Consider the following 57671-nt stretch of genomic DNA (forward strand, 5'->3'; position numbering starts at 1 on the left):
TGAAGATCAAGCCAAACAGCGTCACGCCGATCATGCCGGAGAAAACGGCCGTTCCGAGCGACTGGCGCATTTCTGCGCCCGCGCCCGTCGCGTAGGCCAGCGGCAACACGCCAAGGATAAACGCCAATGACGTCATAAGGATTGGGCGCAGCCGGGTGCGCGCAGCTTCGACAGCGGCATCGTAGCGGTTGAGGCCACGATCTTCGGCCTGCTTGGCGAACTCCACAATCAAAATGGCGTTCTTGGCGGCCAGACCAACAAGAACGACCAGGCCGACATCGACGAGGATATTGCGATCCAGGCCCCGGAAGTTGACGCCCAGCATGGCGGCGTAGATGCACATCGGCACGATCAGGATGACCGCCAGCGGCAAGGTCCAGCTCTCGTAAAGTGCGGCAAGCAACAGGAACACGAACAGCACAGCCAGCCCGAACGCAACGGCGGAAGTATTTCCGGCAAGCTTCTGCTGCAACGCGATCTCGGTCCATTCGAAGCCGAAGCCGGCCGGAAGTTTGGTTTCCACGAGCTTTTCGACCTCTGCCATGGCCTTTCCGGTCGAGTACCCGCGCGCCAACTGCACCTGCACCTCCGCCGCGGGATAGAGGTTGAAGCGCGGCACACGATAGGCGCCGGTGGTATCATGGAACGTGGCGATCGAACCGATAGGCACCATATCGCCTGTGTTGTTGCGGGTCTTCAGATTGGCGACATCGCGTAAAGTGAGACGGTATGGGTTATCTGCTTGCGCCGTGACGCGGAACGTCCTGCCGAGCAGATTAAAGTCGTTCACGAACGTAGAGCCCATGTAGGTCGAAAGCGTTTCGAATACGCGCGTGATGGGCACGCCGAGCTGCTCGGCCTTGGTGCGGTCGATGTCGGCATAAACTTCGGGCGTGCGCACGTTGAAGAGGGTGAACGCCTGAGCAAAACCTGGGGTATGGCCGAGTGGCCCCGCAACGGTCCAAGCTGCTTGTTCAAGAGCCGGCAACCCTCGACCGGTGCGATCCTGCACCCAGCCTTTGAGACCGCCGCCGGTTCCGATGCCGGGGACTGAGGGCGGTTCGAGCACGAATGCGAACGTATCGCGCAACCCTGCCATCGTTTTCCGCAGGTCCGCGAGGATGGCGTCCTTGGAGAGTCCGGTGGCCACCCGCTTTTGGAAGTCGTCGAGCACGACGAACACCACGCCTGCGTTCGGCGAGTTCACGCGCGTTGCGCCGTCAAACCCGACGAAAGCGACCGTATGCGCAACGCCGGGTCGGGAAGCAAGCATGTCGGAGGCGCGACGCACCACGGCGTCGGTACGCTGCAGCGTCGATCCGGGAGGAAGCTGAAATACCGTAATGAGGTACGCGCGGTCGAGCTGGGGAATGAGACCCGTCGGAGTCGTGTCGAGCTCCTGCTTGGTCAGATACAGAAGGCCAGCATAGACGGCGAGGAGCACAATACTGATGCGGATGAGCTTGCTCGTCAGCCAAGCGTACCCTGCCGACAACTTGTCGAAGAACCAGTTGAAGCCGGCGAAGAACCAGCGCACGGGCGCAAATAGATACCAGCCGATGCTGTGGTGCTCCTCGCCCTCCTTGTGCGGCTTGAGCAGTACGGCGGCCATAGCCGGAGACAAGGTGAGGGACACGAAAGCTGAAATCGCAGTAGACGCGGCGATCGTGATGGCGAACTGCTTGTAGAATGTTCCCTGCAGGCCGGTGATGAAGGCCGTTGGCAGGAACACGCCCATAAGCACCAGGGAGATCGCGATCAACGCGCCGCCGACCTCGTCCATGGTCTTGTGAGCGGCCTCGACGGGCGACATGCCGCGCGCCAGATAACGTTCGACATTTTCGACGACGACGATCGCGTCATCGACCACGATACCGATCGCTAGCACCAGTCCGAACAATGAGAGAGTATTAAAGTTTATCCCAGCAGCACCCATGATCGTGAATGTTCCGATCAACGATACCGGGATCGCCAGAATAGGTATGAGTGCGGCGCGCCAAGTCTGCAGGAAGAGGATGACCACGCAGACGACGAGCAGGATCGCCTCGGCCAGCGTGTGCAGGACGGCTTCGATCGAGAAGCGGATGAAGTCCGTTGGATTATAGATGATGTCGTAGTCGACCCCCGCGGGGAAGTCTTTCTTCAACTCCTCCATCTTGGCTTTGATGGCGTCCGCCGTCGACAGGGCGTTCGAACTGGGCCGCTGAAAGATGACAAGAGAGGTCGCGGGCTTGCCGTCCATGAGCGAGTTAACGGTATAGTCCTGCGCGCCCAATTCGACCCGAGCGACATCCTTGAGGCGGATGAACTGGCCTCCCGGCTCGCTACGGATGACTACGTTCTGAAACTGCTCAGGCGTGGACAGTCGCCCAAGCGTCTTGACCGAGAGAGTGTATGCAGCGTCCGACTTAGCCGGCGGCTGATTTATGGCGCCCGCGGCGACTTGAAGGTTTGCAGCTCGCAGGGCTTGCACAACCTCCGTTGCCGTCAATCCGCGTGCGGCGACCTTGGCGGGATCGAGCCATACCCGCATCGCATAGTCGCGCGCACCGAACACGAGAACGTTGCCTACGCCGTCGATGCGCCCGAGCACGTCCTTCACGTAAAGGGTCGAATAGTTGGAGATGTACTGCTGATCGCGCGAACCGTCAGGGGAGCGCACGTGCACCACGATCATCAAATCTGGAGACGCCTTACGCACAGAAATGCCAAGACGACGGACGTCCTCCGGCAAGCGCGGTTCGGCGACCGAGATGCGATTCTGCACAAGAACCTGTGCCTGATCGACGTTGGTGCCGGGCCGGAATACGACGTTGATGGTGAGCTGGCCATCGCCGGTCGACTGGCTGTCGATGTAGAGCATGTTATCGACGCCGTTCACTTCCTGCTCGATCGGCGTCGCTACAGTCTCAGCAATGACTTGAGCGGAGGCGCCCGGATACGTGGCGCGAATGTTCACGGTCGGCGGCGCGATCTCGGGGTATTCCGAGATCGGCAGGAACTTCGCCGATATCAGACCCACGATGGTGATGATCAACGACAAGACCGACGCAAAGATGGGCCGCCGGATAAAGTAGTGCGAGAATTTCATCGGTCTTGCCTTGTCTTCATCCGTCAGCGCGGAGTGACGGAAGCGGTAATTGTGCCGTCTTCAGGCGCTACTTTCGCGCCAGGACGAACCATCGGATTTGCGACGCCTTGGATGATGATGTGCTCGTCTCCCTTGAGACCCGAAGAGACGACCCGTAACCCGTCGACAATCTGACCGAGCACGACGGGCATAGCCACAACGGTATTCTCTGCGTCTACGGCCAGCACGATCTTATTTGCCTGGTCGGATAGGATGGCCGCGTCGGGAATGAGCAACGCCTGACTTTCTCCGCCAAACAGCGCCAGACGTCCAAAGACGCCGGGCGTGAGGAAGCCGTCCTTGTTATCGAACACGGCGCGCGCGCGGACGGTGGCTGAGCGTTCGTTCAGCGTATTGTCGACAAAATCCATCCGGCCTTCGCGGGAATAGTCGTCTTCATCGGAGAGCTTCAGGCGTACTTTTATGCCGTTTTCACGCGATGACCGTTCGCCCGACTGGTAAAGCCGCGAATAGCGGAGATAGTCAGCCTCCGAAACGTCGAACACAAAATGAATGGGATCGAGTGAAACGATCGTAGCCAGAAGCGTTGCGGAGTTCACGCCGCCGTTCACGAGGTTTCCGGCATCGACCTTGCGATCCGAGATGCGACCCGAAAGCGGAGCGCGCACTTCAGCCCACTCCAGATTGAGCTGTGCGGACTTCAGGTTCGCCCGAGCGGCCTCAATCTGCGCTTGGGCAACACTGAGCGAGGATTTTCTCTGCTCGTAGACCTGCTCGCTCAGCACCTTCGTTTTGGCGAGCGGCTCGGCGCGCTCGACGTCCGAGCGTGCAAGCTCAAGCTGCGCTTCCTGGCGCGAAACCTCAGCTTTGGCCGCCTCGACCGCAATCTCGAAGGGACGCTTGTCGATGGTGAAAAGCAGATCGCCCGCCTTCACCATCGTACCGTCCGTGAAGTGGACCTGTTCGATGAAGCCGGAAATGCGCGGGCGAACTTCCACGCGCTGAACCGGCTCAAGGCGGCCCCAGAATTCATCCCATGTCGAAATCTTCTTCGATAACGGGGACGCGACCGTGACCGGAATTGCCGGCGGCGCGGATTGGGCACGAAGTTCGGCAATGGGCAGCCAGAGCAAAAACCCGATGGCCAACAGCATCAGGACAGGGCGTGTCATCATGTCTTCCGGTTCTTAGATTAGGAAGCCCAGGTAGTTCCGCGCATGCTGGGTCCCCCCTTGCGCAGATGTGGGCATCTCATGGTTCGACAATCTAGCACTATCAAAACATCCCGCCAGCACAAATGCCTAAAACGGTACTTTAGCATCGCATATTGTGCACAAATTCCCCTGTGTCAGCGGTTCTGGCCTCATGCGACAGCAGGAGTCCGGCATTTCCTTTTTTCCCGATTTGTAAGGTTTGTCACCCCACCGGCGGCATCGGCGCATCCCATGATCGTGCGCGCTTTAGGAACACGCCGCGAGCCTTCAAATCTTTCAGGACGACGTACATTTGCGCCGTGCTCAAAGCGTCGTCGAACGCATTGTGGGCCTTAAGGGGCGGCAAATCGAGATCGCTCAGTATTTCGGCGAAGCGCAGGTCGACCTTTGTTCCTGGCGGAGCCTTGGAGTACTTTCGGTCATAATAGAGGTCACTGACGTCTATGCGCGGGTTGGTCAATCCCACGCCGAGTATTCGGCGAACGTCCTTGTTGACCATCTTGAAGTCGAAGTCGATCCAGTAGCCGACAAGCGGACGGCTGCCGATGAACTTGAGCAAATCGGGCAACACGGTTTCGATACGCGCTTCGTCAGCAACGTCAGAGCGCAGGATCTGATGGATCTTGATCGACTCAGCATCAAGGTTGGCGTTTGGCTTTACGGTAACGCAGAACGCCTCACTTGTCAGGATATGATTGCCGCGGATCTTTATGGCGGCGATCGAAACGATGTCGTCTTTGCGGGTGTTCAGTCCTGTCGTTTCGCAGTCTATGGAGACGACTTCATCGTCCGGTGGCGGTTCGAACAGAAACGCATATGCGCTGTCCTTAAGGCGCATCCGGTTCAGTCTGCGTTGTACGAATTCGCGCATGGCACTCACAGCATGGCCAGATGATAGTGTGTGCGAAGGATTTCCTTAAACCGCTTGACGACCTTCAGGGAGTCTCTCAGCAGATCGCGCTCTGCGGCGGAGAGGGTGCCAAGTCGCACAATGGCTTCCTCTTCATGGCGGCCTGTGCGCATTGCTTCAAGTTGCGATTTCAGGCGTATCTCCATGAAGTAGTTGAGCGCGCTGTGCATCTCGTCTGCAAGCTCTTGGCTCAACGCTCCCGTGCGTGCGAGTTGCGCGAGGCGCTCGGCCGTCGAAGTGGCAGAGATCCCTTTCTCGATGGCCATGACGCGCACCCCGTGAACAATGGGAAATGTGCCGGACTTCTTGATATGGATGGCATCAGAGCCGACGCCGACGCTGGCCATGATGGAGGATAGTAAGCCAGCAGAGGCGTCCTCGAACTGATCGATGGCCTTTGCAAAGCGCGCCAGATAAGCGCTCTCGCCCTGCATGAGCCTGACCATTTCGTATTTAGCGCGTTTGAGCAACTCGCTCTGTCCGGTCACGGTGACGGCATCAAAGAATACGCCGAGGTGCATGGCGCTATATTCGTCTGGTGTCATCACCCAGCTTCTGATCTGGTGGATGAAGCCGTCGATGGTTTGAGACCAGACGGGATTGCGCACCATGATATTGCCGGGGCAAGGCGGAAAGCCAAACTCGTCGAGCGCCTGCGTGAAGTCTGCACGGAAGCGCTCCATATCAGCTTCAGGCACGGCTTGCGAAAGGAGAAGGCCGTTATCCTGATCGGTGCGGACGGTCTGTTCTCCGCGCCCCTCCGAGCCCATGACGATCAGGCAGCCGGATTGCATGATCGACGGAGGTGCGATCAAGTCGAAGATCTTTGCGAACAATGCGCGATTAAGGTCCGAGGTGATCTCGGCAATGACTTCAACCTGGACCTTTTGGCGGTGGAGGCGCTCAACTTGGTCTTGGATGTCGCGCGCAGGAAGTTTGAGATCATCGATGGTCCGCGCGCGGTCGATGCGTCCGGGAATGAGCTGTGAGTTGCCAGCCACGAGCCCGAGAATGTCGATGTCCTCAAGTGTGCCCACAAAATCGCCGTGCGAGACCACGGCAAGGCGGCGCACGCGATGGCGCGTCATCTTGATGAGGGCTTCGAAGATGAAGTCGTCGGCATCGGTGGAAAAGATCTCAAAATGCGCCACGTCGCGGACCTTGGTGTCGAGCGGCATGGCATGGAGAACGGCGGCTTTAGACAGGTTGGTGCCCGTGATTATGCCAGTGCGTGTGCCGTCCCTCACGAACAGCGTGTTGTTGTGGCGCTCTTCCATAATGCGGGCGGCCTCGGTTATCGTCGAGTCGCCCGCGATGAAAATAGCTTCGTGCAGCCGGGTGTCCTTTACGCGGGCGCGCAGAACGCGATTGACGCCCCCGGTCTCGTCGTCATGCTGCTCGGTGTAGTCTGTCAGCTTGCGCGACAGTTCAGCATAGAAGAAGGCGGCAAAGCCGGGGTTGGTTCGGATCAGCTGAACAATGACATCGCGAGGCAGGAGGTAGCAGAGCGTTTCCTCGGAAGCGACAAAAGTTGAGCCGGCAGCGCCGTGGACCAATGCGCGCGCGTCGAAGCTGTCTTTGGAGCGAAGGACGTGCTCAACCTCGTCGCCGTCACGCTCATCGACGGAGCCCTTAATGATGACATGGAGAAATTGCGACGCCTCTCCGCGCTCCACGATTGTTTCTCCCGGTCCCCAATAGCCGATGTCTATGGCTGATCTGAGTTCGCTAATCTCGGCGTGTGTGAGCCGGTCGAAGGGTGGGTTCTGGGCATCAAAGGCTTGTGGCATGTCGGGTCGTGCACCTCGCCGGTGTAGGGCGCGTCGGGGCGCGCTGCGGTCGGCCCAAGCGGCTCCAACGCGTTTTGCTTGGTCTCAATATCAGGACGGCCGGTCCGCGATTGTTCGCAGACCGGCCGCCATAGCGTTTGTTAGGACCAGACGGTTGTTGCCGCCTTGACCGCGATCAGTGGGATACTGCGCCGGTCGCGCCGATACCCGTTTCCGAGCGAATGTACTGAGCTTCGTAGCCAGCCCGGTCTTTTTCACCGCGCGCGCTACGGTCCAGCACTGAGAACAGCCAGATACCGACAAAGGCGATGGTCATGGAGAACAACGCCGGGTTGGAAATCTGGAACAGGGCCGAACCTTCCGGATGCCCCAGGGCTTTCTCCCAGACGCCGGGGCTGAGCACCAACATTACGGTTGCGGTGATGAGACCAAGAAGACCGCCGATGAAGGCGCCTCTGGTTGTCGTGCCTTTCCACAACGTGCTCATCAGGAGAACCGGGAAGTTGCAGCTTGCCGCCACGGCGAACGCAAGACCAACCATGAATGCCACGTTGATCTTCTCGAACAGAATGCCAAGACCGATGGCAATGATGCCGATGAACAATGCTGAAAACTTGGAGATCCTCACCTCGGTGTCTTCCGATGCCGTACCCTTCGCGATGACCGACGCATACAGGTCATGGCTGACGGCGGATGCGCCCGACAGTGTCAGGCCAGACACGACCGCCAGGATAGTCGCGAACGCCACGGCCGAAATGAAGCCGAAGAACAGGTTTCCTCCAACTGCTTTCGATAGATGCACGGCGGCCATGTTGTTTTCGCCGAGCATGTCGGCCGGAAGGTAGCTTCCGTTGGCTGCGGCTACGGCTCCGGGTTTGAAGAACTCAGGGTTCTGCAACAAGAAGGTGATAGCGCCGAAGCCGATGACGAAAGTAAGGATGTAGAAATATCCGATGAACCCCGTCGCATAGAGCACGGACTTACGTGCGGCCTTGGCGTCGGCCACTGTGAAAAATCGCATCAGGATGTGCGGGAGTCCGGCAGTGCCGAACATAAGTGCCAAGCCAAGCGAGATCGCTGAAATTGGATCCTTGACGAAGGTCCCAGGCCCCATGATTGCGGCTGGATTAGCACCCGCCTTGCCGTCTACGATCGCTTTCGGATGAAGCTCTACCGCTTTGGTGAACATCGCCTCCGGCGAGAACCCGAAATGCGCAAGAACCATCACCGCCATGAACGTAGCGCCGCCAAGCAGCAAGCACGCCTTGATGATCTGCACCCAGGTGGTTGCCACCATGCCGCCGAAGGCCACGTAGATGATCATCAAGGCCCCGACGATGACAACTGCATGCCAGTACTCAAGTCCGAACAGCAGCTGGATGAGCTTACCGGCACCCACCATCTGCGCAATCAGATAAAGCGATACGACCGTCAGTGTTCCAAGCGCTGAGAGCATACGAATGGGCGCTGGATCGAGGCGAAAGGCCGCCACGTCGGCAAATGTAAATTTGCCGAGATTGCGCAAGCGTTCAGCAATCAGGAACAGGATGATCGGCCATCCGACCAGGAAGCCGACCGAGTAGATCAACCCATCGTAGCCATTGGCAAACACGAGCCCCGAAATGCCGAGGAAGGATGCCGCCGACATGTAATCGCCAGCGATGGCCAATCCGTTTTGGAAGCCGGTGATGCCGCCGCCGGCCGCGTAGAAGTCAGCGGCCGACTTGGTGCGGCTGGCAGCCCACTTGGTAATGACAAGGGTCGCCGCCACGAAGATGAGAAACATCACGATGGCGGAGACATTGATTTCTGACTGTCCGGAGAACTCAGCCGAGTCCGCAAAGGCCGACGAAGCTGCAAGGGGGGCGAATAGAAATGCTGCCGCGACGGCAGCGACGTGATTCAATTTTGCGCGCATCACTTCTTCACCTTCTCGACAATCTGCTTCGTGAGGTCGTCAAATTCCGAGTTGGCTCGGATGACGTATATGGCCGTCAAAATGAATGCCGAGATGATCACGCCCACGCCGACCGGAATGCCCAGCGTCGTCGTTCCGCCTGAAAGTGGTTCTGCCAACAGCTGCTTGTCGAAGGCGATCGCCAGGATGAAGCCGAAATAGATCAGCAACATAAGAACCGATAGGATCCAAGCTAACCTGGAACGCTTGTGTATGAGTTCTTGGAATTGCGGATCCGATTTGACCCGCTCGATGAGAGCGTCGTTATCTGATTGCATGCGCTTCTTCCTCCCAAACGGCCCAAATTGTTGTCTTGGGCTGCCGTCTCTTCGCCGTTGTCCAGGCTGTTTTGCCGAACGGACGGACTTATTATTGTCGCAACACACGATCCATAGCTGAGGGTGGATGCTTTCGCCAGTTTCCGTTGGTCCGTCTTTGGACCCAACCCCAAAATACCAACCACTTTTTTCTAAGTGAGCCCGGCGCACTTGTGCCCACAGATAAGCGATAAGGATTAACGAGCCGACCCTACACGTTCAAATCTTCAGCAGGCTCACTGCCCCGTCGATAAGATTAAGTTTGTTGCGACGCACATGGGACCGTGAGAGTACAGATCTTGAGCGTGATTTGGGACGATAGCGCTTGAAGCACGGCGTGATTTGGTCGACAATTTCACTGTTTTACTGTCCCAGCACTGGGCCACTGTATGGACCTAATGTGGAGCAAAACGGCATGAACTTGGATTATGAGCGGAACGCTGAAAGTCCAGCGAATGACTTGATCATTGTGGCCATCGTGCACGTTGTGATTTTGGCAGGTTTCTTTGCTGTTCACTTTGGGGTGGCACCGCTTTGGTAACCCACCCGGGATGACGTGCAGTAAGGTTGGGGGATAGGCAAGTCGGCATGGCCGCCAAAATATGCCGCGTCGTTGTGTGGGTCTTTCTTATCAGCTACGTCTTGGCTCTGGCACTGTTTGCGATCGGAGCCTTCGGTTTATTGGGGCAAGAGCGCGATCCCCTTTCGGCGGTATTTCTGATCCCTTTGGGATTGCCGTGGAACCAGTATCTCGATGGTTTTGCAGACGAGATGCGGCCTTGGCTGGCTGGCGCCGCGCCCCTCCTAAACGCTCTCATTCTAATGATGCTCTGTCGTCTGTTGCGAACTAAGTTTAGCAACGGCCATTGAAAATCCAACGATTTGCGACGGTGAAGGAATACACCGACCGCTGCTTGATGCCTTACGACATGGCATTTCAAACTGACGTTCCCAAACGCCAACTGTTCTACATTGCCGGCAATCACGACTGGTATGACGGACTGACAGCCTTCACGAGCGTCTTCTGTACCGCGCGCGACCGCTATACGCATGGACTTGGCAAGCAAATCGGCGGCTGGCGCTGCCATCAGCGGCGCAGCTATTTCGCACTCAAGATGCCCTACAACTGGTGGCTTTGGGGCGTTGATCTCGGGCTGACCGATACCATCGATGATGCCCAGCTCGATTACTTTCACACCATGGCGGAGAGTACAAAGCCCGGTGACAATGTGATCATCATCACCCATGCGCCTGGCTGGGTGAATAAAGAGATCGACGGCTTGCATGAGATGACGATGCTGGCTCGCTCTCGCGGGGCCAGCGTACCGCTCGTGCTCGCTGGTGATCTCCACCATTACAGCCGCTACTATTCCGACGACGCCCGCGTTCACATGATTACGTCAGGTGGGGGAGGCGCCTTCGCCCATGCAACGCATCAGTTGCGGCGGCGCATGAAGGTCAATTGGGCGGTCGAGACTGACAAACCCGCGCGGGTCTCCGATGGTAGCGACCGGCCCGCATTTAACCGCGAGGAGCGTGAGGCGGTTGGGCCAAGCGATGATGTCGATTTCACCGAGAAGCCTGTCTCCGCTGTCTCGGCGCGCTCGCGTCTGAAAGGCAAACTGGACGGTAGCCTTAAACAGATTTTGAAGGATACGGATTTCCGGGCACCAAATTTCTACCCTGAACGGTGGAGGAGCCGACTGCTTGTATTGCGCAACATTTGGCTTCCCTTCCACAATTGGCGTTTCGCCATTCTGCTTGGCTTGATCTACATGGTTTTCGGTTGGGTCTTTCAGCTATCGGTCGCCGATCCGATCGAAGGGGTACGGCAAGCGCGCTACGCGAGTGCAGACATTGATTGTCTCGGCAAGCTGAAAGTCGATGCAGATCCGGCGGCCCTCGCAGCGTGTCAGACCGACGCCTACAAGCGTGTGGACGAAATGTTGGAAAGCTTCCGTCTCAAGCTGCCGACAGCAGATATAGAGAAGCCCAATTTGCCCAAAATGGACGGCAAGGAAATGACTGCCGAGCAGATCAAGCAGGTCGGCGACTACATGAAGCGAGAGTTGCGCACGTTTTGGGAAGCGCTGCTTTTGACAGTTAGCCCGAAACGTGTGCTGTTCGGTATGTTGGCGAATCCGGCATTCTTCATCATGGTCGTGGCGTTGTGGGCGGGGCTTGTGCACTACGTCGATGCATTATGGTCGTCGCGCATTGTCAACGGTCTTGCCAAGCTGGTGTTGGGGAGTGCGCACTTCCTCGCGCATATGGCACTGTTGCTCGTGCTCACAACGATCTTCAACCTGGCCATATATTCGCCTCTCGTGGACGGAAAGAACGCTCTATCGACCATTGTGATTGGCGTTGCCACCTATACGAGTTTGATCGTCATTTTAGGCGGCATTCTGGGTGGTATGGTGTGGGGTATCTATTGGGCCATCACGTCGGCGTTGTTCGGTATGCACATGGATGCATTCAGCGCCCTTGGCATTGCCAACTACAAGAACTTCCTGCGCATGAGTTTTGCGCCCGACCGATTGACTATCTATCCCGTCGGGCTGGCCAAGGTGCCCGGCAAGAGGGGGTGGCGCGCACCGCTGGCCGGTGAAGTTCTCCCGTCGCACAATCCGCTAATCCTGCCCAAGAAACCTTTGAAGCCCCAGCTCATCGAGGGTCCGATCGTGATCGAGACTCGGCCTCAATGAGCCGGCCGGTAAGGGCTGACTTCTGATGGTGCGGTCGTTTACCTGCCATTTACCGGGTGCTTCGACGGGATCCGGTCTCCTCTGATTGCACTGCTGAACTCACTTGAACTTAAACCGTGTCCGGCGGAATTTGCACGCCACCAGCTTGTCGAGAGCCGAAACTCGCTATGACAAGCGTTGACGCCGCTATCCCCGTGCCGTTGCCGCAGGGTAGTGAGGACATAAGTTTCGACAGCGAGCAGCTTGAGTTCAGTAATTCGGCGAGTGTAGCGCGAGTGGCGGCGTTCTACCGCTCGGCTTTGAAGGAAAAGGGCTGGATGGAGCGCAAAACGCCGATCAACAAGCCGAACATGGTCGTTCTCCAGTTTGACAAATCGGGATCGAGTGCCGAATTCACCATCATGCAAATGGGTGATCATACGCAAGTGACCGGCACAGGTGCTGCGTTCGAAGCCGCCGCAACCAAGTCTGATGGCGAAGAGGCGCAAGCGGGTGCATCCGCGGACGATGAAAAGAAATCAATTACGGTCGATCAATTGCAGCCGGACGAGGCTGCTGGTTTGCCCGTCCCCAAACAGAGCACGAGCAAAGGGTCCGAGAAGACCATGTTCCGCGTCAGCGCCCTGGCAGACGTTGAGGCTCCACTTCAGTCCGTGCTCGAATTTTATCGCCGTGAACTCGGCAAGCGCACCGATTGGCAAATGCAAAACGAGGCGAAGGACAGTTCAGGCTCAGCCCGTGTTCAATATGCGACGCCTGAAGGGCCCGCTGTCCTTACGTTGACGGAAAAGTCTGGCACAACGTCTATAGTTTTGCTGGTGCGCAAGAAGAAGGAGGCGCAGGCTTCCGGTTTGATGCCCAAGCCGGGTCAAGTTCGGATCCTGATAGGCAATATCCTGGAAAAGGACGCCGAAATTTCGTTTGCGAAGAAGACGATCAAGGTCGGAGCAGGAAAAGGTGCCAAAGCCCCCGACGGGCCAACCTTGGAAATCAAACCAGGATCTTACGCGGTGAACGTTAAGCCACCCGGATTGAATGCCTCGCCGGAGACTATCACTGTTGGCGCCGACGAGATTTGGGGCTTGATGATTGGTCCGGGTGGAATCTTGGCGCTTCCGATGTATTGAGACCTCGTAGCTCTACCAACGAGGCCACTTTTGCAGGCGCTCAGCAAGCGAGGCTGGTTCAGGCGCTGCCGGAACCAATAGGGCTTTGCTACATTACTCTGGGTATCAAAACTCAAAGTTTTCAGAGCAAAGGATCGTCCGTGTTGGAGTTCACCGATCGGGGCATCTATTGCCCTGCCGCTGATATCTATATCGACCCCTGGAAACCCGTTGAGCGGGCCGTCATCACGCATGGTCATTCCGACCATGCTCGGGCTGGACACGCACATTACCTTTCGACGACCACCGCCGCGCCAGTGATCCGGTACCGGCTTGGCGAAATCGATATCGATACTGTGGGATTCGGCGAGGTGCGGACAATAAATGGCGTTTGCGTTTCTCTCCACCCGGCTGGACACATTCCAGGTTCCGCACAGGTTCGACTTGAACATCGCGGCAAAGTTTGGGTGGTGTCGGGTGACTATAAGACGGTGCCCGATGGGCTTAGCGAGCCCTTTGAGCCGCTGCGGTGCGATACATTCATCAGTGAATGCACCTTCGGCTTGCCGGCGTTTAAATGGCGACCGCAGGCGGACGTAATGGCCGATATCAATTCATGGTGGGCAAATAACGCGCAGGCCGGCCGCGTTTCGGTAATAGGAGCCTATTCTCTTGGCAAAGCGCAACGGCTGATCGCGAACGTCGACACTTCCATCGGCCCGCTTCTGACACACGGTGCTGTCGAGTCCACCAATGGTGTGCTGCGTGCGCAAGGCATTGAATTGCCGCCAACGACACGCGTTGTGGCGGACATGGCAAAGAGCGACTTTGCGCGCGCACTTGTGATTGCACCACCCTCTGCGCTGGGCTCATCGTGGTTGCGCAAATTTGGCGACGTTTCGACGGCTTTTGCGTCTGGCTGGATGGCGCTGCGCGGCGTCCGTCGTCGGCGTTCGGCAGACCGCGGCTTCATTTTGAGTGATCACGTAGACTGGCCGGAGCTCAATAGCGCCATCGATGCAACTGGTGCACGGCGCGTGTTCGTGACACATGGCTATACGCATACGTTCCGGCGTTGGCTTGAGGAGCGGGGGTTTGAAGCGTACATCGTCGATACAGAGTACAGTGGCGAACAACTCGATGGTGACGCTTCTGGGTTGGGTGATTCGGAATCACTTGAGGCAACGGAAACGAGCCAATGAAGCGGTTCGCTGAGCTGTTCACGCAACTTGATCAAACCGCCAGTACGAACCGCAAGGTCGAGGCGCTGGCATGTTACTTAAGCGATGCTTCCGATGAGGACAAGCTTTGGGCTATTGCGTTGCTTTCAGGGAGACGCCCTCGCCGTGCGGTAACGTCGACGCAACTGCGCGAATGGTCCGCCGAGGTCGCGGAACTTCCGCTTTGGTTGGTCGATGAAACGTATGCGGTTGTTGGCGATCTTGCCGAAACGATTTCGCTGGTGATGCCCCAGGACGGTGAGGGTTCTAACCTTCCGCTGGCATATTGGATTGGCGTTCTTCAGCAGCTCCAGCTCAGCGACCCTGCGGACAGACGTCGGCGAATTGTTGAGGCTTGGCAACAGCTCCAAGGTGTTGAGAGATATCTGTTTAACAAGCTCATAACAGGCAGTTTCCGTGTCGGTGTTTCGCAAAAACTGATGACACGCGCATTGGCAAAAGCGACCGGATTGCCGGAAACAGAACTCGCCCATCGGATCATGGGGCAGTGGACACCTGCTACCACCACGTTCGAGCAGCTCATCTCGAAAGCCGACACCCAAAGCGATCGTTCGAAGCCGTACCCTTTCTTTCTTGCCTATCCGTTGGAAGGAGAGCTTGCCGCTCTCGGGGAGCCCTCGGAGTGGTCGGCGGAGTACAAGTGGGATGGGATTCGCGGGCAGGTCGTGGTGCGTGGAGGAGAAACCTTCGTCTGGTCACGTGGCGAAGAACTGGTCACGGACGTATTTCCGGAATTTAAAGATGCGGCGACATATTTAGCCGACGGCGTCGTGATTGACGGCGAGATTCTCGCGTGGCGTGACGGCGCTCCACTTTCGTTCAACGCTCTTCAAACGAGGCTCGGCCGCAAGAAGGTTAGCGCCAAGCATCTGCGTGATGCTCCTGTTGCCATGGTGGCCTATGACCTGTTGGAGTGGCGGGGCGCTGATATACGCCAGCAGCCCTTTCTGGAACGCCGGCGGGCGCTTTGTAATGTCGTATCGGAGTTGCCAGAATGGGCTTGCGTGAAACTATCACCGCTTATCCAGTTCAGCGATTGGCGCACATTGGCCGATGAACGTGAGAACGCGCGTCGTAATTCCAGTGAGGGGCTCATGTTGAAGCGCAACGACAGCCCATACCGCGTTGGCCGGCGGAAGGGCGACTGGTGGAAGTGGAAAGTCGATCCCCTCACTATCGATGCTGTTCTTATATACGCCGAAGCGGGCCACGGGCGACGCGCCAATCTCTATACAGACTTCACCTTTGCCGTGTGGAACGAAACCGGCGAACTCGTGCCTTTCACGAAAGCTTATTCAGGGCTGACTGATGCCGAGTTTCGAGAAATCACCTCTTGGGTAAGGCGCAATACACTGGAAAGGTTCGGCCCAGTGCGACGGGTGCGGCCTCAGCACGTTTTTGAGATAGCGTTCGAGGGCATTCGTGAGAGCTCGCGTCACAAATCCAGTGTTGCGCTCCGCTTTCCCCGTATGAAGCGATGGCGGCGCGACAAGCTTGCGGAGGAAGCAAATTCTCTGGCGGATCTGAAGGCGATGCTTCCCGTCGAGGCTGCGCTAGAGCTACGCTAGAGACGATTTCATCCTATCAGGTGCGGAGGTCCGCAACCCAGATCATTCCGTCGGTGAGGTAGCGGTTGACGTGCCCAATGGACAGGCGCTCTCCCGGAAGATGCTCTCGGATGTCGGCAATGGTGTTGAAACGCTTAAGTTCACCGATGATGAAGTCGCGCTCTTCGTTCGTGTCGGCGTCAGTTGCGTGGGTGATCTGAAAGCTCAACCGGGTCAATGAGAATCCGGTATCTTTCGTGCCGGCTCCCACCCACAGCACTCTTTCATCGTCGGCGGGCCGAGGCTCGTCATGCCAATACGCGGGTGTGTCAATGGTCTGCTCGGCACGTTCTATGGGTAGCGCCCAAAAGCGAACGTGATGTCGTTTGCGCGGGCTATCGTCAATTGCCTTCTGGAAGCCGAAGTCCTGGCCGCGTCCAAAGAGGTAGAGCGTACTGAAGGGCGCCGCTGGGTAGGGTTTGTTGAGAACGAATGCGCGGACCATCCGCCATGAGCTCGAAAGGCTAAGCGCATCGGCTTGCGTCCAGCCGGCCGTTGCGAAGGCGCTTCGAAGTTGGTGCGCGGTACCGATGAGTGTGAGATTGACGGGATCACCGGGCAGGCCATCACCGGTGGTCGTGTAACTGGGTACGTGCCCTCTCTGCAGGATTCGGAGGCCGATGCGAACGGCGCGGGGGAGTATCACATATGCTGAGATGCCGTACGTGGCGGCTACGGCAAGGCCTAACGGAAGACGGTTGTCCACATCTTCGAATATGACAAAGACTATAAGCCATACCGTTACGACGCCCAACGCGAAGACTAGGAGACGCTGAATGAAAATCTTAAGCCACTTCATGGTGCGCACTCCCCCTTGACGCAGTGTCACCCGTTGCCGCTCCTGAGATGGGCAGCCCTGTGGCGATATTCGTGACGTGAAGGTTGCTTCAGGCGACGCTAACTGAGGAGTTTACCTTGGAATAGGCCGCTTTCAACGTCCTTTGATGGTCGGCTAAGGACGGATGACCAACACCTTTCGAAGTCTGAAGTCCGCTAGGGGGTCTCCGTAAGCAGCTTAATCAGCTATATTCTCTGCGATTCGAATAGCGGAGGCTGAGCAATGAGTTTATGGGCCGTTGCAGGTATTGCCGCGTTGGCGCTTTGCATTCTGGGCGTACTGGGCAAAATTTCGTTTGCAAAACGGAGCTTCGACGAGAGAAGCGATGCAACGAAACTTGTGTTCTCCGCGAATCGTCGTCGGCGAGCCGCAGGAGGTATCTCGCGGGTTATACGCGAAGACTGACTACCGCCGACTTACCGAGGTCACACCAAAAGCGCCCCAATAGCCGGAGCATCCCCGTCGAGGCACAGTTAGGTCTAGTCCTAAGTTGAGTGCAATTAGACGTCTCGCCAACGGAGCGCGGCCAAGAGTAAAATTATCCCGCAGGTCGCTTCGACGATCATCGGCATGCTGAATAATTTTTTGGCTTGGATCGGGGTCTGTGCGGTGCCGTTGGCGCTGCGCGTCGACTATCATCTCGGCCGACTTGGCTACGGAGCAGAATTGTCCATATTGCGCTATCCTACTTCTATCGGTCTGAAGCCGGGCATTCGTCAACTACGTATTGCGTAGTTGTTTGCTCCTTACCGCGCAGCATCGCAGGAAGCTTACCGAGCGCTACTCCATTTCAATAGACTGCCGCTATCGGTCGGGATGATGGAGACAAACATGACCCCATTTTCCGACACATGCGCTCGGGCCTTGCCCATTGCCTCACTCTTCTCCTGGTAACAAACATGGTTACGGCCATCATCGATGTGGTCGACACCGTTCGCTTCCTAAGGGGCGGGAGACGGCCTCATTGCCGCTGGACCCGAAGTATGAGGGACGAAGGAAAGTGCGAGCAGACCCAGGCATGAGCTGCGCTCTCGTATTTTTGATAATATTCCCGCCCTTTCGTAGCCACAGAGCGATATAATTTTAGGCCTTACATACCGCTTTTTATGCAGAGGTGGAACATGAAGGTTGCGAGTATATTGAAGTCCAAAGGCGGGCGCGTAATGACAGTGCTGCCGGATGAAACCGTCCAACACGCTGCAGCAAAATTACGACTCGAAGGTGTTGGTGCGCTGATTGTCAGTCGAGATGGGATGACCCTGGATGGCATGCTCACCGAGCGTGATGTAACCAAGGCTTTTGCCGTGTACGGTACCGAGCTCGCAAGCAAGCATGTTCGAGATATAATGGAAACCGGCGTGGTGACTTGTGGTCCTGAGGATGGGATTGGAGACGTTGCGGTTTTGATGACCAACCGTCGTCTCCGGCATCTACCTGTTGTTGACGGTGCACGGCTCGTCGGCGTCGTGAGCGTTGGCGACATTCTCAAGCATCGGTTGGATGAAGTCGAGCTTGAAGCAAGAGTCATGTATGACTTTTCTATAGCGAGGGGCTGAACAACCGCTCCATCACGCTTACAGTACGAGATATATGATCGCATCGGTCATCGATGATGCTGGGAATGCGCAGGAATGATGCGTTCAAGCGCTGATGCCACGACTCCTGGCGAGGCGGACTTGTGCGCTTGTTTACTGTCCTGCGCCTCTTCCACACCACCAGTCGTCCAGCCTCATGGCAGCCATTGCCACCTTGGCGGCGACCGAGCGTAGTGGCTCAGGAGGTATTGGAAGTGATCGCCGATTGACGAACCAGAGGTCGGCGATATCGGTTTTCTTGTCCAGAACCAGATCACGGATAATGCGACCGTTCATTTGGGTCATCGCGACGCCATGTCCGGTGCAGCCGAGAGCGTAGATCGCTCCGCCGCCGTCGAGTGTTCCCACTTGCGGGGTTGAATCCGAAGTGACGGAAAATGCCCCGCCCCAGCGGTAGTCGATCCCGATGCTTCGAAGCGCTGGGAAGGTCGACCCTATGAACCTTTCAAGATGCGTCCAAGCTTTCTGATTGGCGTCGTTATTCATATTGCCAGCAAAGGGCACGAGTCCTGGACCACCGCCAACGAGCAATCGCCCGTCCGGCGTCAAGCGATAGAAATGCATAAAATTTCGGCCGTCTTCGACGCCTTCTCGTCCCGCCCACCCGAGTGCCGCGCGCTGTTCTTCAGAAAGTTTGGCGGTTACGATGATATAGGCAAAGGCAGGCAACTGTTTGGATGCGAGGCCCGGCATTAGGTGCGTATAGCCGTTTAATGCGTAAACGACGCGATCAGCCACCACCGAACCATTGTTAGTCGTGATCCGATACCGACCCGCATCGCGTTGCACACCGGTAACTCTCGTCTTCTCGTAAATCGACGCACCGCTCTTGATAGCCAATCCTCGCAAGGCATCGGCCCATTTGATGGGATTGATCAGCCCACAATGCGGCTCGTAACATGCGCCCAGAAACGTATTGGACCGGACACGCGCCTGCGTCTCGTCGCGGTCCAGCCAACGAAAGCCGTCGATACCGAGAGATTGGAAAAATTCGATCTCTTTCCGGATGCGCGTCACATAAGATGGAGACGTGGCAACTTTTAAGAATCCGCTGCGCTCGTAGTCGCAATCCAAACCATGCTCTCTCAGCATGGCTTCCAACGTCGTTATGGCGCGCTCCATGTAAGCATGCGCCTCGCGTACGGCTCCTTTTCCATGCAAGGCTTTCATGAGGCCAGCTGAAGCCCCGAACAGCGTCATAACGAAGCCTGCGTTACGACCGCTGGCACCGAACGCCGTGGTTTCGGCTTCAAGCACCGTGACGCTGAGGCTTGGGTCGGCGCTTTTTAGATGATAGGCGGCGGAAAGACCCGTGTAGCCTCCGCCAATGATGGCCACGTCGGTTTTGATATCGGAACGAAGCGGCGGTGCGATCTCTCGCTCCGGCCGGGTTGCCAACCAGTAATTGCTCGAACCGTCGGCAAAATTGCCCATAGCGACTTCCTTTGTAGACGCCCGTCCGTCGCGACGTCTTCGATTACCACACAGTTTCAACCGATCAAGCCATCAGACATGAGCGGGCTTGCCGTTATGCTGCCATCGGCAGGGCCGCGCCGGATTTGGTGGCGCAAGCTGAAGTCAGGCTGGAAGCGATCTTGCTGATGAAATTTCGGGTCTGCTCGACGACCACGTGACGTTGCTTGTCGAGCGTGACCATGTGGAAGCTGTCCTCCAGCACCACGAGATCGGCCGAGCCCCGCAACTTCTCCATAATGTAAGTCGCGTTGTTCAGATCCGCGTAGTCATCCTGGCGGGAATGAATAACGAGTGTCGGCTGTTGAACCTCAGGTAGACACTTCCTGACAGCTGCGGACAGTCGGCGGTGTTCCAGCACCATTGCACCGGGCGTGCCGACCGTCCCGAAGTCCGATCCATCGGATGCTGCCAGAGCAGCCTGCACAAAGGAGCGAACGCGCGGGCACTTGATGCCGAGCGACGGCGCGTCCGGGAACTCCATCAAATTGGCGATCCAACGATTGGGGACAAGTGAAAAGAGCTTCGCATACCACGGCATTGCCCATCCGTTGATCCACAACGTAGGAGAAAACAATGCGACACCCTGCACTTTATCGGGATGATTGGCGGCAAGGCTCAAACCGATGATGCTTCCCAGGCAAAGGCCGCCGACAATGACCGTGTCGCATTCTTCGCGCAGCGCATCGAGTGCGGCTTCGGCGCTGAGATACCAATCTTTCCAGTTTGTTTTCACGATGTCTTGGCGGCTGCCTCCGTGTCCGGCGAGCTGCGGGCAATGGACCGTATAGCCAGCCCGGCCGAGTCCCGTTGCTACGAAGCGCATCTCGGCGGGGGTTCCACACAGACCATGGATCAATAGGACTCCGATCTTTCCGCCGGCAATGCGGTGTGTGTAGTGTCCAGACGTTCTGTCCTTCCCAACATCAGTCGTCGTTGCTTTCAGTTCGGAAGTCATGGCCTGTTCTCCCTTTCCATGAGCGTCGCAAAGATTGTCTAGGCCCGCGGGGAGGGCCGATCTGTTCCTTGCGCAACAGGACGTCGTAGGGAATGGACCCTGCCTATCAGCGTTCCGCGGACTACTAATTCAAGGACGTCCGCTCAAGGGCTGGGCGGATAGACATCGAACACACGATGTCCCCAAAGCACCAATTGTCAGGGTTGAATCTCACCACAAGGGACGGCATCGCTGGCTTGTCTCGCAAGTAACAGCGATTGCCATGAGTTCACGCTACGCCGACAGCAACATCTGAACCTGCAAATGCGACGGAGGTTGTTCCATGGAAGAATTGGCGCCGGGAGTGATTGCCATTCTCAAGAAATATGTCGGTGATCCGTCTGCATTTATTGGATGCCGCACGTCGCTCACCGAGCTTGAAATCGATCATTTAGATATTCCGATGGTCCTGCTCGACATTGCCGACCGCTTCGAAATTGAAATCCCTGCCTCGGAGATTGGTGTGTCGGCGACAGTCTCTGGGCTCGTCGGAGCGGTGGCTTCACACCTTCAAGTGAAAGCCTCGCCGCGTGCCCCACGGACATTGCGTCCAAAGCGTTCCTGGGTGTCGACCGTCGCCGAGGCCCGGCACTAGTGCCGAGACTTCGAGACCTGAAATTCAACGTTTCCACACTTGACCTTTGGAGAGCAAGTTATGGCCAACGAACTGATCGAATCGCACAACGTCAATGCTCCTTTGACATTTCAAAGGAGCGGCGTTTTTGAACGGGTTTACAAGTTCTGCAACGGACTTCTGACAACTTTCGCAACTGTGATCTCCGGTTACTTTATCCTCGCGGCAGGTTCACTTTACTGGCTGGTGGCCGCTGCAGGCGCGATCGGTTCCAAAATATTTCCGCGCGCGATTATAGAACGTCGCCCTCTCGCTTGGCTTGCCGGCTCGGTGGCGCTCACCTCCTTGCTCTCTCAGGGTGCTTCCGGCTTCTTCCCCGACTATTCCAATCCACACCAGGTTGTTCTGGAACTTTGCTTCTGGTTATCGCTAGGCCTCGTAGCGCGCGCTTATCTCCTCTACACCGAATGCGCCGATACCTTCGAGGAACTCGATGGGTCGATTGCAAGCCGCCGGCTTGAAAGGTGGTTCGCGTCGGTTCTGCATCACCCTGTCGATGCCATCTTTACGCGCGTGTGGGTGGCGAACTCGGTCGTTATGGCGCCGATGACAACACTGTTGATCCTGCCCAATACGATCAATTACTTCGTTATCATGGCCTATGCCACGGTGCTGTTATTGAGCCAGTTTCCGCAGGAAATCGTCGAACATCAGAACATCCATACGCGAATATTCTCGCCTAAAATTGGTGCGCCGAAATGGACAAAAGTGCTGCTCAAGGTTCTTCAGTTCTATTTCGAATACGTCTTCGCGCTGCTGACTGCTCGCGTTCCCGGATTCTATCGTGTGCAGCACGTCTACGTGCACCATGTAGAAGACAACGGGCCCCTCGACACCCAAACGACGCTGCCTTATGACCGCACAAGCTTTTTCGATTTCAGCCGCCATGCGTTTTGGCAGGGTATCGACTTGGTCAGTGGGGCGTTGCTGATCAATTATCTCGTGCGAAAGGGCAAGAAGCGTCAGATACGCGACGTCGTTCGTGGGCTTGCAATCTGGTATGCGGCGCTGTTCGCTGTCGCAGTCTTCAATCCCATGGCCGCCGTCTATCTTTTCGTGACGCGCTTCGTTGGCGGCCCCTTCATTACGCTCATCACCTTTTATCAGCACGGCCTCGTCGATCCTGATGAAGTCGATGAGGTGCACGGCCATACAATTGACTACGCGGGCCCGGAACATGGAAATCTCGGTTTCGACTACCATGTCGAGCATCATCTCAAGCCGGCGCGCCACTGGAGTCACTACTATGAGGAGTTCACGCGGGCTGCGGAAACGGGCGATGGTCACCCCGCGGTCGTGATGCAGAAGGAACAATTCGGACCGCTTGCCCTTGTGGCCGCCTTGTGGCGGAAGGACTATTCCGCAGTCGCTCGCCATGCCCGCTTGCGGGGGATCCCAGAAAACGACGAAGCGGCTCTTGCCCATATTGTGAAGGAGCGTGCTTCGCCGATTGGAGGAGCAGTACGCAAAGGGCTGCCGGAGAAAATCGACACAGCCATCTCTCGCATCATGGCTGCTGTGCTGCCCAAATCCTTCGCAGTGTGAGCTGGGCTGAGGCTACTAACTAACAGCAGCTTCGAGGAAGGGTATCGTCGGCCTTCGCCAGAAAAGATGGCGAGGGCCGATCGGTTAGTGACAGTGAGGGCGACTGCGCGTCGGATTCAAGTCGAAATGAAAATGATTGCGATGTACGTCATTCGCCTCCGGGCCCAGGGTCGTGCCGAATTCCCCGCATGCACCCTTGAACACGCTCCTCAAGAACAGTGTCGTTGGTGTCGGTCTGGACGGCTCAAGGATGGCATCCTTCTTGGCGGGGATAGTCCCCGAGGGCTGAGGCTTGGCCGCCAATGAACTCTTGGTTGAGACACTGACTTTCGCGACGCGGAGGCTGACGACAAGTTCGCCATACTTGGTTTTTGTCCGCGGGGATTTCGTGGATCCGTCGGACTCGGTTCGAGCCATTTCGGCCTTTGCTTTTAACTTTTTCTGAGCCTCACGAATGTCGCGGGCTGTTGGTCCCCATCCCTTCAAGACAGTCAGCATTCGGCCATTGCTCAGCTCCAATGCTCCTATGTCGATGGCATTGGCAAAAGCATGCTGGCTGAGGTTTCCAGTGGGAAGATTATAGACGTTGCGGCAGGCGTACGCGGAGGCGCCCACAATACGCGACACTTGGCTGCCGAGCCTTCTTCGAGCCTCAGGCTGAAGGGTCGTCTTGTTCCATCGATACAGCGAGGCCATCAGGCGGCAGTTGGTTTCCACCGGAGGATCGAAAACAACCTGTGAGCTGGCTCCCAGGCTCTTCAAGCGAACAGGCGCTGGGACGTAACATCTGTCTGTCTTGATCGGTGGTAGAAGCTCCACATCAGCGGAGATCGATTGGAGCAAGTGCATGCATTCTTCGCGGCCATGCACGATTTCAAAGTTGGTCAAGTCCGCTTGGCTCGCAGTAGCCGAGTCCGGCATCGACTTTTCATGAGGGGGTTCCGAGGGCGGAGTTGCGCTTGTTTCGCCCCCGAACGGGCCTGGAGAGAGCGGCACCAGTCGCAGAATGAAGACGCCCAACATCACCGCAATTGATAATGCGGTTGAAAGGCCCAACAATGGATCACTTCGGGGCGTCATGGCTTGTTTTGGCCAACACTGACAACGATCCCAGCCTCTTTTGAGGCGCGGGGCAGCAGTCTATAATAAATATGACTAAGGAATTACTTAGATTGAACGGGCGGAAGGGCGATTAAATGCCCAAACTTTTATCTCACCAGTTTCTCGCAACGATCTCATACCTGCGTGTCTGGCGCGTCAGACGTGCAATGCATTGGATTGTCTGCGCCATCGTAATGCTGCCGACGATCTCACCGGCTTGGGCGGACCAGGTTGAGCGAGGCAGGGCCCTTGCCGAGCGCCTTTGTGCTGAATGCCATCTAAACCCGGGACAGGGAGAAAAGCAGGGCGAGATGGGCATTCCGGGCTTTGTGGCTGTCGCCAAGCGGCCCAATCAAACGATCGACAACATCGTGCGCTGGCTTCAGTCGGCCCCTCCCATGATGCCAGATCATCATTTGACCCGTGATGAAATGGAGGTTTTGGCCGATTTCATTATGTCACTTCGGGGTGGGCAATAAGCTGCTCGCAGCGAAGTCGAGGAATAGTCTCAGATTGCGCATTTGGGTTACGCGAGCCGACGAAATAGCACTGACAGGTTGTTTGCCGGCATCTGTTCTATCACCGGAGCACCGAAACCGTTGGCCATTGCCAGATCTGCCAAGGCTTCAACATCGCGAACGCCCCATTCTGCATTACGGCTGCGCAGGTCGGCATCAAAGGCCTCGTTGCTCGGCGCCGTGTGACGACCTCCCATACGATAGGGACCATAGAGATACATAACGCCTCCAGCAGGCAGTATCCGCGCAGCACCTCGCACAAGGCCCTCTGTAGCGGCCCAGGGAGAGATGTGGACCATGTTGATGTTGATAACGGCGTCTGCAGCGGTAATGGGCCAGTTTTCGGAAGCTGCATCCAGTGCAATGGCCGGGCGCACGTTCGTTAAACCGAGTGTCGCTGTCCAGGCGTTGATGCTGTTCCGGGCCATTGGATCCGGATCGGTCGGCTGAAAGACCAAGTGGGGATCGCACGATTGTGCGAAGAACGTGGCGTGCTCGCCAGTTCCGCTCGCAATCTCAAGCACAAGCCCTTCGGATGGTAGGTTGCGCTTCAGGACAGCCAGGATCGGCTCTCGATTGCGCGCCGCAGCAGGCGCGAAGCGCCTTTGATCATTAGTCATCGCTTACAGTACATCGACGGTTGGTCAGCGGACAACAAAGCAAGTGCGCGGTGCCGGCCCCCACCGGCAAAGCGAAGGTGCCCTCCACGATAGAGAAGGGCGAAGTTTGTGCCTTTGCAAATGTTGCTGCCGAGGAAGGTGCCCGGTACGGTATCTGAGCGTCCAGACAATTCCGGTCAGGGAGATGAGTGTTCCGTGGCATCCAATGAGGATATCTTCGGCAGGATGGTTGAACAGGCCTTCGAAGAATTGCCGACAGAGTACCGCGAGGCCTGTAAGGATCTATCCATTCGCGTGGAGGAATTGGCATCCGCTGAAGTCATGTCGGCGCTACATCTTACCGACCCGCACCAGCTGTTGGGACTGTACCACGGGATAAGCCTGGCCAAGAAAACCACCTTTCAAGTGCAGATGCTGCCGAATGAGGTGCTCATTTATCGCGAGGCGATCACCGCATACGCAGCGGCGCGGGGATACGCATTGCGCGACGTCGTGCGGCACGTGCTCGTTCATGAAATTGGCCATCACTTTGGCTTTTCAGATGCCGACATGGAGGCGATCGAACGGCAAGAGTAATGAGCAGTTGATCGACTTAGGTCATTGGCAAGACCGGAGAGTGGCCGCGGAATTCGCAGCCTGTGCAGGCATATTAACTGAAAGCCAAGGCCCGTCTTCGATGGGCAACCTTTACCAAAAAGGCCGAGGTTGGGGCTTTGTAAAACGGCGGCTTACCAGCTCTGCTGCTGGCGCTGGCCAAGGAGCTCTTTCTGGGACATTATCCCGACCAATCGGGAACTTATTCCCGTTTGGTCGAGCCTTGCGAGTGGCCCACAGTCGAATATGTCCAGTTTCCGAGCCCTAATTGTCCGCCTTGCAATGATTGCCGCGCCCCTAGCAATGGCTGCAGGTGTAAACTCCGCGCGGAGCGGTCCGTCGACCGGTGAGGAGGCTGATATTGGTGCACCGCCCGCCGTGGTGCGCACCGCTCTAGTCGAGCCGACAACGATTGCGCAGAGGCTGACCGGCATTGCCAACATCCTAAGCCCAGAAGCGCTCATCCAGCTCGACAGTGACATACGCACGGCCGAAATTGCCGCGAAGTTCAGCCAGCGCGAGTTGACGCGCTATCAATCAACCCAGTCACTTTCACTCCACATCATCGAAGGCGCACAACGCCAAGCAGAGACAGCCGCCACGCAATTGGATTTGCTCAAGTTGCGCCTGAGGCAGACATGGGGGGATAACTCGCCATTCCTTGACGTCGACAAACGCAAACCCCTCATCGACCAGCTTAGCGCTGGCAAAATCTCCCTTGTGCGGCTCGACTTTCCTGATGCCATGGGCTCACTGCCCAAGAATGTGCACGTGACACCCTTGAGCGGTGGCGACGACACTCAAGTCTCAACATTGTGGCAAGCACCGTCGGGAAATTCCGCGATGCCGGGTGTCTCGTATTTCGGACTCATTACCTCGGCACCCGGGCTTCGCCAGTTCGATCGCGCGCGCGCCGTTGCCGACAAGGGAGATGCGCGCAGTGGAACCATCATTCCCCAATCGGCGCTTGTCGTATTCGCTGGTGAGACTTGGTGCTATGTCGAGACCGCGCCGCAGACGTTTGAACGTCGGAAAGTCCCTCTGACGTGGCCGGTCGCTTCCGGCTACCTCGTTGAAAGCGGCTTCCCAGTCGGCACCAAGGTGGTGGTGCGCGGTGCCTCGACGCTACTGTCGCGCGAGGCCGAACCTGGCGAGGGCGACGATGACGACGACGGGCGTGGAAGCGATGCCCGGCCTCATCCAAGGCCTGCTTCTCCAATGGCCGATAGACCACAAGCCAATGATGACGAGGCTGGAGATGATGATGCTGGTGCAGTTGAGAAGAAGCAAGGAATGAGGGAAGTCGAGGCGGAGAAATATCCGCCGAAAATAGGCGTGCGAACCGAATCTGCGTTGACCGCAGGGCCTACTACGGGATCAACCGGGCGGACACCGGCAGAATAGTAGGCTGCGCGCATGAATACGCTGATCCGCTGGTCAATTCGCTACCGTGGCCTTGTCGCGCTGCTTTCGGTTGTGTGGTTGGTCGCAGGCATCGTCATCGCTCTGCGCTCGCCTCTCGACGTTTTTCCCGAGTTCGTGCCGCCGCAAGTGACGATCCAAACTGAATCAGCCGGCCTCGCGCCTGAACAGGTTGAGCAGATCGTCACACGCCCGATCGAGGCAGCCGTGAACGGCGCTCCTGGTATCGAAACGATGCGATCGGAATCTGTCTACGGACTCTCGGTCATACTGATAACGTTTCAGGAGGATGTCGATCCGGTCAGTATCCGCCAAGGAATCTCGGAGCGACTGGCCACGCTGAATGGCAAGCTACCCGCTGGGATCGGACAGCCAAAGCTGACACCGCTCACGTCGAGCACCATGGACGTGTTGAAGATCGGCCTCGTCTCTGACGTAACCGATCCCTACACGATGCGCGACATTGCGGACTGGACACTTAAACCGCGACTTCTGGCGGCGCCGGGCATCGCGCGTGTCACGGTCTATGGCGGCGCCGTTCGCCAGGTCCAAATTCAGCCCGACCTCGAAAAATTATCGATACTTGGTTTGACAGTCCAAGACGTGATCAGCGCGGGGCGTGAGGCAACGGCGCTGCGTGGCGGTGGCTTTGTTGAAACAGCGTCCCAGCGGATCACCATCGACACGCCGCCACCGGCGCCCGATCCGCTTGCGATAGCTGAAACAGTCGTAACGCTCCAGAACAATCAGCCGATCCGGCTAGGCGACGTCGCGACCGTCACAATTGGCCAAGCCATACCAGTCGGTGATGCTACGATCATGGGCAAGCCCGGTGTGCTCTTGACGATTTCGGGCCAATTCGGCGCCAATACGCTTCAGGCTACGCAGGCGGTTGAGGCCGCACTCGACGAATTCAAACCGCTCTTACAGCAGCGCGAGATCGAAATGTATCCCGCGCTGCATAGGCCGGCTACATTCATCGAGCGCGCGCTGGGCAATTTAGAGCGGGCGCTTGCGCTTGGCTCCGCACTCATCCTGATCGTTCTTTATATATTCTTGCGCAGCGCGCGCGCCGCACTGATCTCCTTTCTCGCAATTCCAATGTCTCTGTTGGCTGCCGTCGCCATACTCGGTTATTTCGGCCAGTCGTTGAACACGATGACGCTTGGCGGATTTGCGCTCGCGCTCGGCGTTCTTGTCGATGATGCAATCATCGACATCGAGAACATTATGCGCCGCCTGCGCCAGGCCAAAGTGGCGGGCAATGCCGACAACCTTTCGGTGGTCGAGGAGGCGTCAATCGAGATCCGCGGATCGATGTTCTACGGTACTCTGGCTGTCATCTTCGTATTCATTCCCGTTCTGCTGGCCGGCGGTGTGCAGGGGCGTTTCATCGGTCCCATGGCCCTCACCTTTATCATTGCCGTCACTGCCTCGATGTTGATCGCATTGACAGTAACTCCTGCGCTTTGCGCTCTTTGGATGAGCGGAACCATCGAGGCGGAAGAACCGCGTATTCTAGTACTCCTCAAGCGCGTCCAGATGGTATTCCTCAATTTGGTTCACCGGTTCTGGGGTCTAACGCTCCTGGCGCTGACAGCCGCCGCCGCCGCCTCGATTGCTACTGTCCCTAGTCTCCACAGCGAGCTGATTCCGCAATTTCGCGAAGGCCATTTCGTGGTGCAGATGGCAATGGCATCACCCGGGACATCTGTTGCAGACGTCGTAGAAATCGGCGAGCGAGTGAGCAAGGAACTGCTCAAGCTGCCTTATATTGCAACCATAGGCCATCAAATCGGACGCGCCGAATCGGGGGAGGACACCTGGAGCCCCGACCGCAGCGAGTTCCACATCGAGTTGACGTCCGATCACACGATAGCCGAGGCTGACGCCCAGGATGAGATCCGTTTGGCGCTCGAGAAATTCCCCGAGATTCGCACCGAGACGCTGACGTTTCTGGGAGACCGCATCAGCGAAAGCCTGAGCGGCGAGACAGCACAAGTTGCCGTCAATCTGGTCGGCACGGATCTTGAGGCCATCGAGAACGCCGCCACCAATATACAGAAGGCGATTGCGGATATTCCCGGCATCGAAGATCTGCGGATACCACGGGCCGCCAAGGCACCCACACTGTCGGTCAAACTCGATCCGAAAGCGCTGTCCCGCTACGGTCTAACCCCTCAAGATGCTCTAGATACCATTCAGACGGCGTTCGCAGGACTAACGCTTGGTACGACCTATGAGGGTGCGCGCACCGTAGATGTCGTCGTCGTGCTCGCGCCTGATCAAAGGCAACGGATTGAGCAGTTGGGCAATCTTATGGTTGCTAACGCCCATACGAAGACGCCGCTCCGCAACGTCGCAACCATCGAGCTCACCGAGGGGCGCTCGAACATTCAGCACGAGGGGGCGCAGCGCCGCGTAACCGTAACCTTTAATGGCTCAGCCGATCGGTCGCTGCGCGCGATCGTCAACGACGCGAAGGCGCGCATTGCCAAAGTTCAGCTGCCTGCCAACGTCTACGTTTTGTGGGCTGGGCAAGCGGAGGCCGAGCGCGAAGGTCAGGTTCGCATTGCTACGCTCACGGCCATCGCTATCCTGCTCGTCGTTGCGTCTCTTACGCTTGCCTTCAAGAGGCGTAAGCTCGCCGCGCTTCTGCTCGTCAATCTACCGTTTTGTCTGATTGGCAGCATGGCAGCGATCGTCGCGAGCGGCATCGGAATGACACTTGGCAGTATCGTCGGGCTCGTCACCGTGTTTGGCATCGGAGCACGCAATTCGGTGATGATGCTTGCGCACGTCGAAAGGCTTGTCGATGTCGAGGGGCACAGCTGGACACCTGAGACTATCAAGCTGGCCGCCTCCGAACGCTTGGTGCCGGTATTCATGACTGCGTTGATGGCTGCGCTCGGCCTCGTTCCTCTAGCTATGGGCCTCGGCAGTCCCGGTCACGAAATCGAGGCCCCTATGGCGATCGCCGTGCTCGGCGGACTGGCCTCGGCGACATTCCTAAATCTCGTTGTCCTGCCCGAAGCGCTTATTCGGTCGCAACGCTGGCTACGCCTCGGGTGATTGCCGGCGATGTGAAATGCTCGGCTAGGAGCAGGCGACGCCATCACGACTTCACTCCGTACACTTTCGAAGAACGAGAAGCGCGGTGTTATGCGCACGGCCGCTCCTGGCCCTTCTCGGTTGTTAAATTGTTCCGTCTGTGCGTCCGCTCGTTTCTCAAGCAGGGGGTATGAGTTCCGCTGACAAGGATTGAACTCGGAAAGAGTTGTAATTGGCCATGCTGATGATGCCAGATCGGGTGTCTTGCACCCCGATCAACCTGGGCTCTTCAGGACGTATGTCGCTCAAATGCGGGGATATCTAGTAGTGAGTAGGACAGCAGCGCAGTGCCACCGCCGAACAACGCTAATAGTACAACGAGGCCGACATTTACCAATCGGCGACGTCTTCCGCTGCGATCCGAGAAAATGGATTTTGTGGGAGCCATGAATATTTACTGACGAAATGAACACGTAGGAATGCAGAAATGGGACGGTTAAGCCAATTTGGCAGGCAACCGCAAAAGTCGAGCCAACAAGGTGTGGGGGATTCTTTAAGCGTAATTGATCCGTCTGCAGATCGGCATTGTCGAAGTTTCTCGCCAACGCGGTTGCCTTTATGACATCGGCCAAGTGCGGCTTTGGCTGCATCAACCGCTCGAAATCACCGTGCTACCCCTGTGCTAGCCTAATCAGAAATGACAAGCTGGGTAGGACGCTTACGCCTGAAGCAAGTTTAGCTCGTAGTTCGAGCTGACTGACGCGCGCCTCGCGAACGGCATTCCGGTATATCTCGAGCGTAGGGCAGACCAGACGCTGGCGGCAAGTTCTCGATCATGTCTCAACCAAACTCGCCGCGCGACCTGTCCAGAGGAACGCACCTAAATCCAAAACAGCTCACACGCTTTCCGCTATTTCGCCCCTATCCTGAGGGCGAGGTAGCAGAGGCAGCATGGCGGCACTATAAGTAGGTCACATTTAACGGGAAGCGATCATGTACGAAATGCCATTCCCCCGCTCTCCTCGCCTGGACGGCAGGGATCCCGAAGCAAAGCGCAGAGAGGTTCGCGATTATTTCCACGCCACCTTTGACCGCTACGAGCGGCTATTCGAGGTCTTGACGGGCGACGCTGCCTACTACGAGAAGCCGATCCCGCTCCGCCATCCGCTAATCTTCTACTTCGGGCACACGGCCACCTTCTTCACAAACAAGTTGGTGCTTGCAGGGCTTTTGGAATCTCGCATCGACCCAAAGCTCGAGTCGCAATGTGCAGTCGGGGTCGACGAGATGAGTTGGGACGATCTCGACGACACGCATTATGAATGGCCTAGCGTTGAAGCCGTTCGCGCTTACCGGATGAAGGTGCGCAGTATGGTCGACGGGCTAATTGCGCACCTGCCGCTCACGTTGCCGATCAGCTGGGACAACCACTGGTGGCCCATCCTAATGGGGATCGAGCACGAACGCATACACCTCGAAACCTCGTCGGTCCTGATCCGCCAGCATGCGCTCAAGCATGTGCGCCGTCATGCGACCTGGACACCTTGCACTCAGGAGGCCGTCGAGCCGCCTGAGAACGAACTCATCGCAGTACCCGCCGGACAAGTGAGCATCGGCAAGGACTGGGAGAGCGATCTTTACTACGGTTGGGACAATGAGTACGGCCGTCATGAGGCCGAGGTGCCTGCCTTCAGCGCTAGCCGCATGTTGGTGTCAAACCGCGAGTTTCTGAGCTTCGTCAACGCCGGTGGCTACCGTGAAGAGCAATGGTGGAGCGAGGAGGGTCGCAAGTGGCGCGACTTCGCCAACGCAACCCATCCTACCTTCTGGTTGCGCGATGGTGACGAGTGGCGGCTGCGGCTGATGCTGGAAGAAACACCGATGCCTTGGAGTTGGCCCGCCGAGGTCAACTTCCACGAGGCAAAAGCTTTCTGTAACTGGCTGGCAGACAAGAAAGGCGAGCCGGTCCGTCTTCTGACCGAGGACGAATGGTACCGCCTCCGTTCAGTAACTGGCGTCAACGAGGGCACAGCTGCCAACTACCAACTCGACCATTGGGCTTCGTCCTGCCCGGTCGACCGGTTTGCCCACGGCGATTTTTACGATGTGGTCGGCAACGTGTGGCAGTGGACGGAGACGCCCACCTACCCATTAGCCGGCTTCCGGGTTCATCCGCTCTATGACGACTTCACTACTCCTACCTTCGATGGACGTCACAACTTAATCAAAGGCGGCTCCTGGATCTCCTCCGGCAACGAGGCGCTTCCCGCTTCCCGCTATGCCTTTCGCCGCCACTTCTTCCAGCACGCCGGCTTCCGATATGCCGTGGGCGAACCGCCGGTGGAGCCCCCCGCCTCGCACTACGAAACGGACAAGCTCCTGTCCGAATACGCGGAATTCCACTATGGCGAGGAGTATTTCGGAGTTGCGAACTTCCCGCAGACTCTTGCCCATGTCGCGATCGAGGCAATGGGGAAACGCCCGGCGTTGAAGGCGCTCGATCTGGGCTGCGCTGCCGGCCGATCCAGCTTCGAGCTGGCCCGCCATTTCGAGCGCGTTACCGGTATCGACTTCTCAGCCCGTTTCGTCGGTTTCGGTGCTCAGCTCGCCGAGCAGGGAGTCGCACGCTACACATTGACCGAGGAGGGCGAGCTTGTCAGCTACCATGAGTGCTCGTTGGCAAAGTTCGAACTTGACGGTGTCCGCGACAAGGTGGAGTTCCTGCAGGGCGATGCCTGCAATTTGAAGCCGCTCTTCTCGGGCTACGACCTGATCCTTGCCGCCAATCTGATCGACCGCCTCTACAGCCCACGCAAGTTCCTTCTCGACGCGCACACGAGATTGAACTCCGGCGGCCTTCTTATCATTGCCTCGCCATATACTTGGCTTGCCGAACACACCTCGCGCGAGGAGTGGCTCGGCGGCTTCAAGCGTGACGGCGAGAGCGTCACCACACTCGAGGGCCTGAAAGAGCTGCTAACACCGAATTTCCGACTGGTCGGAGAGCCGCGGCAGATCCCGTTCGTGATCCGCGAGACGCGGCGCAAGTTCCAGCACTCACTGTCGGAGGTGACAATCTGGGAGCGCGGCATCTGAGCTGCGATCTGGCACGGAACGAGTGCAAGCCCGCGTCGGGCCATGCTGCCTCAACGTCGATGCCGCGGAAGGCTGCGACGTGGACGGCAAGCGCTAGTATAAGGCCCGCAATCGCGATTAAGCCTGCTGGTATTCGGAGATATCGAACCGCCTTGCGACAGATTCTTATGGCGGAGTTTGCCCCGCTCATTTTCGCACGGTAGTGCCATTCAATTGCGACTGGCCTCTCATCGGTAAAAGTTGTGCGAGATCGCACCCCGTCGTGCCCATTGACCCCAACGGACGCACTGCGGAGGCGCAACAGATGTGTTGCATCAAGGAATCAATCTCGGCAGCACAGCGGTTGATGCGACTCTGAGTTTCGTGTTTGTCATCGCGCCGCCTTTGCATCCGGAAAATGTCCGGGGAGCGCACAACGAACCATCGAATTAATCTAGTTACTGCCCGGTCTGCAATAAATCGGGGTACGCAGAGCCGTTTGGCCCGATTTCGCTTATTGCAGCTTTACAACTCAACTGAACCACAATCCGACACGGATTGGGGTCGTGGGGTGCCATGCAGTTTTTCACCTTGAGCCACTCTCCGTAGACAGTCGCGGCCTGTGCGTTGAACTGATAGAGCGCTTCTCCGTGAAATTCGTGCTTGAGCGCTTCAACCATCTTGCTGGCTCTGACGCCCGGGCAAACTTCGGCGGCCCCAAGAGCTTGCGCGTAGCGAGCACCGGCTTCACGCGGAGTATGCTCTGCTGCCAACGAATAGGTAGGAAACAAAACGAGCGTTATGATCTGTGCCAATTTCCACATGCCTAACCTCTAGCTTCTCACCTGTGATTGTCTTCGAACGAGAATTGCTATCAACCGGCACTCGAGGGGTGTCGCATCGGCCTCAGCTCACCGGAGCTTCCCAAGCAGCGAGACAGACACATGCTCTTCCTTCTCCAGCCGTCATTGGGCGGCTTTCAGCCTCTTCGAACTCTATGACATCGCCCCCCCCGTAGCGTTCTTGTCCATCGGATAACTCACCCTGTAGAACCATAATGATCTTCGAGCCCATGTGCCGTTTGTGGGGCAGATTGAAGCCAGAAGCGATTTTGAAGAGACAGAGTGAGCCGTTGGAATGCTGTGCAAGAGGGATGGGGAATTGCCAGACTCCCTGAGAGGCATGTAGCCATGCGACGTCGTTCAGCGACCGTCCGACGAATTGCTGCAACGGCTCGGGCACATCACTTATTAGCTGCTCTCGCGCGTCGACGGCAACTGACGACTTTGCCTGTCTTGGAAGGAGCATTTCCGATTCGAGAGGCTCGGGATGCACCTCTTCAAGTAAAGCAGCGCCGATTAAATCCAAATCTGCGAGCTCGCTTCTGCACCGCGAACACATTGACATGTGGCTGGCCATAACGGCGGCTAGCGACTCAGGCATGCTGCCCGCGGCGCAGCTCATTAAGTACTCGGGCGCGGGATGGTGCTTAATCGTCATGGTCGCACGCTCCAACAGCGCCGCGAAGCTTGATGTAGGCCAAGCGAATCCGTGACTTGACCGTACCTATCGGTAAGCCCAGCTTTTGGGCGATCGCGCTGTGAGACAACCCTTCGACAAATGATAGTACAATAATTTCCCGTTGATCGGAGGGTAGTCCATCGAGTGCGATTTTGATGCTCAATCTCTGCTGTTCTATCGATAAAACTTCATCAGGTAACTTGGCCGCACTTGCTTCATCTATAAAATGATGGTCCTCCAACGCGACCCATGTCTTTTCCCTACGCAGCCGGTCTATTCTTAGATTACGTGCAATCGCAAAAATCCAGGCCGGAACATTGCCTTTCTCACGCGAATATTGACCGGCCTTATGCCAGACCATCAGCATGGTTTCTTGCGCAAGCTCTTCCGCAGTGGCGGCATTCGTCCCTTGCCGCATCATAAAGCCCTTTACCAGAGGCCCGTATTTCTCGAAGAGCTCGCGAAACGCTTGGGAATCCCTTCGGTCGGCGACGCGTTCAAGATTTTCGTGATCCGACATTTCAATCAAATCTTTAGTATCGGTCTTAGCGGCGGCAGGAAGACCTTGTTCAAGCCGGCCATGATTATCAGCGTTTGGTCTGAGTGTAAGCAGATTAGCGCTGTCGTCACCATACGCCAATCGACAGTTTCCCTACTCTTGCAGAACCCAAGAGTGATCCGACTGGGCAAATGCCACGTAAGAGGGATCGTCTGGTCAACTGTTGGATCCAGCCTTCCCGATGAAACTTGAGGGACGCGTCTTGCCACGGTCCCCCTTTTTTCTGATTCAAACAGTTCGATTTATTACAGGCTGAATTGCCATGTGAACCGGAAAACAGAGAAATAGGCCGCGTGCGCCTCGCATAAACGAATTTATGGGTCCACCATGCTAGCAATTTTTGTATCGGCTTGCTTGATCAATGATCCTTCGATTTGCCGGGACTTTCGAATTCCCATCGATAGCGCCGAAGATCCGATAGGCTGCGTAAACTTTGCCCCGCTTCATTTTGGTAACTGGGCTGAAGAGCATCCCGGCTGGAAAATATTGCGCTGGCGCTGTGGTTCCTCCAGCGAAGAAAAAATATAATGATGTGAAGACAGCCGACTCCGGCAAAATGGAATTCGACATTGTACGCTCCACTCGCTTGCTGCGATTATTGTCGGTTGATGGCCCGACGCGGACTCAGCGGCGAAAACGACCTCGGCTGCTTTCGAGCAACGAGCGGTCACGCATCAAGTAGAAGCCGCGCACTTTGGCTGCGTCCGCTGCAATGACTATCGCGTCAATCGAACACTCAACATCATTGCGGCTGCAAAATAGCCGTATCATTCGGCCGGGTCATGAACTTGTAGAGCAGCGACGAAGTCAGCCGCTGCACCACGTATTTGAGGCCGCTTTACGTGCTGAAGGCTTGTTGTAAGTTCGGTTCAGGCTTGTGCAAGCTACACACAACCAAGACAGCTGCTCCATTCGCCAAATAGTAGAAAGCATCGAGACCTTCGAAGCCAAATACGATTGGCGCGGCAATGAAAAGCAGTCCGACAGAAATGTCGACGAGCAGGTGGAACCAGTATGGCAGAACGCGTATGACGCCCAACTCGTGGTCGGTGAACAGCGTGAGGATCAGGGCTGCTACACCGGTCCCGACCGCGAGCCATCTTGCCAGCGGGTTGGACATGCCCAGTCCGAGAACGAACGGCAATGCCATGAGGCTCAGTGCAACCGGATAGTCCAGGTAGGCATGCATGGTTCTGGTAACGAAACGCATCGGATTTCTCCATTTATTTGCATGACGGCTGCGCCGGGGGCCGACGCAGCCGCAGGTCCATGCTTCAGTTGATCTCTGAGGGCTGTTTGTCCTTAATACCAGGCCAGTTGGCCTCAGCCTTCTTGATCGCCCCGGGAATATCCTTCAGCCATGTCTGCTGAATGCCGCTGTCGAGGTTGAGATAGAGCTTGCCGTCGACGACCTTCCAGAAATTCGGATCGCCGTCGAATTTGGCGCCGACCGAGACGCCGTAAGCGCAGTAACCGCCATAAGCTGGCTCGAACTTCGCAGGATTGGCTTTGAAGGTGTCGAGATTTGCCTTGCTGGCGAAGCGATACGTCGCCTCTTTGTGAACAGTGGCGAATTCGGCCGCGCCGCGGACAGGCTTGCCTTCCGTCTGGTAGGCTACGACATCGTAGCCATGAACGGCGAGGCCAGGGGCAGGCTTGCCATCCGCCAGTACAAGTCCGGCCGTCGTGTTGACGTCCGGGCCGGCGAGAGCGGGGACGACCGCTCCTCCAAAGATGGCGCTCGACAAAGCGAGGGTCGCGAGCAGTGCTTTCTTCTTGATCATGTTGGGTCTCCTAGTTTTGAGTTCATTGCTGTTGAAGCTCCGCGACCAATCCTGACTTCGGCTGCGGTCGATCATTCCTGCCGCAACGTCCTAACAGTCAGGACGGAGGCTGCGCCGACCCGCCGGTCACGCAGCTTTGCGCGGTGACACGGCGGGGAAGTCGATTTCGGTAAGGGCAACCTCGTTGACGTAGTTCGTCAGCGTGTTGAGAGCGACGTGCAGGACGATCTCGACCAGCTGCGCATCGTCGAAACCGGCTGCCTTGACGGCAGCAACATCAGCGTCGCTGACACGGCCGCGCTCACGCACGACAGTTGCGGCGAAGCGCACGGCGGCCTCGGCCTTGGGATCGTTGGACGATCCGTTTCGATTGGCCGTCAATTCTGCGTCGTCCAGCTTGGCGACATGCCGCGCGAGATAGGAGTGTGCAGACAGGCAATAACTGCAGCCGTTGATCTCCGCGACAGCCAGCGCAATGCGCTCGTGCGTCTTCGGATCGAGGTCACCCGTCGTCAGAGAGTCCATCATTGCGAAATACCCGCGCAACGCTGCCGGGCTGTTTGCTATGACCCTGAACAGGTTGGGGACCGAGCCGAGTTTTTTCTTGGCATCTTCGAGCAGCGACCTGGCGGCCTCCGGGGCCTCGGCGATCGAGGCAATGGTCTTGATACGGGTCATGGGCCTTTGGTCTCCGAGTGGTTTGAAACGCGGCCTAATTGGCCAATGCCCACTACATGGACTATTCCAAAAAAACGCACTATTCTGTAATTATGAGAACCATTGTTCCATTATCGGAAGGATAAGATGGATCGCCTCGAATCCATGTCTGCGTTCATCGCCGTCGTCGAAGCAGGAGGTTTCTCCGCTGCCGCGCGGCACCTGCACGTTCCATTGGCAACAGTGAGTCGAAGGGTGTCAGAGCTCGAAGACCACCTTCGTGTGCAATTGCTGATCAGAACGACCCGCTCTGTCGCGCTCACCGAGACCGGCCAGCGCTACTACGAGACTGCGCGACGGTTGCTGGAAGAATTGGGAGAAGCGGAACGACAGGTGGCGGGCGAGTACACGGCCCCGCGCGGGGAGCTGCGCATTGCGGCGCCCGTTAGTCTGGGTCGGATCTACCTCGCGCCCATTATCACAGAATTCCTGCGCGCCTATCCCGAGGTCGATGTCGCACTTCAATTGGGTGACGAGGTGATCAACCTGGCCGACGAGGGTATCGACATTACCCTACGCGTCGGCGATCTACCCGACAGCAGCCTGAAGGCCATTCCTCTTGGAGAAATCCGCCGCGTCGTTTGTGCTAGCTCTTCCTATCTCAAAAGCGCACCATCCATGTCATCACCCGACGATCTGAGGCGTCACGCTTGCATCACGTTCACGGCCATTGAAGCGGTGCATGAATGGAGCTTTCGGATTGGAAGGACTGTGAAGCGCATACCGGTGCGCTCGCGCTTATCCGCTAGTGCGGCCGATGCGGCGGCGGACGCCGCTGCTGCCGGGCTTGGTGTCACGCGTCTTCTTTGCTACCAGGCGCTTCCAGCGATCAAAGCCAGAAAGTTGAAACTTATCCTGCGGGACTTTGAGCCGCCACCCACGCCGGTCAGCTTTGTCTATCGAGGCGGGCGGACCATGCCCCAAAAGCTCAGAGCCTTCATCGACTTCGCCGCGCCTCGAATGAGGTCTCGCCTTGTCTTCGATCCGTAATCGCCCGGACGTCAACCTGATGATCGATCCAAGAGCCAGAATTGCGTTTGTACATCTGCGGGACATTCCGAGTGAGGAGATCATCGCGCACATGTCCGATCCCCGCGTGGGCAAACACATGCCACTCCTCACATTTGATTGGAATAGCGAAACACTTACGGACTTTCTTGCAATAAAGGACGCGTACTGGCGTCGCGACGGTCTCGGACACTGGGCAATCCTCTCCAACGGCACCTATGTCGGTTGGGGCGGGTTTCAGAAGGAGGGAGATGAGTGGGATTTCGGACTGGTGCTCCGGCCCGAATTCTTCGGGCTGGGTATGCGGATTACCCAGAAAGCACTGATGGTCGCCAGAGCCGAGCCGAGAATTCCGTTCGTGACATTCCTTCTGCCCCCGTCACGTAAGAATCTGAGAGCGCTTATCCGTCTCGGAGCCCAGTTCACTGGTGAGGTCGATCTCGGCTGCGCTCGATTTCTAAAGTTTCGCCTTCAGACGGCATGACCGCCGTTTCAGAGTGATTGGCATGTCTTGTTCGAGTGAGCTTCCACTGTCCTCTCGTCAGTCGTAGTTCGGCTAAGCTAGCTCGAACCAGACGAATTGTAAGCTCATCACCGCTGAGCTGGCCATGGCAGGTATTGGCCCGTTGCGTCCCTCCACCGATGTCCGCTGTCAGATTGCTACTGACTTCATCCTTACGCTGGCCTTTTGGCGTCCAGCGGCTTTCGCTACCCCTGTACTAACCGGAAACGTGACGTCAATCGCCAAGCGATTGGACGGATTGGTGTTTGAGTCTTGGAGCATCCTCTGAGAGTGTGCCGAAAATTGACAATCCGCCTAGGCCTGCCGCACGCAGTCCAAGCTTGCGAACGACAAAACAACCTTCCTTAATTCCGGTACTTTCCTCCCGAGGTTTTAGGATTGTACTGCTAAAATGCCTAAGCCCTTGTTCGGAATCGCGTTTTGATGGTGCTGCCGGAGGGGATTGAACTCTCGACCTCTCCCTTACCAAGGGAGTGCTCTACCACTGAGCTACGGCAGCGAACCGGATGGTGGCCCTAGAAAATACAACAAACCGCACTGCCGAAGCATTGCGGTTGTGCTGGGCACACTCGGAAAGCGGGCGGACACTGCCATAACCGGTCCTGTGGGGCAAGCGGTTAAGAGCTGTGCATTTTCTGCGAGTTGGGGACCGGCCGCTCGTCTAGTCGGCGTGCGGCGGTTAAACTCCGGCAGATCGGCGCAGGGAGTGACTATCGCATGTCTAAAGGTAGCGGCAGCACAGGTGACGGTGGCAAGGCGGCTGCCAATCGGGCAGAGAGGCTGGCCGCCGAATTACGGGCAAATTTGCGCAAGAGAAAGGCGGTGGCGCGCGCCCGCAGCGGCCCACACGGGGAGCCTGCCAACGGTGAAATCGGGGCCGCGGAGCCTAAGGACGAGGGATGAGAAAATGCCGGCTCCTGAATGACTTTTACCTCTCCAGGTCGGCATTCAGGTCACGCCAATGCACGTCTTCGTCGCGCCCTCTTGCCCCCGACCCGCGCCTGCCGCTAATCATGCGGCAAAATCGCAGCAGTCGAGTCGGGTTTGCGTGTCGTTGCGGCCGGTCTGTTGTGCCGGTCAGGTTTCAATCGGCCAGGGACGTCGAGCAACAGTGGCTCGGGTAACCTGCGCAACCCATCCTAGGACTTCTTCATGGATCGTATCCAGATTACCGGCGGCCGACAGCTCAACGGCGTAATTCCCATTTCCGGCGCCAAGAATGCGGCGCTGCCGCTCCTCATCGCCAGCCTGTTGACCGACGATCGGCTCACGCTGAAGAACGTGCCGAACCTCGCAGACGTCAATCTCCTGGTTCGCATTTTGCGCAATCACGGCGTCGATCTGGCGGTCGACGGCAAGCGCACCGGACCCGTGCAGCATCTTGGAGAGACGTTCCATCTGACGGCGCGCGATATCGTCGACACCACCGCGCCTTATGAAATGGTATCGCGGATGCGGGCCAGCTTTTGGGTGCTCGGTCCGTTGATTGCGCGCATGGGCGTCGCGAAGGTTTCGTTGCCTGGCGGTTGCGCCATCGGAACCCGCCCGGTTGATCTGCATCTCGCCGGCCTTAAGGCGCTGGGCGCCGATATCGAGATCGAAGGCGGCTACGTGCTCGCCAAAGCACGCAAGGGCCTTCGCGGCGCGCACATCGTTTTCCCGAAGGTTTCTGTGGGCGCCACCCATAACGTGCTCCTGGCAGCGGCGCTGGCGCGCGGCGAAACGGTGATCGAGAACGCTGCACGCGAGCCGGAAATCGGCGACGTCGCCGATTGCCTTGTTAAGATGGGTGCCCGCATCGATGGTATCGGTACGTCCGTCCTGCGCATCCAGGGGCGGGAACGTCTCGAAGGCGCGGTTCATACCGTTGTGCCTGACCGCATCGAGACAGGCACCTTTGCTTTTGCCGTCGCTGCAACAGGTGGCGACGTATTGCTCGAAGGGGCAAAGGCCGCGCATCTCAAGACTGCACTTGATGTGTTGGCCGAGACCGGCGCGCAGGTCGAGGAAACATCCAAGGGAATTCGCGTTGCGCGCACCAAGGGTGGCATTGCGCCTGTGTCGGTTGAAACGCAACCCTTCCCTGGCTTTCCAACCGATCTTCAGGCTCAGCTCATGGCTCTCGTGTCGCGTGCGGTAGGTACCAGTGTCATTCGCGAAACGATCTTTGAAAACCGCTTCATGCATGTGCAGGAGCTGGCTCGTCTCGGCGCCGACATTCACCTGCATGGCGATACGGCCACGATAAAGGGCGTCAAGGCGTTGACCGGTGCGCCTGTGATGGCCACGGACCTCAGAGCCTCGGTGTCTTTGGTTATCGCCGCGCTGATGGCCGAGGGCACCACGACGATCAATCGCGTCTACCACCTCGACCGCGGTTTCGAGCAGCTTGAACAGAAGCTGTCGCGGTGCGGGGCTTTGGTTGAGCGCATCGCCGGAGCTTGAACTCGATCGGGCTGCGAATGGCTGGCAGAGTTAAAATTGTGGCTAGGAAGCCACAATACTTGAGGCCGGCGTTGACCATTTTCGCACAATTTTCGGTCGCCCCGCGCACACTGTGTAATTTACCACTCCGGGCACGTGATCCTGGCTGGAGAAGAGAATGTTGCGCCTGATTTTGCGCATCGGATTGGCGCTCGTGGCTGCCATAGCAGCGGGCTTGAGTGTGGGGTCGGCGCTGGGCTTGCCGCTGGTTTCGACCAGTCAAGCTGCGACCTCTGCAGTCTGGCAGGCTCTGACTGGGGTTGGCTCATATATCCCGTTCGTTCTTCTGCTTTCGATCATTGCGATTGCTCTGGCTGAACTGCTAGCGCTGCGGCACTGGGTCTACTGGCTGCTCGCGGGATGCATCACGGCGATTATCGGTTTTCATGTGCTGGAGTTTGCCGGAGTTTCGGACGTATTGTCCGCAGTGCATGCTCCACTGAAATTCGTTGTCATGGGAGCAGCCGGGGGATTGGTCTACTGGCTTCTCTCCGGACGGAACGCAGGGGGGCTGGTCGCGGCTGCAGAGCAGCTATACGCGGTTTCACCTGTGACGGCGAAAGAAGAACGACGTCGCTGCGCGCTGTGTGCGCTGCTGTGGCTGGCACTCGGACTGATCCCGCTTGGCCTGCTGGGATGGCAGTCTCTCCATTTGGGGAGCGCACCGTTCGCAGATCGGCTGAGATCAAGTGCTGCAGGCGATGCGACACGACTGCTGACGTTTGCCGGGCTCGACGGCGTGAAGTTGCGGGTCGAAGACCACACCGGTCACGTCACGGGCACGGTGGCGGACGCCGAAACGAAGGAAAAGACTTTTCAGAAAGCGAAAGAGGTACTAGCGCCGCTGGTGGGGCTGCCCGGTATCGTCGCCGTTTTGCAAAACGATTTATACGCAGTCGACGACACCAGTCCGGCGATCGCCGCGGAGAATGCGCGCATCAAGTCTGCGGAAGAAGCTGCCCGCAAAAAGGCTGAAGAAGAGCGTCTTGCCGCCGAGGCTGAAGCCAAGCGCAAGGCTGAGGAAGAAGCCGCGCGCAAAAAGGCTGAAGAAGAGCGTCTTGCCGCCGAGGCTGAAGCCAAGCGCAAGGCTGAGGAAGAAGCTGCCCGCAAGAAAGCAGAGGAAGATCGTATCGCCGCTGAGCGCAAGGAAGAGTTCGATGCCTGCAGCACCAACCTCTCCGATCTGACTCGGAAATCCAACATTCTGTTCCGCAGCGGATCTGCCGACTTGCGCCCCCGACACGCCAAGCTCCTTGATGCCTTGGCGTCCGTGGCGAAAAGCTGTCCCGTCATCACGATCGTCATCGGTGGGCACACGGACTACACCGGCGGGGAAGACCTAAATCAGGCGCTGTCGGAGGATCGGGCTGAAGCCGTTCGCGCAGCTCTCGTGGAGCGCGGGGTTGACGCCAAACAACTGGAAACGCGCGCCTACTCCTATCGCCAACCTATCGACGGCACCCTCAGACATTACGCGCGCAGAATAGAACGGCGCGCCAGTTTTGAGGCGGTGCTGCGGCCGGAAGAACAACCGACCCAATAGCCTCGGGAGGAGCTTGATGTATCTCGTTCAGCAATTGTGGTGGTTCTTGCTGCTGGCGTTCCTGCTAGGGGCGCTGTTGGGCTACCTGATGTGGCGCACCTGCGGCCAGCGCCATATTCAATCCACCTACCAGCGACAGCTCAAGGATTCATCCGAACGGATCGCATCGCTTGAAAAGGAACGCGCCAAGTTCTCAGCATCGGCACTTGAAGCCGAACGGGAGGTGGCCCGCCTCAGAGCCGCGTTGGATAAAGCTGGTGGCATGGCCTAAAAAGGCGCTACTTCTCGGGAGAATGATTGAACCGTCGTGGTTGCACCTGTGAGCGTGCGGGGCTATCACTCCACCGACAGCCGGTATACAGGGGCCGCAGCCGCATTCTCGATGTCCGATCTCAAGCTTATCGCACTCGATTCAGAAGATCTGAACGTAATATCTGCGCATTTGCAAGATGCCGTCCTGCGCGTTGGCGACATGGCGTATCTTCCGCGAGAGCGCCGGTTTGCTGTCGTGGTCAACCGCTTCGACTGGGAAACTGCCGCAAGCCGAAGTGGAAAGGGCGAAAAAACGAGCCTCGTACGTCGCCGTTCGGGACTGCGTTTCGAACGGGTGATGGGCGCCCAGGTTCATGGCATAGACCTCAAGGACAAGGCGGCGGCCTTGGCGCTGCTTGCTGTCGTGTTTGAGCCTTCGGGCGACCAGGAGAGTGTGGCAGGCAATGTCACGTTGACATTTTCCGGCGGTGCCGCCATCCGGCTATCGGTCGAATGCGTGGAAGCTGAAATGAAAGACCTCGGCGCGGTCTGGAAGGCGCACCAGGCTCCGCGCCATGGTGGCGAAGAGAGCTGAGGACGAGACCATTAAGGAGCGGTCCGTTGGACCGGAGCATTTCACGATGCCGATGCATCTAAAGAGCACTGCGGCCGATTTCGAAGCATCGTTTGCGGCGCTGTTGGCACAGAAGCGGGAAGTTTCCACGGACGTCGATCTCGCGGTGCGTGCCATCATCGACGATGTGCGCGCGCGCGGCGATGCCGCGTTGATCGACCTTTCCAAGAAGTTCGATGCGGTGGACTTGGATACTGTCGGAATCAAGATACGCGGCGACGAGATCGAGGCCGCGGTGGCTCAGTGCTCGCCCGACACGATCGAAGCTCTTAAATTCGCTCGCGATCGCATTCGCGACCACCATGCTCGCCAGCTTCCCGAAGATGACAGATATTGCGATGAAGCCGGCGTTGAGCTTGGCCATCGCTGGACGGCGGTTGAAAGCGTGGGCCTCTACGTGCCGGGTGGCCTCGCCTCATATCCCAGTTCGGTGTTGATGAACGCGGTGCCTGCGAACGTCGCCGGGGTGCCGCGCATCGTCATGGTAGTTCCCACACCGCGCGGGGAGCTCAATCCGCTTGTGTTGGCCGCTGCGCAACTTTCCGGCGTCGAAGAGATTTATCGCGTCGGCGGCGCGCAGGCGGTCGCAGCGCTCGCCTTTGGAACCGAAACGATTGCGCCAGTAGTGAAGATTGTCGGGCCTGGCAACGCCTACGTGGCCGCCGCCAAGCGGCAGGTGTTCGGCACCGTTGGCATCGATTCCATCGCTGGACCATCCGAGGTTCTCATCATTGCCGATAAGAACAACAATCCGGATTGGATCGCAGCCGATCTCCTCGCTCAGGCCGAGCACGATACTGCAGCTCAGTCAATTCTGATGACGGATGATGCAGCCTTTGCAGCCGAGGTTACAAAAGCTGTTGAACGCCAGCTCATGACGCTGACTCGCGGCAACATCGCGGGTGAGAGCTGGAATGTTTTCGGTGCTACGATTGTGCTGTCGTCGCTCGAAGAAGCCCCGCGTCTCGCTGACCGGATCGCGGCTGAACACCTCGAAATCGCGACGGCCGACTGCGAGACGCTTGCCAAACGCATACGTAATGCGGGCGCCATTTTCCTGGGCTCCATGACCCCAGAGGTGATTGGCGATTACGTTTCAGGGTCCAATCACGTGCTGCCCACGGCTCGCAGTGCGCGCTTCTCATCAGGGCTCGGCGTTCTCGATTACATGAAGAGAACGTCGGTGTTGAAGCTCGATAGCGCAGCGCTCAAGGCGCTGGGTCCTTCCGCAATGACGCTGGCGCGCGCCGAGGGGCTGGAGGCGCATCGGCGGTCCGTGGAAGTGCGGCTAGAGAGCTGAGGGGCCAAACCAAAGGCATGACAAGCGAAGCCGAAAAGAGCCGCGACCGCCTTGTCGAGATCACGCTCGACCAGCGCTCGCTTGGGCAGTCGAACGTCAATATCGACCACGAACGCGAGGTCGCCATTTTCGATATTCTGGATGGCAATTCTTTCGCAGTCGATGGCATGGATGTCGGTCCCTATCGCCTGAACCTTGCCATCGTGGACGACAGGCTGCAGCTGACGGTACGCGACGAAGACGCCGAAGCGGTGGCGTCCCATCAGGTGCCATTGACGCCGCTCAAGCGGGTGATGAAGGACTATTTTCTCGTCTGCGACGACTATTATGACGCCGTGCGTACGGCGCCACCTTCTCGCATCCAGGCGATCGACCTTAACCGGCGTACACTTCACGACGAAGGCAGCAAGATCTTGGCGGAGAAGCTTGAGGGCAAGGTGAAGGTCGACGCCGATACGGCACGCCGCCTGTTCACGCTGCTCTGTGCCCTGCATTGGAAGGGGTAGGCTCCGGCCGCTGATCAACGCCGTGCGTTGAGGTACCAGGTATCTTGTGCCCCGACACCTTTGATGTCGATGGTGCCGTGCTGCTCCAGAATGAAGTCCTTTTCCAAGGCCGCCTTGCAACCTGGGCACAACAGAATGCGGCCGGGCTTGCTTGCCTGCTCAAGGCGGCTAGCCAGATTCACTGGATCTCCCCAGACGTCGTAGCTGAATTTCCGCTTGCCGATCACGCCCGCCATCATCGGACCGGACGCCATGCCTGCGCGCACGTTTATGGGAAGGTCGAGTTCGCGAGCGGTATCCTCGACGGCTTCCAGCATATCGAGCGCCATGGACGCCAGCGCTACAGCGTGGTCCGAGCGCGGCTCAGGGACGCCGGACGCGACCATATAGGCGTCGCCGATGGTCTTGATCTTTTCAACGCCATGCTTGGCTGCAAGCTCGTCAAAGCGACTGACTAGGTTGTTCAACATCTCGACCGTGCGCTCCGGGCCTAGCCCGCGCGCAATCGCAACAAAGCCGGTGATGTCTGCAAAGAGCACTGACGCTTCCGTGAACCCGTCCGCGATCGCTGTTTCGGGCTCGGCCTTTAATCGTTCAACGACCGTTTCAGGCAAGACGTTGCGTAATACCGTTTCGGTTTCCGCCTTTGCACGTTCAGCAAGGCTGAAGGCGTAGTAGACCGAGGCGGCAATGAGGCCGAACGTCGTCAAGGCGCCCTGTAGGTAACTTGCGTTGAGAAAGGCATCGTCCATCGGCAGCAGAGCATCTGACCGATGGTAGGCGAACCACGCGAACAGATGGAGTGCCAGAGCCGTGACGACGGTGGCAAGCACGAGCCAGATGCGCTCCAGCCCGAAGACTACGAAAGGCGCGGCAGAGAATGCTACATACATGAGTGGGGTGCCTGCGGACCGACCGAAGTAGGCTGTAAAGAATAAAAGCGCCAGCAACTCGGCGCCCGCGATCAGCAATGCCCCTGCAATGTCATTGATGCGGTGTGCGAATGGCACCAGCATGGCGATGCCCGCAAGCACCACGTTCATCAGGATGACGGGACGCATCTTGGCGTAGTCGGCCGCAGCCTGCTGGAACGCGAAAATGAGCGTGGTGATGACGATGATCACCGAGATCATGTTAATGATCTTCAAGCGTCGCTGGGTGTCAGGCGGATACCTCTTGGTGCCCAGAGCTGCGATGTAGGATAGAAATCGTCCCACCGGAGCAAACAGGCTACGAAGTCCGGCGCGAACAAATGTGAGCGAACGTCCTAGAGCGCTCAGCACTGATGTGAAGTCGGACGCGCGCAGTCGCGGTGCATCCAGGTGCATGGTCGACGTCTTAGTATTTTCATCGGATCGTTGCTGGGACGCATACGACGACTGCAGGCCGCCTTCGGCTGGGCGCACGTCTTCGATCCTGGTGGGTCCGGGTCTCATTCGGCCTGATGCTACCTCGAACATGCCTCGCGCTGGCGTGGGCGCTTCCAGCCGGAGGCACCGTCCGCTTACTGATGCCGGAACTCTCTTGTCGCTGCGTCAGTGGCACCCCTTTTAGCACGCCGGCGCGCGCAAGGGGCCCTCCAAAAGGCTCAGTCGACGCCTCCGACGCCCGTTAAGGCAACGATATCACACACGACGATTGCGCCTTTGCGTTCGATGGCGCCTTCAGCTTCCAGCATCGCGAGGGCTGCATTGACCTTTGGCCGGCTTGCGCCGACCAGTAGAGCAAGTTCGCTCTGGGAAATGGGCAAAGAAATATTGACCTTATCCGACTTTCCATTGGGGTCCTTCTGGCGGGCGGAGGCAAGAAAGAAGCGCGCAAGACGGGCCTCGATGGGGTGCAGGGCGATGGCTTCGAGCTGCTGGTCGGCGTCGCGCAGGCGGCCTGACAGAAATTTTATGGCGGCCTCGGCCACCTGCGGCTGCTCTGTAAGCAAGCGTGAGAAGGCGGCCTTGGAAAGGGTCAGCGTCTGAACCTTGTTGACGGCCGTCGCATCTGCCGAGCGCGGAAAGCCATCGAATACCGCAAGCTCACCGAATATGGACGGGGCCTCCACGTGTGCGAAAGACAACTCGCGTCCGTCGCTGGTGAGAACCGACAATCTAACCCTGCCTTTAGATACGATATGCAATTCGGTCCCGGGGTCGCCTCGGGAGAAAATATTCTGCCCCGAATCGAAACTCGCTTCGCGCAGCTCCTGTGCGACGGCCGCGCGACCTGTCTCATCGAGTGCTTTAAACATCGGGGCCTTGGACAGAAGGTCCAGGACCTCCTTTTTTTCCACCATGACAGCCTTCAAATATCCAGAATTTCTAGCCTAAGGAGGATGCCCTGTTTCCAGGGGGCCTGCAACGAGGGTCCCCCCTTGCTTTCCGAAGTAAGGCTAAGCATTGTCGGGCGCTCTTGCCCTGCGCGGGCGCGGCGGATTCAAAACCATGATTTCTTCGTTGAAAGCAGCCCTTCTTCCGGCATTTGGACAGTCCTCTGCCTCGGCCCGAGAGAGCCTTCGCAAGGTGCTGGCGCGTGAGCGGGCTGCCAATAAAGACGTCACTGAGCGTCCACGCCTGGTTTTGGCAAGCGCAAGTCCAAGGCGGATGACGCTGCTCGCTCAGGTCGGAATTACCCCGGATGCGCTGCGCCCGGCCTCGATTGACGAGAGCGCGAAGCGCGGGGAGATGCCGCGAAGGCTCGCGTCGCGCCTGGCACGGTCCAAGGCGGAAGCCGCTCGTGATCAGATCGCTAATGACCGGGATGTCGCTGATGCCTTCGTGTTGGCCGCCGACACCGTTGTTGCAGTGGGCCGCAAGATACTGATGAAGCCGAGCCACGTGGAGGAAGCGATTGCTTCGCTTCATTTGCTGTCGGGCCGCACCCATCGCGTGCTGACATCTGTTTGCCTGATTACGCCGGACGACCGCGTTCGTTCGAAGATCGTGGATACGCGCGTGCGCTTCCGCCATTTGTCGCGCGCCGAGATTGAGGCCTACATTGCCTCGCGTGAATGGCGGGGCAAGGCTGGCGGATATGCCATTCAAGGCCTTGCTGGTTCGTTTGTGCAGCGGATCGTAGGCTCCTACACCAATGTCGTCGGTCTGCCTGTGACCGAGGTCGTCGGGATGCTGACGGCGGAAGGCTTCCCGATCCACTACAATTGGCTCAAGTTTGCCGAAGTCGACCGCAGCTAGCCTTTGCGGCACCTCGAAGGAAGCAACGTCTCGTGGCCAAGCCCAAAACTGGCAAATGCTCTGTGTGTGGAGAGCCGTCGGTTCCCGAGTACCGCCCGTTCTGTTCGAAACGGTGCGCGGACATCGATTTGGCGCGCTGGTTGAACGGTGCCTATGTCATTGCCGGAGGCAATTCGGACGCCGATGAAGACGGCGAGGAACCGCTTGTCCCCGAAAGCGAAAATACGCCGACCGACCACTAATTGGCGCGGATTTCACGCTGGCGCGAAGTGCCGCTTGCCAGGGCGCAGATCGCCCCCTATAAGGGCCCGTCCTCGCCCGCCGAACACGGTGCTCGCGGACAACGCCCAGGTAGCTCAGTTGGTAGAGCATGCGACTGAAAATCGCAGTGTCGCTGGTTCAATTCCGGCCCTGGGCACCACATCTCTTTGCAAAAAAAATTCCGGCCTACTCGAAGTCCAGAACCGACATGACGCGAAACGTACGCAGCTTACCGTCATGCTCTGTGAATGATACATACTCGCCCGGCACAAAGCGGTGTTTATCGAGTTTGAACCCGGCTTCATCGTCCTCTTTCTGGCTGGGATCGTAGTCGAAGGCCCAGCTGCCGCCTGGCCTGCGAATGAGCCGCCCCATTTCATCTTGCTCACCCGGCCAGAAACGGCGCACACGGCAACGATCGCGGCTCGCCTTCCATTCTTCGGCAACCAGATGTCCGCTGTCGTCCAGCGGCGCGATGAAGTCGTATCCGCGATCCCGGCTTCCTTCAGGGAAGTCGTGGTCGCGCGCCAACTCGATCCTGATACGCTTCAAAGCCATAAATGCCTCCGATCTTAAATTTTAATCTTCCCGCCTTGCTTGTTGCGGCGAGTTTTGCGTCAGTGGGAAAAGAGGACGGGTATCGTCATGTCGCGCATGGTATTGCGTGTGGCGCCGCCCATAACGAATTCGCGCAACCGCGAATGGCCATAGGCGCCCATCACAAGCAGGCCAGAGGCGTTCCGTCTGGCTTCTTCCCGCAGGGCAGCGGAGACGCCTTCGTCCTCGGCTTGAATGGCCTTGGCTTCTGCCTTGACGCCGTGGCGCGCGATCGTCACGGCCAGTTCTGCGCATGGCAGGTCGCCGGTGCTTTGGCTTCCCGTGCGCGGATCGATCCACACGATGTCGGCCTGTCCGGCCTTTTCGATAATGGGCATCGCGTCGAACGCTGCACGGGCAGCTTCGCGGCGGCCGTTCCATGCAATCGTGATACGCGATGGCGTCGGTTGAGGATCGCCCTCGTTGGGCACGACGAGAACCGGCCGACCGCCTTCCATGACGACGGCCTCGGCTGCGTCGAGCGTGTGCGTTAGATGCCAGGACAGATCAGCTTGCGGGGCAATGACGATATCGGCCATGCGGGCGTTCTGCACGAGCGCTTCGGCAACCGTTGCATATTGGCTCTCCTGCTGGCGCCATTCGGCCGGTCGCGGCAGGAATGCTGTTTTTTCATTGAATATTGCGGCAATTCGCGCGCCTTCCTCACGGTAGGCTTTGCGCTGGACCTCAATCATCTCAGCAATGGCGATATCGGGCCATTCGTTCAGCACCACCGGAAGAGGCACGACAAACAGGCCGATGAGGTGCGCGTCATGCGCCTTGGCAAACAGGGCCGCGAACTCGATCAGGCGGGCGGCGCGGCGCTCGTCGTTGATGTGCGCCAGAACGGTTTTATAGGACATTTTGTTTCGACCCTTGTACTCAATTGGCGTTAGCGCGGCGGCGCCCTAGCATTCATAAGATCAATTAGGTCTGGAAAATATATCAAGCCTTCTTGATCTCGATTTTGCGCTCTGCCGAATTCGCATCAGAGCGTTTAGTGGCCGTAATCTTAAGCACCCCTTTGCCGATGCGGGCATCGATTTTGCTGTCATCCACGCTGTCAGGCAAACGAACAGAGCTTTCGAACCAGCCATAGGTCCGCTCGCTGACGTAATAATTTTGGTCCTTCTGTTCCTGCTCGGATTTCTTTTCGGCCTTAACCGAGAGAACACCGTTAATGTACGTCACCGATACGCCCGTCTCGTCGACCCCGGGAAGCTCGGCTTCAACGATGAAGGCGTCGTCTGTCTCGCGGACGTCAAGCTGAAGAGCGTTGGCCCCGGTCCCGCTCGCGACAAATGAGGGCCCATCCTGCGACCGCAGATCTAGCGCGCCGAAGATCCTACGCATCTCATGGCGCATGGCATCGAAGACGTTGCGGGGGACCGAGACCTGGGGAACGGGCTTGGGAACTGAATTGTCGGACATGAAGCCCTCAGAACGTGAAAAATGCCGGAGTTTAAGGACTTGAGTATGCTAGGAAGTCAGAACGGACACGGCGCCTTTGGCACGAAGATCTGTGCCCAAAAAGTCCAATGTCAGCCGCCTATAACCTGCATATGGGAATGGGGGTTCGGCTCCACATTGATCTAAGACAACCTGTTGGCAGCCATGTTTTGCGCACTGCAAAACTGAAAGCCGAAGGTTCTAGTTTGATCGCGATCAAGGGAGCAGGAGGGCGTCATAACCATATCTAGGTCAATGTTTGGAAAACGTCCGGAGGCACGACCCATGAACTCGGGAGCACTAAGAGCAACATGTTGTGCGGCGGCATTGGCAGTCGCTGCAGTGCAGTTTGTCGCTGGCGGCGTTAACGCCCAACAGGATGACGGTACATCGACGGAAGGCGAGCCGTGGGCCTTGTCCCTGGCAGCTCAGCTCCACGCGGAGAAACGCTGCGATGTTCAGGCGACCTATTTCGTTCGCGAAATGCCGTCGGCGGAAGGTACGCTGTATTCGGGACGTGTGCGCTGCATCGATGGCCGCGAGTTCGATTTCTCGCAATCAAAGCCGCATCTAAAATTCGACTTGAAGGCCTGCGAACCCGCGGCGTGCTGATTTTTTAACTGGACGCAATGGGTGCGGGCTGCCCGTGTCCATTGCGTTTGCCGGTGGCTTTGTGAGAAGACATCTTTTTCGCTACCCGCAGCCGAGAAAGTATGACTTCAGAAACAATCCCCGCAGAGTCGGACCCCGCCAGCAGCAGCGAGCTGACAGAGATCTACGCGAGCATCGGCGCGCTGTTGAGCATCGCCGCTGACGCCATTATCGCAATCGACGCAGACCACCGGATCACCTTGTTCAACGAAGGTGCGGAGCGCATTTTCGGGTACAGCAAGGCGGAGATCCTTGGGCAGCCGCTGAGCATCCTCATTCCAAGCCGTTTCCGCGTTTCTCATACCAACCACATCGCAACGCTTGAGATGGGGCAGAAAGCTTCACGCCTCATGGGCGAGCGACAGGAAATTTTCGGCGTCCGCAAGGATGGCTCCGAGTTCCCGGCCGAAGCCTCGATTGCCATGGTTGCGGGAGCGGGCAAAAAGTCGTTTCTGGCCGTTCTGCGCGACATAACGGAAAGAAAGCGCACAGAGGAAATTCTAGCGGGGCATGCGCGCGAGCTGGAGTTGCGCGTGCGCGAGCGAACCGCAGAACTTGAGTCTGAAATCGCCCGGCGCGAGGAGGCGCAGGCTCAGCTTATTCAGTCTCAACGCATGGAAGCGTTTGGGCAGCTCACCGGAGGCGTTGCGCACGACTTCAACAATCTGCTCACCATCATCACCGGCAATTTGGAATTGTTGTCTCCCGAACTTGGGTCGGACAAAGCCTCAAACTACGTAAAGCGTGCGCTGGAAGCGAGCGAGATGGCATCGCGCCTGACTTCGCGGCTGCTGACGTTTGCGCGGCGCCGACGCCTTGAGCCGCGCGTCATCGACATGAACGAGCTTGTGCTTGGCATGGCTGAGATCGTTCAAAGAGCGATCGGCGCACACATTTCGCTTTCAACAATTCTCGCACCTGAGCTTTGGTTGACACGGGCCGATCCCAGTGAGGTGGAGAATGCGGTTCTCAACCTCGTCATCAATGCGCGTGACGCTATGCCTAAGGGCGGGCGCATTGTCGTTGAGACGCGCAACGCCGCCTTTTCGCGAGGCGACGATGTCTACGTTCCTGGCATTCGTAAGGGAGAATTCGTGGTTGTCTCCATCACCGATACCGGTGTTGGAATGCCGCCGGAGATTGCCGCGCGGGCGTTTGAACCATTCTTTACCACAAAACCGACCGGACGCGGGACGGGCCTTGGATTGAGCACCATTTATGGCTTCGCACAACAAACCGGCGGACACGTCACGCTTTATAGCGAGCCCGACAAGGGCACAACGGTAAGCCTGTATTTGCCGCGCACGGTAGAGGCATCCGAAGTCAAAGGATTGTCGAAGGGCGAAGATGAGATTGTCTTCGCACGCAATAGCGAGACGGTCCTTGTAGTAGAAGACAACGCCGACGTGCGCGAAGTAACGATGCAGCGTGTCGAAGGCCTTGGGTATGTGGTCTTGGAAGCATCCAATGCGCCTGAGGCTATCAAGGTTCTTCAAGAAAACCCCGATGTGCAGCTTGTTGTGACTGACGTCGTCATGCCAGGAGGAATGTCCGGCTTTGAGCTGGCTCATTGGATCAATGAAAACAAGCCCGGCGTCGCGGTGGTGTGCACCTCCGGGTTTGCCGAAGGAGCGAGCGGCCATCACCAGGGGCTTGGGCCTTCGCCGGGGTGCGCCATGCTGCACAAGCCTTACGGGCGAATCGAGCTGGCGAAGGTTTTGAGTACGGCGCTCGCCGCCAAATTCGGGGCAGGCGGCGCTTAGAGGCGACGGACGTTGCCGGCGAATGCGTAGCCGACGCCCCGCACGGTTTTGATGAGCATCGGACGCTCACTTTGAGGCTCGATCTTCTTGCGAAGGCGCGCGACCAGCGCGTCGATGGAGCGGTCGAGCGGGCTCCAGTCGTGGCCCTTGAGCTGATCCATCAATTCATCGCGGGACAGTACGCGGCCGGGACGCTCCAGAAGAATGCCGAGCAGATTGAATTCCGCTGTGGTGAGATCGCAGATTTCGCCTGCAGGATTCCGCACCTCGCGGCGGCCGGAGTCGAACTGCCAGCCTTCAAAATCGTAACGCGGTTTGTTGGAGGGTGGCACCTCGGATGCCATTGGCGCTGAAGCCTCGTAGCGGCGCAGCACGGCCCGAATCCTGGCCACCACCTCGCGCATGTGAAAAGGCTTCACGATGTAGTCGTCAGCGCCCAGCTCAAGCCCCACGATGCGATCGATCGGGTCCGCCTTGCCGGTAATCATGACGATAGGCACGTTGCGTTTGGCGCGCAGCTCGCGGGCGACCCGCAAGCCATCCTCGCCGCCCAGATTGAGATCGAGCGTCACAAGATCGATCGGCTCACGCGCCAGCAAACCGGCGCACTCGGTGCCGTGCGATGCTTCGTGCACCAGCATACCTTCCGCTTCGAAGGCAGCGCGGAGAAGTTGGCGGATTTCAGGATCGTCATCAACGACCAGGATGTGATGGGGTGCTGGAGCCATGGGCAGGTGTGTATCTATTTGTAATTGCTAATGGAAGAGGGGTCCCGCAAACGGACGGTCGCAGCAACTGGGCTCGTCCGCTATCCCACTGTTGTTACAAACGGTTACAAATTCGCACATTCCCGACAAACCCCCGTAGCCGACCCGGTTTTTGATGCTGGTCAGATTTCAGCATCCTATTGCACGGGAATGACCTCCATGTTGACCATGTCGATGTACAGCGGTGAAAGCCACTCCGGATTGGAGGTTGCACTCGCCAAAAAGTCGGATCCAGGGGTTCGTCGCGGGGTTGAGGGGATTAGCAACTCGACTATTCGCCGCCTGGAGCCACGTGAGCACGTTTGCCGCGAAGGCGAGGCTAAGCATTACGTCTATCAGGTCGAGCACGGTGCCGTCTGCCTGTATCGTTCCATGCCCGATGGCCACCGCCAGATCATGGACTTCGCATATCCTGGGGACTTCGTCGGCCTTGGCACTTCCGAGCGCCATTTGCTTAGCGGTCAGGCGATCGGCACAACCCGCTTGCGGTGCATCCCCGTCAGCGCCATCCGCCAGCTTGCCGGCCGCAATCCCGAGTTCTGCTTCCAGCTTTATGAGGCTTTGTCGGCCGAGCTGACAGCAGCGCGCGACCTTCTCGCGACGGTCGGTACGCGCAGCGCAACCGAACGCCTTGCCTCGTTCTTGATTGCCCTGTCGCGGCGCAATGAGCGTGCGGGCCTCAATCCTAGCCGCATCGTGCTGCCGATGTTGCGTTCCGATATTGCCGATTTCCTCAGTCTGACGGTCGAAACCGTGAGCCGAACCTTCACCCGGCTTAAGCAGCGCGGCATCATCGACCTGCCGCAAAGCACGCTGGTCATCATCAATGACCGCGAAGAGCTGGAGCAGGTTGCCGGCATGGCGCCTCAGCTCGGTGCGTAACACGAAATGCAGGAATTGGTCTTGAGCGGTCCAGATGGCGAAAGCATCCCACAAGCCAGAAAGAGCGGGTTTTGTTTTTGGACTGTGCCAGGATACGGCGGTCTACCTCAAGCTAGCCTATGCAGCCAACGCTAGCGGGCTTGCTCCTGGCACCGTTCGCGCCGCCGGCAAACTTTCCGCGCTGACCGCGATCGAAACCGATCTTCGGCAGGGCGACGACGCGTTGCCCAAGGCGTGGCGGGAGCACATGGTCCCGCTAGAACACGTGGACGATGAACCATACTTCGCCAACGATGATGAGCCGCTGTTGCACGCCTGTTTTTCGTGCCTTTCGGCAACTCCCGGCGGTGCGCCATGGCAAGGCTCGTGGCGCAGAAACCGACTCCATGAGGTGCTGCGTGCGATTGACGAAGGCGGCATTCTTCTAGCGGTTGAGGCTCATTCGCTTGATGAGCAGCGCAGTTGGGCACGAACGCTTCTCAAATCCGGGTGTGCATTCGTGCAGACTTATGACGACGTTTTGTGTTCCTGACGTTCGTGGCTTTGCAACACTCCCCAAGCCTTCCAGACGGGCTCAGGCCGCGGTTGCGGCCAAGAGCTGTCGTTGGGAATTTTATCCCGCCGCTCGACGTTTTGCGCTCGAGCTGTTGCTCACGATATTCTCCACCGATTGCACTATACCGGCCGTGTCGATGCCGTTGATGCTGTAGAGATCATCTACGTTGCCGGACTCGCCGAACTTGCGGACGCCCAATCCATGCGTGCGATGCCCGTTGACGCTCCCGATCCATGACAGAGCGGCCGGGTGGCCGTCGATAACCGTAAACATCTGGGCATCCTGCGGCACGTCGGCGAGAATGTTTTGAACGTGGGAGGGCGTATCGCTTCCAGCGTTCTTGGCCCAGCCTTCATAGAGCCGGTCATATGAGGTGATCGCCAGCAGCGCGGTTGCGATGCCCCGCTCGTTGAGCGTGCTTGCAGCTTGTGCGGCCTCGGGCGCCACGGCGCCGGTATAGGCGATAACCGCCTGTGTGCGCGCGCGAGGTGCTTCACGCCAATAGCCGCCCTCAACGATGTCGCTGGCAAGTTCGGGCGTCATGGTGCGCCCGGTCTGCGCGATGGCTCGCGTTGACAGCCGCAAGTACACGGAGCAGCCGTCCGGCTGTTGAAGATGCGCAAAGCCCCACGCCATGATCGCCGCCAGCTCGTCAGCATAAGCAGGCTCGAAGGAGGCTAGTCCCGGTTGGCCCATGCCGATCAAAGGCGTCTTCAGAGATTGATGCGCACCGCCCTCCGGCGCCAGCGTGATGCCCGCAGGCGTTCCCGCCAGCATGAAGCGAGCGTCCTGGTAACAGGCATAGTTCATGGCATCGAGTCCGCGCTCGATGAAGGGATCGTAGACGGTGCCAACCGGAATCAACCGCTCGCCATTGATGGTGTGCGACAGGCCGAGCGCGGATAACAGGATGAATAGGTTCATCTCCGCGATGCCCAGCTCGAGATGCTGCCCCTTGGCAGAGAAATCCCAGGTGTAGCTGGACGGAATCTTCTCCTGACGAAACACGTCTACCAGCTCTTCGCGCGCATAAAGGCCGCGACGGTTCACCCATGAGCCGAGGTTGGTCGATACGGTGACGTCGGGCGATGTCGTCACGATGCGTTGAGAGAGTTCGCTGTCTGAGCGCGCGAGCGCATTCAGGACCAGGCCGAACGCCTGCTGGGTCGACATCGACGACAGTGAAGGACATTCGAGCGTCGCAGGGGTGGGAATGATCCGCGCCTCTAAGCGCCGCTTCTTGTCCTGCGCATAGGGAACACTGGCGAGGAACGCATCGATCTCCGCTTGCGGAATTTGAATGCCTTCGAACGCGTCCCACTCGT

The 57671-nt window shown here is 57.9% G+C and carries 52 protein-coding genes and 2 tRNA genes (2 of these 54 cut by a window edge); 29 read left to right on the forward strand and 25 right to left on the reverse strand.

The window, feature by feature from the left end:
* From R3D51_07115 to R3D51_07140, 6 genes are all read right to left on the reverse strand, one after another.
* On the reverse strand, positions 1-3091 hold the 5' portion of the coding sequence (locus R3D51_07115) for a multidrug efflux RND transporter permease subunit (GenBank protein MEZ5899250.1). 89 nt of this gene lie to the left of the window's left edge; 3091 of the gene's 3180 nt are visible here — the first part of the coding sequence; its start codon is at positions 3089-3091; its stop codon lies beyond the left edge, outside the window.
* A gap of 23 nt (positions 3092-3114) precedes the next feature.
* Positions 3115-4266: an efflux RND transporter periplasmic adaptor subunit gene (locus R3D51_07120; GenBank protein MEZ5899251.1), complete on the reverse strand. Its 1152-nt coding sequence runs from the start codon at positions 4264-4266 to the stop codon at positions 3115-3117.
* Positions 4267-4507: 241 nt separating this feature from the next.
* Positions 4508-5176, reverse strand: a complete 669-nt coding sequence (locus R3D51_07125) for a 3'-5' exonuclease (GenBank protein ID MEZ5899252.1) — start codon at positions 5174-5176, stop codon at positions 4508-4510.
* Positions 5177-5181: 5 nt separating this feature from the next.
* Positions 5182-7005 (reverse strand): DUF294 nucleotidyltransferase-like domain-containing protein, encoded by a 1824-nt coding sequence (locus R3D51_07130; GenBank protein ID MEZ5899253.1) that lies wholly within the window; start codon positions 7003-7005, stop codon positions 5182-5184.
* 175 nt (positions 7006-7180) lie between these two features.
* A complete protein-coding gene (locus R3D51_07135; protein MEZ5899254.1) occupies positions 7181-8923 on the reverse strand; it encodes a cation acetate symporter in 1743 nt (580 codons plus the stop codon).
* Positions 8923-9240, reverse strand: coding sequence for a DUF485 domain-containing protein (locus R3D51_07140; protein ID MEZ5899255.1), 318 nt, complete (start codon positions 9238-9240; stop codon positions 8923-8925). The genes R3D51_07135 and R3D51_07140 overlap by 1 nt, the downstream gene beginning before the upstream one ends.
* Positions 9241-9867: 627 nt before the next feature.
* On the opposite strand from R3D51_07140, the gene R3D51_07145 reads away from it, so the two are divergent.
* From R3D51_07145 to R3D51_07165, 5 genes are all read left to right on the forward strand, one after another.
* Positions 9868-10149 carry a hypothetical protein gene (locus R3D51_07145; protein MEZ5899256.1) on the forward strand — a complete coding sequence of 94 codons (282 nt, stop codon included), beginning with the start codon at positions 9868-9870 and terminating at the stop codon, positions 10147-10149.
* Positions 10150-10169: 20 nt separating this feature from the next.
* A complete protein-coding gene (locus tag R3D51_07150; GenBank protein MEZ5899257.1) occupies positions 10170-11987 on the forward strand; it encodes a hypothetical protein in 1818 nt (605 codons plus the stop codon).
* Positions 11988-12154: 167 nt separating this feature from the next.
* Positions 12155-13114, forward strand: coding sequence for a hypothetical protein (locus R3D51_07155; GenBank protein ID MEZ5899258.1), 960 nt, complete (start codon positions 12155-12157; stop codon positions 13112-13114).
* Between the two features lie 140 nt (positions 13115-13254).
* Positions 13255-14295, forward strand: coding sequence for a ligase-associated DNA damage response exonuclease (locus R3D51_07160; protein MEZ5899259.1), 1041 nt, complete (start codon positions 13255-13257; stop codon positions 14293-14295).
* The gene (locus R3D51_07165; protein ID MEZ5899260.1) at positions 14292-15902 is read left to right on the forward strand and encodes an ATP-dependent DNA ligase; all 1611 of its coding nucleotides are present in this window, start codon (positions 14292-14294) and stop codon (positions 15900-15902) included. The genes R3D51_07160 and R3D51_07165 overlap by 4 nt, the downstream gene beginning before the upstream one ends.
* Before the next feature lie 16 nt (positions 15903-15918).
* Here the strand turns inward: R3D51_07165 and R3D51_07170 are convergent, their stop codons facing one another.
* A complete protein-coding gene (locus R3D51_07170; protein MEZ5899261.1) occupies positions 15919-16740 on the reverse strand; it encodes an LssY C-terminal domain-containing protein in 822 nt (273 codons plus the stop codon).
* Between the two features lie 1202 nt (positions 16741-17942).
* Here R3D51_07170 and R3D51_07175 point away from each other — a divergent pair.
* On the forward strand, positions 17943-18335 hold the full coding sequence (locus R3D51_07175) for a CBS domain-containing protein (GenBank protein ID MEZ5899262.1): 393 nt from the start codon (positions 17943-17945) through the stop codon (positions 18333-18335).
* Positions 18336-18467: 132 nt separating this feature from the next.
* On the opposite strand, the gene R3D51_07180 is transcribed toward R3D51_07175, so the two are convergent.
* Positions 18468-19808: an FAD-dependent oxidoreductase gene (locus R3D51_07180; protein MEZ5899263.1), complete on the reverse strand. Its 1341-nt coding sequence runs from the start codon at positions 19806-19808 to the stop codon at positions 18468-18470.
* A 94-nt stretch (positions 19809-19902) separates the two neighbouring features.
* Positions 19903-20805 carry an alpha/beta fold hydrolase gene (locus tag R3D51_07185; GenBank protein MEZ5899264.1) on the reverse strand — a complete coding sequence of 301 codons (903 nt, stop codon included), beginning with the start codon at positions 20803-20805 and terminating at the stop codon, positions 19903-19905.
* A gap of 322 nt (positions 20806-21127) precedes the next feature.
* Between R3D51_07185 and R3D51_07190 the strand changes: the two genes are divergently transcribed.
* Together R3D51_07190 and R3D51_07195 are read left to right on the forward strand one after the other, a co-directional pair.
* Positions 21128-21439 carry a hypothetical protein gene (locus R3D51_07190; protein ID MEZ5899265.1) on the forward strand — a complete coding sequence of 104 codons (312 nt, stop codon included), beginning with the start codon at positions 21128-21130 and terminating at the stop codon, positions 21437-21439.
* Positions 21440-21499: 60 nt separating this feature from the next.
* A complete protein-coding gene (locus R3D51_07195) occupies positions 21500-23023 on the forward strand; it encodes a fatty acid desaturase (protein MEZ5899266.1) in 1524 nt (507 codons plus the stop codon).
* 84 nt (positions 23024-23107) lie between these two features.
* Here R3D51_07195 and R3D51_07200 read toward each other — a convergent pair whose 3' ends face one another.
* Positions 23108-23944 carry an extensin family protein gene (locus R3D51_07200; GenBank protein ID MEZ5899267.1) on the reverse strand — a complete coding sequence of 279 codons (837 nt, stop codon included), beginning with the start codon at positions 23942-23944 and terminating at the stop codon, positions 23108-23110.
* A gap of 275 nt (positions 23945-24219) precedes the next feature.
* On the opposite strand from R3D51_07200, the gene R3D51_07205 reads away from it, so the two are divergent.
* On the forward strand, positions 24220-24603 hold the full coding sequence (locus R3D51_07205) for a cytochrome c (protein ID MEZ5899268.1): 384 nt from the start codon (positions 24220-24222) through the stop codon (positions 24601-24603).
* Positions 24604-24650: 47 nt separating this feature from the next.
* Here R3D51_07205 and R3D51_07210 read toward each other — a convergent pair whose 3' ends face one another.
* On the reverse strand, positions 24651-25262 hold the full coding sequence (locus R3D51_07210; GenBank protein MEZ5899269.1) for a DUF938 domain-containing protein: 612 nt from the start codon (positions 25260-25262) through the stop codon (positions 24651-24653).
* A gap of 195 nt (positions 25263-25457) precedes the next feature.
* Here R3D51_07210 and R3D51_07215 point away from each other — a divergent pair, with 195 nt between their 5' ends.
* From R3D51_07215 to ovoA, 4 genes are all read left to right on the forward strand, one after another.
* A complete protein-coding gene (locus R3D51_07215; GenBank protein ID MEZ5899270.1) occupies positions 25458-25838 on the forward strand; it encodes a metallopeptidase family protein in 381 nt (126 codons plus the stop codon).
* A gap of 321 nt (positions 25839-26159) precedes the next feature.
* Positions 26160-27260 (forward strand): hypothetical protein, encoded by a 1101-nt coding sequence (locus R3D51_07220; protein ID MEZ5899271.1) that lies wholly within the window; start codon positions 26160-26162, stop codon positions 27258-27260.
* 12 nt (positions 27261-27272) lie between these two features.
* On the forward strand, positions 27273-30350 hold the full coding sequence (locus R3D51_07225) for an efflux RND transporter permease subunit (GenBank protein MEZ5899272.1): 3078 nt from the start codon (positions 27273-27275) through the stop codon (positions 30348-30350).
* A gap of 972 nt (positions 30351-31322) precedes the next feature.
* Positions 31323-33425 (forward strand): 5-histidylcysteine sulfoxide synthase, encoded by a 2103-nt coding sequence (gene ovoA / locus R3D51_07230; GenBank protein ID MEZ5899273.1) that lies wholly within the window; start codon positions 31323-31325, stop codon positions 33423-33425.
* Positions 33426-33862: 437 nt separating this feature from the next.
* Here ovoA and R3D51_07235 read toward each other — a convergent pair whose 3' ends face one another.
* From R3D51_07235 to R3D51_07260, 6 genes are all read right to left on the reverse strand, one after another.
* Positions 33863-34228, reverse strand: coding sequence for a hypothetical protein (locus tag R3D51_07235; protein ID MEZ5899274.1), 366 nt, complete (start codon positions 34226-34228; stop codon positions 33863-33865).
* 82 nt (positions 34229-34310) lie between these two features.
* Positions 34311-34712 (reverse strand): cupin domain-containing protein, encoded by a 402-nt coding sequence (locus R3D51_07240; protein MEZ5899275.1) that lies wholly within the window; start codon positions 34710-34712, stop codon positions 34311-34313.
* 181 nt (positions 34713-34893) lie between these two features.
* The gene (locus R3D51_07245; GenBank protein ID MEZ5899276.1) at positions 34894-35565 is read right to left on the reverse strand and encodes a sigma-70 family RNA polymerase sigma factor; all 672 of its coding nucleotides are present in this window, start codon (positions 35563-35565) and stop codon (positions 34894-34896) included.
* A 757-nt stretch (positions 35566-36322) separates the two neighbouring features.
* Positions 36323-36694 carry a hypothetical protein gene (locus R3D51_07250; GenBank protein ID MEZ5899277.1) on the reverse strand — a complete coding sequence of 124 codons (372 nt, stop codon included), beginning with the start codon at positions 36692-36694 and terminating at the stop codon, positions 36323-36325.
* 64 nt (positions 36695-36758) lie between these two features.
* Positions 36759-37268: a YHS domain-containing (seleno)protein gene (locus R3D51_07255; GenBank protein MEZ5899278.1), complete on the reverse strand. Its 510-nt coding sequence runs from the start codon at positions 37266-37268 to the stop codon at positions 36759-36761.
* A gap of 126 nt (positions 37269-37394) precedes the next feature.
* Complete coding sequence (locus tag R3D51_07260; protein MEZ5899279.1) at positions 37395-37946, reverse strand: peroxidase-related enzyme; 552 nt, start codon at positions 37944-37946, stop codon at positions 37395-37397.
* Between the two features lie 126 nt (positions 37947-38072).
* On the opposite strand from R3D51_07260, the gene R3D51_07265 reads away from it, so the two are divergent.
* Together R3D51_07265 and R3D51_07270 are read left to right on the forward strand one after the other, a co-directional pair.
* The gene (locus R3D51_07265) at positions 38073-38975 is read left to right on the forward strand and encodes a LysR substrate-binding domain-containing protein (protein MEZ5899280.1); all 903 of its coding nucleotides are present in this window, start codon (positions 38073-38075) and stop codon (positions 38973-38975) included.
* The gene (locus R3D51_07270; protein ID MEZ5899281.1) at positions 38959-39477 is read left to right on the forward strand and encodes a GNAT family N-acetyltransferase; all 519 of its coding nucleotides are present in this window, start codon (positions 38959-38961) and stop codon (positions 39475-39477) included. Before R3D51_07265 ends, R3D51_07270 begins: the two co-directional genes overlap by 17 nt.
* A gap of 463 nt (positions 39478-39940) precedes the next feature.
* Here the strand turns inward: R3D51_07270 and R3D51_07275 are convergent.
* Positions 39941-40015: transfer RNA gene (locus tag R3D51_07275), tRNA-Thr, on the reverse strand.
* A gap of 218 nt (positions 40016-40233) precedes the next feature.
* Between R3D51_07275 and R3D51_07280 the strand changes: the two genes are divergently transcribed.
* The 7 genes from R3D51_07280 to R3D51_07310 all read left to right on the forward strand — a co-directional run bounded on the left by R3D51_07280 (position 40234) and on the right by R3D51_07310 (position 46235).
* On the forward strand, positions 40234-40419 hold the full coding sequence (locus R3D51_07280) for a hypothetical protein (GenBank protein ID MEZ5899282.1): 186 nt from the start codon (positions 40234-40236) through the stop codon (positions 40417-40419).
* A 249-nt stretch (positions 40420-40668) separates the two neighbouring features.
* Entirely contained in the window at positions 40669-41961 is a 1293-nt protein-coding gene (murA, locus tag R3D51_07285; protein MEZ5899283.1) for a UDP-N-acetylglucosamine 1-carboxyvinyltransferase, read from the forward strand.
* A 157-nt stretch (positions 41962-42118) separates the two neighbouring features.
* Positions 42119-43543 carry an OmpA family protein gene (locus R3D51_07290; GenBank protein MEZ5899284.1) on the forward strand — a complete coding sequence of 475 codons (1425 nt, stop codon included), beginning with the start codon at positions 42119-42121 and terminating at the stop codon, positions 43541-43543.
* Between the two features lie 16 nt (positions 43544-43559).
* Positions 43560-43814 carry a hypothetical protein gene (locus tag R3D51_07295; GenBank protein MEZ5899285.1) on the forward strand — a complete coding sequence of 85 codons (255 nt, stop codon included), beginning with the start codon at positions 43560-43562 and terminating at the stop codon, positions 43812-43814.
* A 111-nt stretch (positions 43815-43925) separates the two neighbouring features.
* Positions 43926-44390 (forward strand): DUF2948 family protein, encoded by a 465-nt coding sequence (locus R3D51_07300; protein MEZ5899286.1) that lies wholly within the window; start codon positions 43926-43928, stop codon positions 44388-44390.
* A gap of 46 nt (positions 44391-44436) precedes the next feature.
* Complete coding sequence (gene hisD, locus R3D51_07305) at positions 44437-45729, forward strand: histidinol dehydrogenase (GenBank protein ID MEZ5899287.1); 1293 nt, start codon at positions 44437-44439, stop codon at positions 45727-45729.
* A gap of 17 nt (positions 45730-45746) precedes the next feature.
* Positions 45747-46235 carry a UPF0262 family protein gene (locus R3D51_07310; GenBank protein MEZ5899288.1) on the forward strand — a complete coding sequence of 163 codons (489 nt, stop codon included), beginning with the start codon at positions 45747-45749 and terminating at the stop codon, positions 46233-46235.
* Between the two features lie 14 nt (positions 46236-46249).
* Here R3D51_07310 and R3D51_07315 read toward each other — a convergent pair whose 3' ends face one another.
* Positions 46250-47641 (reverse strand): adenylate/guanylate cyclase domain-containing protein, encoded by a 1392-nt coding sequence (locus tag R3D51_07315; protein MEZ5899289.1) that lies wholly within the window; start codon positions 47639-47641, stop codon positions 46250-46252.
* 182 nt (positions 47642-47823) lie between these two features.
* On the reverse strand, positions 47824-48522 hold the full coding sequence (locus tag R3D51_07320; GenBank protein MEZ5899290.1) for a Crp/Fnr family transcriptional regulator: 699 nt from the start codon (positions 48520-48522) through the stop codon (positions 47824-47826).
* A gap of 148 nt (positions 48523-48670) precedes the next feature.
* On the opposite strand from R3D51_07320, the gene R3D51_07325 reads away from it, so the two are divergent.
* From R3D51_07325 to R3D51_07335, 3 genes are all read left to right on the forward strand, one after another.
* Positions 48671-49420, forward strand: a complete 750-nt coding sequence (locus R3D51_07325; GenBank protein ID MEZ5899291.1) for a Maf family nucleotide pyrophosphatase — start codon at positions 48671-48673, stop codon at positions 49418-49420.
* Between the two features lie 32 nt (positions 49421-49452).
* A complete protein-coding gene (gene yacG, locus R3D51_07330; protein ID MEZ5899292.1) occupies positions 49453-49662 on the forward strand; it encodes a DNA gyrase inhibitor YacG in 210 nt (69 codons plus the stop codon).
* Between the two features lie 103 nt (positions 49663-49765).
* A tRNA-Phe gene (locus R3D51_07335) sits at positions 49766-49841 on the forward strand.
* A 26-nt stretch (positions 49842-49867) separates the two neighbouring features.
* On the opposite strand, the gene R3D51_07340 is transcribed toward R3D51_07335, so the two are convergent.
* The 3 genes from R3D51_07340 to R3D51_07350 all read right to left on the reverse strand — a co-directional run bounded on the left by R3D51_07340 (position 49868) and on the right by R3D51_07350 (position 51709).
* Positions 49868-50239, reverse strand: coding sequence for a hypothetical protein (locus R3D51_07340; protein ID MEZ5899293.1), 372 nt, complete (start codon positions 50237-50239; stop codon positions 49868-49870).
* Positions 50240-50298: 59 nt separating this feature from the next.
* Entirely contained in the window at positions 50299-51141 is an 843-nt protein-coding gene (locus tag R3D51_07345) for a universal stress protein (GenBank protein ID MEZ5899294.1), read from the reverse strand.
* 82 nt (positions 51142-51223) lie between these two features.
* Positions 51224-51709, reverse strand: a complete 486-nt coding sequence (locus tag R3D51_07350; protein MEZ5899295.1) for an Hsp20/alpha crystallin family protein — start codon at positions 51707-51709, stop codon at positions 51224-51226.
* 345 nt (positions 51710-52054) lie between these two features.
* On the opposite strand from R3D51_07350, the gene R3D51_07355 reads away from it, so the two are divergent.
* Both R3D51_07355 and R3D51_07360 read left to right on the forward strand, forming a co-directional pair.
* The gene (locus R3D51_07355) at positions 52055-52339 is read left to right on the forward strand and encodes a hypothetical protein (GenBank protein ID MEZ5899296.1); all 285 of its coding nucleotides are present in this window, start codon (positions 52055-52057) and stop codon (positions 52337-52339) included.
* A gap of 101 nt (positions 52340-52440) precedes the next feature.
* The gene (locus tag R3D51_07360; GenBank protein MEZ5899297.1) at positions 52441-54141 is read left to right on the forward strand and encodes a PAS domain S-box protein; all 1701 of its coding nucleotides are present in this window, start codon (positions 52441-52443) and stop codon (positions 54139-54141) included.
* Here the strand turns inward: R3D51_07360 and R3D51_07365 are convergent.
* Positions 54138-54869, reverse strand: a complete 732-nt coding sequence (locus R3D51_07365) for a response regulator transcription factor (GenBank protein MEZ5899298.1) — start codon at positions 54867-54869, stop codon at positions 54138-54140. The genes R3D51_07360 and R3D51_07365 overlap by 4 nt on opposite strands.
* A gap of 198 nt (positions 54870-55067) precedes the next feature.
* On the opposite strand from R3D51_07365, the gene R3D51_07370 reads away from it, so the two are divergent.
* Both R3D51_07370 and R3D51_07375 read left to right on the forward strand, forming a co-directional pair.
* Positions 55068-55790, forward strand: coding sequence for a helix-turn-helix domain-containing protein (locus R3D51_07370; GenBank protein MEZ5899299.1), 723 nt, complete (start codon positions 55068-55070; stop codon positions 55788-55790).
* A gap of 34 nt (positions 55791-55824) precedes the next feature.
* The gene (locus R3D51_07375) at positions 55825-56322 is read left to right on the forward strand and encodes a hypothetical protein (GenBank protein MEZ5899300.1); all 498 of its coding nucleotides are present in this window, start codon (positions 55825-55827) and stop codon (positions 56320-56322) included.
* Positions 56323-56403: 81 nt separating this feature from the next.
* Here the strand turns inward: R3D51_07375 and R3D51_07380 are convergent, their stop codons facing one another.
* Positions 56404-57671 carry the 3' portion of a transketolase gene (locus tag R3D51_07380; protein ID MEZ5899301.1) on the reverse strand. It continues 1072 nt past the right edge of the window, so only the last 1268 of its 2340 coding nucleotides appear in the window; its start codon lies beyond the right edge, outside the window; the stop codon is at positions 56404-56406.

The organism is Hyphomicrobiaceae bacterium, from assembly GCA_041397645.1.
Taxonomy (GTDB): domain Bacteria; phylum Pseudomonadota; class Alphaproteobacteria; order Rhizobiales; family Hyphomicrobiaceae; genus Hyphomicrobium_B.

Excerpts from the sequence above, each read along its gene's own strand:
- R3D51_07370 (MEZ5899299.1), top strand. The coding sequence starts at position 55,068 with ATGTTGACCATGTCGATGTACAGCGGTGAAAGCCACTCCGGATTGGAG.
- R3D51_07170 (MEZ5899261.1), bottom strand. The coding sequence starts at position 16,740 with ATGAAGTGGCTTAAGATTTTCATTCAGCGTCTCCTAGTCTTCGCGTTG.
- R3D51_07155 (MEZ5899258.1), top strand. The coding sequence starts at position 12,155 with ATGACAAGCGTTGACGCCGCTATCCCCGTGCCGTTGCCGCAGGGTAGT.
- R3D51_07265 (MEZ5899280.1), top strand. The coding sequence starts at position 38,073 with ATGGATCGCCTCGAATCCATGTCTGCGTTCATCGCCGTCGTCGAAGCA.
- R3D51_07360 (MEZ5899297.1), top strand. The coding sequence starts at position 52,441 with ATGACTTCAGAAACAATCCCCGCAGAGTCGGACCCCGCCAGCAGCAGC.
- R3D51_07200 (MEZ5899267.1), bottom strand. The coding sequence starts at position 23,944 with ATGCCGGACTCGGCTACTGCGAGCCAAGCGGACTTGACCAACTTTGAA.
- R3D51_07250 (MEZ5899277.1), bottom strand. The coding sequence starts at position 36,694 with ATGCGTTTCGTTACCAGAACCATGCATGCCTACCTGGACTATCCGGTT.
- R3D51_07345 (MEZ5899294.1), bottom strand. The coding sequence starts at position 51,141 with ATGTCCTATAAAACCGTTCTGGCGCACATCAACGACGAGCGCCGCGCC.
- R3D51_07145 (MEZ5899256.1), top strand. The coding sequence starts at position 9,868 with ATGGCCGCCAAAATATGCCGCGTCGTTGTGTGGGTCTTTCTTATCAGC.
- R3D51_07120 (MEZ5899251.1), bottom strand. The coding sequence starts at position 4,266 with ATGATGACACGCCCTGTCCTGATGCTGTTGGCCATCGGGTTTTTGCTC.
- R3D51_07310 (MEZ5899288.1), top strand. The coding sequence starts at position 45,747 with ATGACAAGCGAAGCCGAAAAGAGCCGCGACCGCCTTGTCGAGATCACG.
- R3D51_07235 (MEZ5899274.1), bottom strand. The coding sequence starts at position 34,228 with ATGTGGAAATTGGCACAGATCATAACGCTCGTTTTGTTTCCTACCTAT.
- R3D51_07195 (MEZ5899266.1), top strand. The coding sequence starts at position 21,500 with ATGGCCAACGAACTGATCGAATCGCACAACGTCAATGCTCCTTTGACA.
- R3D51_07320 (MEZ5899290.1), bottom strand. The coding sequence starts at position 48,522 with ATGGTGGAAAAAAAGGAGGTCCTGGACCTTCTGTCCAAGGCCCCGATG.
- R3D51_07180 (MEZ5899263.1), bottom strand. The coding sequence starts at position 19,808 with ATGGGCAATTTTGCCGACGGTTCGAGCAATTACTGGTTGGCAACCCGG.
- R3D51_07240 (MEZ5899275.1), bottom strand. The coding sequence starts at position 34,712 with ATGCTCCTTCCAAGACAGGCAAAGTCGTCAGTTGCCGTCGACGCGCGA.
- R3D51_07135 (MEZ5899254.1), bottom strand. The coding sequence starts at position 8,923 with ATGCGCGCAAAATTGAATCACGTCGCTGCCGTCGCGGCAGCATTTCTA.
- R3D51_07225 (MEZ5899272.1), top strand. The coding sequence starts at position 27,273 with ATGAATACGCTGATCCGCTGGTCAATTCGCTACCGTGGCCTTGTCGCG.
- R3D51_07340 (MEZ5899293.1), bottom strand. The coding sequence starts at position 50,239 with ATGGCTTTGAAGCGTATCAGGATCGAGTTGGCGCGCGACCACGACTTC.
- R3D51_07260 (MEZ5899279.1), bottom strand. The coding sequence starts at position 37,946 with ATGACCCGTATCAAGACCATTGCCTCGATCGCCGAGGCCCCGGAGGCC.
- R3D51_07125 (MEZ5899252.1), bottom strand. The coding sequence starts at position 5,176 with ATGCGCGAATTCGTACAACGCAGACTGAACCGGATGCGCCTTAAGGAC.
- R3D51_07295 (MEZ5899285.1), top strand. The coding sequence starts at position 43,560 with ATGTATCTCGTTCAGCAATTGTGGTGGTTCTTGCTGCTGGCGTTCCTG.
- R3D51_07140 (MEZ5899255.1), bottom strand. The coding sequence starts at position 9,240 with ATGCAATCAGATAACGACGCTCTCATCGAGCGGGTCAAATCGGATCCG.
- R3D51_07300 (MEZ5899286.1), top strand. The coding sequence starts at position 43,926 with ATGTCCGATCTCAAGCTTATCGCACTCGATTCAGAAGATCTGAACGTA.
- R3D51_07290 (MEZ5899284.1), top strand. The coding sequence starts at position 42,119 with ATGTTGCGCCTGATTTTGCGCATCGGATTGGCGCTCGTGGCTGCCATA.
- R3D51_07175 (MEZ5899262.1), top strand. The coding sequence starts at position 17,943 with ATGACAGTGCTGCCGGATGAAACCGTCCAACACGCTGCAGCAAAATTA.
- R3D51_07220 (MEZ5899271.1), top strand. The coding sequence starts at position 26,160 with ATGGCTGCAGGTGTAAACTCCGCGCGGAGCGGTCCGTCGACCGGTGAG.
- R3D51_07255 (MEZ5899278.1), bottom strand. The coding sequence starts at position 37,268 with ATGATCAAGAAGAAAGCACTGCTCGCGACCCTCGCTTTGTCGAGCGCC.
- R3D51_07325 (MEZ5899291.1), top strand. The coding sequence starts at position 48,671 with ATGATTTCTTCGTTGAAAGCAGCCCTTCTTCCGGCATTTGGACAGTCC.
- hisD (MEZ5899287.1), top strand. The coding sequence starts at position 44,437 with ATGCCGATGCATCTAAAGAGCACTGCGGCCGATTTCGAAGCATCGTTT.
- R3D51_07365 (MEZ5899298.1), bottom strand. The coding sequence starts at position 54,869 with ATGGCTCCAGCACCCCATCACATCCTGGTCGTTGATGACGATCCTGAA.
- R3D51_07205 (MEZ5899268.1), top strand. The coding sequence starts at position 24,220 with ATGCCCAAACTTTTATCTCACCAGTTTCTCGCAACGATCTCATACCTG.
- R3D51_07375 (MEZ5899300.1), top strand. The coding sequence starts at position 55,825 with ATGGCGAAAGCATCCCACAAGCCAGAAAGAGCGGGTTTTGTTTTTGGA.
- R3D51_07165 (MEZ5899260.1), top strand. The coding sequence starts at position 14,292 with ATGAAGCGGTTCGCTGAGCTGTTCACGCAACTTGATCAAACCGCCAGT.
- R3D51_07190 (MEZ5899265.1), top strand. The coding sequence starts at position 21,128 with ATGGAAGAATTGGCGCCGGGAGTGATTGCCATTCTCAAGAAATATGTC.
- R3D51_07280 (MEZ5899282.1), top strand. The coding sequence starts at position 40,234 with ATGTCTAAAGGTAGCGGCAGCACAGGTGACGGTGGCAAGGCGGCTGCC.
- R3D51_07185 (MEZ5899264.1), bottom strand. The coding sequence starts at position 20,805 with ATGACTTCCGAACTGAAAGCAACGACGACTGATGTTGGGAAGGACAGA.
- R3D51_07210 (MEZ5899269.1), bottom strand. The coding sequence starts at position 25,262 with ATGACTAATGATCAAAGGCGCTTCGCGCCTGCTGCGGCGCGCAATCGA.
- R3D51_07350 (MEZ5899295.1), bottom strand. The coding sequence starts at position 51,709 with ATGTCCGACAATTCAGTTCCCAAGCCCGTTCCCCAGGTCTCGGTCCCC.
- R3D51_07130 (MEZ5899253.1), bottom strand. The coding sequence starts at position 7,005 with ATGCCACAAGCCTTTGATGCCCAGAACCCACCCTTCGACCGGCTCACA.
- ovoA (MEZ5899273.1), top strand. The coding sequence starts at position 31,323 with ATGTACGAAATGCCATTCCCCCGCTCTCCTCGCCTGGACGGCAGGGAT.
- murA (MEZ5899283.1), top strand. The coding sequence starts at position 40,669 with ATGGATCGTATCCAGATTACCGGCGGCCGACAGCTCAACGGCGTAATT.